The sequence below is a fragment of the Calditrichota bacterium genome, assembly GCA_013152715.1.
Taxonomy (GTDB): Bacteria; Zhuqueibacterota; Zhuqueibacteria; order Thermofontimicrobiales; family Thermofontimicrobiaceae; genus 4484-87.
In genome coordinates, this window is the sequence record JAADFU010000179.1 from 1 (window position 1) to 49856 (window position 49856).

The window sequence follows — 49856 nt, forward strand, 5'->3', positions numbered from 1 at the left end:
CACTTAATTATCGCATGAGATTCATTCCCTCTTTTTCATTGGCAAGAGTTCGGGCAGAAGACGCATTTGCTATTGCCGCGGATATGGATGTGGTCATGGTTGAATGGGACTTAATAGCACATGCTTCAGTGGCTACCAGTGTTCGCGCACTTAAAGCGGAACCGAGTTCGGTTTACTCGCCAAATACAGCCTGGGAAGCTGGCTACAAAGGACGTGGAATAAATATCGGCATTTTGGATACGGGAGTGGACGACGGACATCCTTCTCTGGATGATATGGATGATGATCCCAGTACTAATGACCCCAAATTTGTCGCCGGATTTGACGCCACTGCCCGCCCGCGCGTGGCAACAAATCCGGATGATGATTACAAATATTACAAAAATGGATATTGGCATGAAATATTCCACGGGACTCACGTCGCTGGCATTGCTCTGGGTACAGGCGGCTCTACTGACAGCGCTGGTGTTGCTCCGGAAGCAAAACTTATCGACGTAAAAGTATTGGACTCAAACGGGCGTGGTCCAGCTTCAGATATCATTGCCGGAATTGAGTGGTGTATCGCCAACAAAAATACTGCCTGGCCCGGCCAGCAGCCGGAAAATTATGGCATCGATGTGTTGAATATGAGTCTTGGCTTTGGCTATTCTTCCGACGGGCAAGATGCTGTGTCACGAGTTGTCAATAAGGCAGTTGCCGCAGGATTAGTCGTTGTCTGTGCGGTTGGAAATGATAATTTGACAAATATGATCGCCAGCCCCGCTGCGGCGGACGGCGCAATTGCTGTGGGCTCGGTAAATGACATGGGAACAATTACCCGCACCGACGATATCATTTCTTCACATTCTAACTGGGGATCGAACCGAGGACCCAGATTGTCCGATGGCGATTCCGATCAAATGGACGAACTAAAACCTGACGTTACTGCTTACGGTTCAGGGATCATTTCCGCCAAAGGAATCGACCCCGGCCAGAATGGGACAGAATGGCATGAATTGAGCGGGACTTCCATGGCGACGCCTCACGTTGCTGGTGTTTGCGCGCTCATTCTGCAAGCCCATTCCCAGTTTTTGCCGCACGACGTCAAAAACGTGTTGCGCGTTTCGGCAGAGGACAAAAACGGCACATACAACTCAAGCCTGAGTACGAAGTACGATGTCGATTACGGCTGGGGAATCGTTGACGCCTACGAAGCAGTAACGACAACTAATGTGCCACCTGATCTGTGGATTTCACGTAAACCTGTCTGGTGGAGTTCAAAAGATATCTGGTTGACAAATCCGCCGTTTGTCGGGCAAGCGAATACAATCTACGCGCGCATTCACAACACTTCAGGTACTGCTGCTAATGGAGTTACTGTTACTTTTAAAGCAGGAATTTTCGGAATAGGCCAACCCAATTGGCTCTGGCAGCAGACCACAACAATTTCAGTTGCCGGGACAGGAACCGTGGTTGCTTCGGTTCCCTGGACGCCTACGGCGGCATTGCTGCAAAAAGGTCCGGGGCATACCTGCATTCGGGTAGAAATTAGCTACGCCCAAGACCCCAATACGCAAAATAATATCGCGCAAAAAAATCTCGATGTCATGCAGTCTACTAGCTCTAGCATGTTTACTTTCCGTGCCTGGAATCCTTTTGACGCACACAAAGAAGCATTTTTTGGCATGAACAGGGAAAATTTGCCCGAAGGATGGGGCGCGTATTTTGAGCCGGACACATTTTTTACGTTCAATTATGCCGATAGCGCCGATATTTTCGGAGAAATTTTCCCGGGACCTTATGCTTCAGTTTCTGACACTGGCGTTATTCAAATTGCTGAATTTTTCAAAGGAAGTATTGCTCCGGTCGGAGGAGTGACCATTTCCCTCGCGGTGCAAGCAGCTCCTGCAAAAATCGTTTTGCCTGACACGTTCGCCGCCTATCTGGACACTATTCTCATCCCGATCACTGTAACGACAGATTCGATGATTGGAGTAGCCCAATTCGTCATCGATTATGACTCTACAGTTGTCGAATTTTTAGGCGCTGACATCGGATCGGACATCGCCGGCTTTACCCATGAGGTTCAAACAGAGCTTCCCTTTCCACCTTCTTCAATGCCGGAAACCAATAATAATTTTCTTGTCCAATTGAATGGCGGCGGGACGAATTTCTTCTCCGGCCAGAACCAGCAAGTCGCGCTATTGAGTTTTGTTGTCATCGATTCCACGATTGACCACGGAACTCCGCTGATACTTGACACAGAAAACGGAAGATCTTTTTTGACAACGAGCCATCTTCATGACATTTTTGGGGATGAAATGAGCATTTTCCCTGGCGGAATCATTGTGCGGCAATACAAATGGCCGCTCACCTTGAGAGATATTTTGGATTTAATCGACCCGGCGCGGCCAGTTAGCGGCGTTAAAGTAACAATCCTGGTCAACGATCAAACTTTCGTTGACACGACTGACAGCGAAGGTTTTGTCTATTTTTCTGAAATTCCGGCCGGCGATCTCGTCATCTCACAAACGAAAGAGGGCGATCTGCGTAGCGCAATTACCGGGACAGACGCACTTTTAACCTTGAGATATCTGGCATTCATGGAGAGTCTTGATGACGGGCAAATGATTGCCGCTGACGTGAACAGAGACAGTAGGGTTACCGGGAGTGACGCTCTCGCCATTTTGCGTTACCTGGCATTTTTTAGCTCGGACATCGCCAGCACGGGCAGGTGGGATTTTATCGCAGCGACACCTCTGCCCATTCCTTATCCTTTTCAAGCGCCAACGCAATTAGATTATCATTCCTACCTGTTCGGAGATGCTAATTTGAGTTGGGGATTGCGACTGAATTCTCCCGCCTTGCTAAAAAATGCCAATGGCGAACTGCCACAAATTAATATTGGTGGCAACATGCCGGATATTCGGAACAACGAAATTGTCGTTCCGATAGCAATTCAGCCCATGAAATCTGAAGCCAATACGATCATTTTCACCCTGAATTTTGATCCGAGTTATTTCGTCTATCAAGCAACACAAACGACGGATTTAGCAGATGGTTTCATGATTGCTGCCAACGGCGAAGAAAAAGGCAAAGTTCACATTGCCATGGCCGGAGTGAGCGGAATAAACAACCAAGGCGAGTTTCTGAAAATTTCCTTCACTACTTTAGACAAAAAGTCTGGTTCAGAAACTAAAATGTGGTTATCCGACATCGCCATTAATGATTTGAAAATTGAAAATCCGGTTCCGTTTCAGATTAATCTTGCTGAGAAAGGGACTGCCGCGCCGAATACTTTTGTGCTCGCACAAAATTACCCCAATCCATTCAACTCGGAAACGACAATCCGCTACGGTATCCCCAATAGCGTAGATAAAAAAATACAAGTGACGCTGAATATTTACAACACCAGCGGACAATTAGTGCGCACTTTGGTAGACGAGAAAAAGGCTGCCGGGTATTATTCTGCGCGTTGGAATGGCAGGGACAATTGGGAAAAACCGGTGGCGACAGGAATTTATCTATTCCGGCTGCAAGTCGGGAAATTCAATGCGACGAAAAAAATTCTTATGCTCAAATAGCCAGTTCAATTTTTTAGTCAAAAAGAAAAAGGTGCAATCTCCTCGTCCAAAAAGGAGATTGCGCCATCATTTCTGTTTTCCTTTTCGCCAAGGAGGTTAAATCATGCTAAAATATAAATTCATCGCCGTCTTTTTCGCATTGATCGTTTTTTCCGGCGCAGTTAGGGGACAATATTTAGCCACGCTAAATTTGCCCGATACGACCGCGGCGCACAGCGACACTATCGACGTGGCAATTAAAGTGTCCACAACATACGAAATCGGGCTGGCGCAATTCATCCTTGAATTTGACACTACAGTTGTTCGGTTCATCGATGCACACAGCGGCGCAGACGCGGCAAGTTTTGTGATGTCTAAAAATATGAATCTTCCTTTTGCACCGACGTCGAGTTCGGCTAACGGGAATTTTCTGCTTCAATTATCGGGCGGAGGTACGAGTACTTTCAGCGGACAGGACAAAGAAGTCGCCGTCACTACCTTCGTTGTAAAAAGCGCTTCCGGAACCACGCCATTGATTTTCGATCCGGCAGCGAATCACACATTTCTGTCGACAACGACGCTGACAGACATCAGCGGCGGCGACATCAATTTTATCAATGGTAGCATTACCAGTATGTCGTCAGATGTAAAGAACCCTGAAAATTTCACCGCACCGAAAAATTTTCTTTTGCGACAGAACTACCCCAATCCATTCAATCCGACGACAACTATTCAGTTTGAGCTGCCGGCGCTTTCATTCGTAAATCTGAAAATTTTTGACGCGATGGGCAGAGAAATCAGGACGTTACTGCGTGAGAAATTACCTGCCGGGCAGCACAGAATTGTGATCGATGCAGAAGACTTGCCATCCGGCGTGTATTTCTATCGACTGCAGGCGGCAGGCAAGAGTGCGACAAAAAAGCTCATTCTGCTGCGCTAAATTTTTTCTATCCATTTGAAGAAATGTCATTCATTAGGTTACGAATGGCATTTCTTTTATGGCTAATTTTCTCTACAGGTTATTGAAAATAAAATTTTCACCCGCAATCTTCCCGCTAATGATTCGCAAAAAAACTCCATCGGGCAAAATAAATGTTGACTTCAATCCATTTTCCACGTATATTGTAATCTTTAATTTTTACAAATTATAGGGAAGAATTTTGGCATTCGAAAGACTAAAATCATTAGCGCGGCTGAGACCGTATCTGGTAAAACATCGCCGGGAACTTGTCATTGGGTTTATTTTTACGGTTTTTTCTAACACAATTTTTGCAATTATGCCAAAAGTTTTACAGTTTGCCATCGACAAAATCAAAGAAGGCGTTCCGGCGAGTCAACTCTTTCGTTACGGCTTGCTGCTAATTGGGATGACCGCTGTCTATGCAACGACGCGCTTCATTTTGCGCCGCATCATTTTCAGCGCGGGTCGCAAAATTGAATATGAATTGAGAAACGATTTTTTTCAACATTTGCAAAGTCTTTCCCTGTTATTTTTTGTGAAAAACCGCACCGGAGATCTGATGTCCCGCGCGGTTAACGACATTCGCCAGATCGCCATGACGTTGGGCAGAATTTTTGTGTTTTTGTTCAGCAACTTCATTGTTTTCACTATTTCCATTTATCTCATGCTTTCGACCAGCGTCTCTCTGACTTTGCTCGTTCTCATTCCTTTTCCGCTCGTTTTGGTTGTCGTTTACAAAACTATTGATTTTTTCTTTCATATTTATGAAAAAATTCAGGCGGAATTTGCTGACATCACCACTCTGGCGCAAGAAAATATTTCCGGCGTGCGCGTGGTCAAAGCGTACTTGCTGGAGAATCAGCAATTAGACAAATTTCACGAATTAAATCGCATCTATTTGAAAGAAAATCTTCGTCGGGCGAAAGGACAGGGATTTCTGAGCGCATCCATGGAAGTTTTGTTCAGTTTCTCTCTGGTTTTGCTGCTCGGATTTGGCGGCATGGCGGTGATTCACGATAAAATCAGTATTGGTGCATTTGTTGCGTTTACCGTTTGGGTGAATATGCTGGCGTGGCCTATTATTTCATTTGGCTGGATTTACAATCTGATTCAGCGCGCCGCCGCTTCGATGGCGCGGATCAATAAAATCTGGGAGCAAAAACCGGAAATTCAGGATACCGACTGCAAAGATGACTCAATTAAAAATATTAATGGAAATATTGAATTTCAAAATATTTCCTTTGCCTACAATGGCGAGCCGGTGTTAAAAAATATCAGCTTTTCTGTCGAGGCGGGAAAAACGCTGGCAATCGTGGGACCGACCGGCAGCGGCAAAACCACTTTGGTGAATTTGATCTCGCGTTTGATTGATCCGGATTCCGGAAAAATTTTCATCGACGGGCATGATATTCAGTGCATCCCGCTCAAGATTTTGCGAAAGAATATCGGGTATGTTCCCCAGGAAACTTTTCTGTTCTCGGATACGATTCGCGAGAACATCGCTTTTGGCAACGACGAGGTTTCAGACGAAGAAATTGAATGGGCGGCGACAATTTCCACGATCAAAGACGACTTGATGAAATTCCCGGAGAAATATGAAACGCTCATCGGCGAACGCGGCGTGAATCTTTCCGGCGGACAAAAGCAGCGCACCGCCATTTCCAGAGCGCTGTTGCGGAAGCCGAAAATTCTCATTCTCGATGATGCGCTGTCTTCCGTGGACACTTACACCGAGGAAAAAATTTTGCGCGCGCTGAAAGAGAATCATTTTCAACAAATAAATATCGTCATCTCGCACAGAATTTCGTCGATAAAACATGCTGATCTGATTCTTGTTTTGAAAAAAGGGGAAATTGTCGAGCGCGGGACTCACGAAGAATTGCTCAGACAAAAAGCGTTTTATGCAAAATTGTACGAACAGCAACTATTGGAGCAAGCTTTGGAGGAAATTTAGTCCAAAGTCTCAGACGATTTGAAATGAAATTTTGAACATCAGAAACGTACTGATGAAACACAGACAATGACAAAGGAACATTCAACGTGGCGCCACAATTTGAAGAAGAAGAAATATTAGGAAAGGCGTACGATAGCCGGCTTTTTAACAGGCTTCTCGTTTATTTGCGGCCTTATAAATTTCAGGTGATATTAGGCGTGGCGTTGCTTTTGCTCGGAACGTTGCTGGAATTGGCCGGTCCGTACATTATGAAAATTTCGATTGACCGGTACATTGCCGTTAAAATTGCTCAGGGCTTGTGGAAATGGGTGCTCTTGTACGTGGTTGTTCTGGTTCTTCATTTTGGCGTACATCTGGTTCAAGTCTATCTGATGCAATGGATCGGTGAAAATGTGGTTTTTGACATCAGGGTCGCTGTGTTTAAGCACCTGCAATCTTTGTCGCTTTCTTTTTTTGACAAAAATCCGGTCGGCAGGCTCGTCACGCGCGTGACGACGGATGTGGAAACTTTGAACGATTGGTTTTCCGCGGGAATCGTGTCCATTTTCGGCGATATTTTTCTGCTCACCGGAATCGTCGTCGTCATGTTGAATATTCAGTGGAAGTTGGCATTGGTGACTTTTTCCGTGCTTCCGCTGCTCATCGGGATCACGGTATTTTTCCGCATTCGCATCCGAAACGTTTATCGTGAAATCCGCGCCAGGATTGCCAGGCTAAATTCGTTCTTGAACGAAAACATCACCGGCATGACCATCGTGCAGATTTTCAATCGCGAACACCAAAAATTTCGCCAATTCAAGGAATTGAACAAGAGCTACCTGGAGTCGCATCTGCGAAATATTCTTTATTATTCGATCTTTTTGCCATCGATTGAACTTATCCAATCCATTGCTCTGGCGCTGATTATCTGGTTCGGCGGGATGTGGTATTACAAAGGAGAAGTCACTTTTGGCATTCTGGTGCTTTTCATTCAATATTCCAGAAGATTCTTTCGTCCCATTTCCGATTTGACGGACAAGTACAATATTATGCAATCCGCCATGGCGTCTTCAGAAAGAATTTTTCATTTATTGGACGAAAAACCAAACATCGAAAATCCGCCCCAGCCGGAGCAATTAAGATCTTTCTCCGGTCACATCGAATTTCGTAACGTCTGGTTTGCCTACCGCAATTTGCCGGACAATTCGCCAGAATTTGTGCTCAAAAATATATCGTTTGAGGTCAGGCCCGGCGAGAAAATCGCTTTCGTCGGCGCCACTGGGGCGGGCAAAAGTTCAATTATTAATTTATTGTGTCGGTTTTACGATTGTACCAAAGGCGAAATTTTGCTGGATGGAATGAACATCAAAAATCTGGAAGTTAGCGATGTCAGACACCATATCGGTCTGGTTCTTCAAGATGTTTTTATTTTTGCCGATACAATTAAAGAAAATATCCGCCTGGGAAATCGGGAAATCGAAGACGAAAAAATTCAACAATTGGCGCAATATGTCAATGCACACCAATTCATCGCACAACTTCCCGCGAGATACGAAGAGCCAATGATGGAAAGAGGCGCCTCTCTCTCCACCGGGCAAAAACAGCTACTTGCCTTTGCTCGGGCTTTGGCGTACAATCCGACTGTTTTGATCCTAGACGAAGCCACCTCCAGCGTGGACACTGAATCCGAGATACTGATCCAAAATGCGTTGAACAAACTCATGAAAAGCCGCACTTCAATTTTCATCGCCCATCGGCTTTCCACCGTCCAGAATTGCGACCGCATCATTGTTTTGCACAAAGGCGAAATCAGGGAGCGGGGAACGCATCAGCAATTGCTTCGTCAGAAAGGAATCTATTACAAATTGTATCGGTTGCAATATCTGAGCACAGAAAAAGAAGGTTTTTAAGACTCATTGAAGTACTGGTTGATACAACGTAACTATAGTAAACTAACTGCTTTAGCAGTTTTTCCTTTTCTCAATTTAGAAATTTAGGTAAAACTTAAATTAATTAATTTATATCTGTATTCCCGAAAACATTCTTTTAAAAATGATTATCGAAACTACAAACTCGAAACTATAATTTTACAGCAATAGCTGCACAAAAACAAATGTAATTTTTCAAAAAAACAGGAGTCTCTCATGGATCGAAATGTCATCGGCGTCATTGTCGGTTTTGCCTTTGTCTTTTTGATGATTTTTGTCGCGACGGTCATTCAGAAAATTTTCAAATTGAGTAATGACTTCAGCCGGAAAATTATCCACATTTCTGTGGGAAACTGGCTATTTTTCGCGCTCTATTATTTTACAAAATGGGAGTACGCAATCATTGGCCCTGTGGTTTTCATTTTTTTGAATTATTTGTCCTACCGCACAAATTTATTCGCTGCCATGGAGTTGAAAGAAAAAAATCCGGGCACAGTCTATTACGCGATTTCGCTGACAATTTGCACCTTGCTCACTTTTGTACCGAGTCCGATCCGTTATTTGCCATTTTTGGGAATACTGGCAATGACCTGGGGCGACGGTTTTGCTGCGGTCATCGGGAAAAATTTTCCCGTCAAGCAAATTCGTCCGGGAAAATCGTGGGGCGGCAGTCTGGCATTTTTTGTCTTTGCCGGTCTTTCAGCAGCAGTTTATTTGTTCATTTTTCAACCGGAAATGGCGGCAAGCCGCATGAGTCAATTAGCAATCGGCACCGCTTTTTTGGGAGCAGTGATTGAAATCTTTTCGCCGAAAAACACGGACAATTTGACCGTACCGATCATCATCGGCGTGCTGGCGTTCGTCCTGGGAATTTAATCAATAAATTTCGAGGGTACGATTTTGAAAAGGAATTCATTTTTTTGTTGACTATTAATTTCATTTGTCTTATTTTAGGAAAGTTTTGACCAAGTCAGAAGAAGGCGGATGAATTTTAACAAAAAATTAGATCAAATTTGCCAGGGAAAAAATAGTCTGGTTTGCGTGGGCATCGACGTTGATCTGGAAAAAGTGCCACCATTCATTGCCCGAGAAAAAAATGCGCTGGTGAAATTCAGTAAAGTGATCATTGACGCCACGCTTCCGTTTGCCGCCGCCTACAAAATTAACACGGCGTTTTTCGAAGCCTATGGCGCGGAAGGCTGGAAAGCAATGGCGGAAATCGCGGAATATTTGCCCGATGACGTGATCAAAGTCGCTGATGCCAAACGCGGCGACATCGGCAACACGTCACGCCGCTACGCCAGAGCATTTTTTGAGAAGCTGCCTTTTGACGCGATCACTGTCAGCCCCTATCTGGGCTTTGACAGCGTGGCACCGTTTTTGGAGCAAAAAGAAAAAGGCGCTTTTGTGCTCTGCCACACGACAAACAAAGGCGCTGAGGATTTTCAGCGCGTAAGCGACGGACAAAATCAACTTTATGAAATTGTCGCGGCAAAAGTTCAATCGTGGAATGCGTTGGACAATTGCGGACTGGTGGTCGGCGCCACATATCCGGAGCAGATGCGGGAAGTTCGCGCGTTGGCGCCGGAGTTGCCGTTTCTCGTTCCCGGGCTCGGCGCTCAGGGCGGAGATTATGAATTGGCCGTTTCCTACGCCACAGATGAAAATGGCAGGGGAGCAATTTTTAACGCCAGCCGCAGCATTTTGTACGCTTCGTCCGGAAAAGATTTTGCCGAACGGGCGGAAGAAGCTGCCAGAGAGATGAAAGAAAAAATTAATTCCATTCGTGAAAATAAACGAGGCAACTAGTGACAAAAGAGGAAGCATTACATATTTTTCGTGAGACAGGCGCTCTGTTGGAAGGACATTTTTTATTGACGTCGGGTCTGCACAGTCCGCAATATTTTCAGTGCGCGCGGGTGCTGCAATATCCGAGAATGGCGCAGAAATTGTGCGGAGAAATTGCCATTCCTTTCGTGGGTGCAGACATCGACGTGGTTGTCGGGCCGGCGATGGGCGGCATTGTGGTGGCGCAGGAAGTCGCGCGATTGATTGACGCCAGAGCTATTTTTGCCGAACGCGAAGAGGGAAAAATGACTCTTCGCCGCGGATTTGAAATAAACCCGGGCGAGCGAGTGCTCGTCGTGGAAGATGTGGTTACCACCGGCGGCTCGATCAAAGAAGTGATGGAATTGATTCGCAAGTTGGACGGCGATATTGTGGGCGCTACTTTTTTGGTCGATCGCAGCCAGGGCAAAGTAAAATTTGACGTTGCGGTGACTTCGCTGTTGCAAATGGACGTGGTAACTTACACGCCAGAAGACTGCCCTTTGTGCAAGGAAAATATTCCTCTGGTCAAACCCGGCAGTCGCAAAATAGCGAAAAGTTAAAAATTTATAAGTTGAATATGAGAGAGGTCGACAATAAATGGCAAAAGAAGTGATGAAATTGGGCGACATTGTCTGCTCCATCGACGCGGAGACTTCCTATCGTGTGCTGCGCAATCAGGAAGAAGATTTTACCATCGCCAGGGAAAAGCCGCGATTGAAAGCAGAAGTTTTGATTTCCGAACAGGAAAACGGCTGGGTGAATTATAAGCTTCCCGACGCGCCGGGTTCCATTCGGGCAAATCCGTTGGGCGCGGAAATCATCAGTCAATGTCGAGGTAAAAAAATGATTGAAACGATTGCTTACGATTTAGCTGATAAATACGATGTTGACGACGACGATGAATTTTTGGAACAAGTCAAAACTTTTTTGAATATTTTTAAAACGTACAAACTAATCTGAGAGAGATAATGAGCAAATTACTGGACTTAGTGAAAGAAAAGTCAATCGTAATTTCTGACGGCGCCTGGGGCACGCTGCTGCATGAAAAGGGTCTTCCTCCCGGCGAATGTCCCGAGTCGTGGAATGTTTCCCATCCGGATATCGTCAGGCAAATTCCGGAAGGCTATATTGCTGCTGGTTCGGAAGTTGTGTTGACTAACAGTTTCGGCGCCAGCCCGTTGAAGCTTGGGTTGTTCAATCTCAGCGAGTCGGCACATGATTTCAACTTTGCTGCGGCAAAAATTTCGCGCGCAGCAGCCGGCGACGAGGTGCTTGTGTTAGCCTCTGTCGGCCCGACCGGACAGTTTTTGGCGCCATTGGGAGAAATTTCAGAAAAAGAAATGATTGAAAATTTTCGGACGCAAATAAAGGGTCTGGCCGACGGCGGCGCCGATGCAATTTTGATTGAAACCATGTCTGACATCGGCGAGGCGAGCTGTGCGGTCAGAGCGGCGCAGGACGTGTGCGATCTGCCAATTTTAGTTTCCATGACCCTGGAAAGAGGGAAACAGGGCTATCGCACGCTGATGGGCAACAGTGTTGCAGAAATTGTGACATTTTTTACAGCGGCAGGCGTGGACATTTTGGGTACGAATTGCGGCAACGGCACCGCCGGGATCGTGGAAATCGTGCAGGAATTTCGCAGCTTCACCGACAAACCGATTGTCGCGCATCCCAATGCCGGTTTGCCTGTCGTGCAGGATGGTGAGACGATTTTCCCGGAGAGACCTGATGAAATGGCTTCTTTGGTGCCTGATCTGGTTGAAGCCGGCGCTAATATTATCGGCGGTTGCTGCGGCACAGGCCCGGATCACATTCGCGCGATTGCGCAGCAAGTACGCGCCATTCGGGCGCAAAAATTCTAACTGTGGGACTCAACCTATTGAAAAAAATCTACGGAAGGGCGGTTAGTTTTGAACGAAGAAGAGATACTTGTTATTTTTCAGCCAAAAAATAAAACGGTCAAAGTTTCTATTGGCACCGATCTTGTGGATGCCGCTGAGAAGGCTGACATCATTATTCCGACTCCCTGCGGGAAAATCGGCAAATGCGGCAAATGCAAAATAAAAATTACAAACATTGAATTGCCTTTTACTCTGCAGGAAGAATTCTGGCTGACACCTGATGAGCGCGAGTCGGGTATTCATCTGGCGTGTCAGGTCAAAGTGGAAGCGCCGCTGGTTGTCGAGATCATCAGCGAAGAAAAAGCAGCGGAAACGAAAATTTTGACCTACGATTTGGCGACTGATTTTGACATTGATCACCATTTGGAAAAAAAATATGTCGAGTTTCAAGCGCCGGACATTGAAAATCAAATTGATGATATCGAAAACCTCGAAGCGAGCGCTTTACAGGATGATCATGCCGTAGATTTGCCGCTGTCTATTTTTCAAAATTTACCAACCTTTTTGCGCAAAAATGATTTTCACGCAACAATCGTTCTGGAAGGGAACCGCATCCTTTCGCTCGAATCATCGGATACGTCTGCGCGACTGTTTGGCGTTGCCGTGGATCTGGGGACGACCACCATCGTGGGCTCGCTCGTTAACATGTACGGCGGAGAAATTTTAGCAATCGCCGCGCGCACAAATCCGCAGGCAAAACACGGCGCCGATGTGATCAGCCGCGTGAAATACGCTACATCCGAACCGGGCGGTCTGGGGAAATTGCAAAGCAGTGTTGTGGAAGCCATCAATGAAATTATTGACGAATTGTGCGAAAAGTCGGAAGTGAATTGCCGGGAAATTTATGAGTTGAGTCTGGCGGGAAACACGATCATGAATCATCTTTTTTTGGGCGTTTCTCCGCAGTACATTGCCGAAGCACCTTACATCCCCGCTTTTCGCATAAGCCAGAGATTTAATGCCACAGAATTAGGCGTCACAATTCAGCCGCGGGGCTCTGTGGTTACGTTGCCCAATATTTCCGGTTATGTGGGCGGCGACATCGTCGGTTTCATTTTGGCGAGTTCCATTCACAAAGCGGAAAAGATCACGCTGGGAATCGACATCGGCACCAACGGCGAGATTGTGCTGGGCAACAAAGATCGGTTGCTTTGCTGTTCCGCTGCGGCAGGCCCCGCATTTGAAGGCGGACAGATTAGTTGTGGCATGCGCGCCGCGGAAGGCGCTATTGATAAATTTGCCGTCGGCAACGATCAGGTTTTCTACCACGTGATTGGCGAGACAGACCCCAGGGGCATTTGCGGCACAGCGCTGGTGGACGCCGTTGCTGAACTTTTGCGAGTCGGCGTGATTAACGAAACCGGCAGAATAGTCGTGGAGGAAGCGGAAAAACTTCCTGAATGGCTGCGAGAAAAAATTGTCTCTGAAGATAAAAAAATTGCTTTCAATATCGCCGAGCCAAACAAACCGGAAGCTTTGCCTTTGCAAATTACCCAGCAAGATATTCGCGAATTGCAATTAGGAAAAGGCGCCATCGCTGCGGGAATTGAAATTTTGTGCAAGGAATTGAACATTTCCACTGCAGACATCGAAGAGGCGCTCATCGCTGGCGCTTTTGGCAGTTATTTGAATAAATACAACGCCCGAACCATTGGTTTGATTCCAAATATCCCGCTGGAAAGAGTGAAATATGTCGGCAATGCCGCCAGCCTCGGCGCGAAAAAATTTCTTCTCTCCAAACGCGAACGAGACGAAGCGGAAAAAATCATCCGACAGACCGAATACATTGAATTGTCTTCGCGATTGGATTTTCAAGAAGTTTTTGCGGAGAAGATGTTTTTTGAGAAGGATGCTTTATAAGTGTGCGCCATCTTTGCGATGGGGTACACTTGGTTTTTTTGTTGTTTTCGGGAAAGAACTCGTTTTGGGAATATCTCACAAGTGTACCCCACCTATTGGTGGAGCACACTTGAATTTAAGGAACAAATCTCCAAATTTTTGGTAATCTAAATATCATGAAAAAATTCCGAAAAAATAAATATTTGATTTTTGTTGTCGCATCATGGCTGGCGGCGCGGCTCAAGCTGACTTTTGAGTTTTCGCGATTAGCGCTGTTCCGCGTGAAGCCTGGCGCAGAAGTGAGATTCGTGATCCGGCAGCATCGTTGGTTGCGCCACAGTGATTGGTGCTGGGATAGCGATAGATTTTCCGTCATCAAATTCGACGACGCGCAGGAAAAAATTATTGTGCATCAATTTCCGGTAATTTCAGAAAATTAGACAAAGAGGACAATTTTTTGGCAGGGAAAGTTAAGAGAGCAATTATCTGCCCCAATTGCGGCAAACTCATCAGCGCCAATGCAGAAGAGTGCTACTATTGCGGACTAAAACATCCGGGCAAACTTGGGATGCATTCATTCATTCAGCGAATTTTCGGTACAAAAATAACGATGGTGAACGCCATCATTTATTTCAGCGTCGTATTGTTCGTGATAGCTTTAGCCATCGACCCGAGAGCGATTTTGCGGTCAGGAGGCGGATTTTTGAGTCTGCTGAGTCCCAGTTCCAAGGCGCTGGTGATTTTAGGCATCACCGGCGCGCGTTCGATGTACGGCGGTCAGTACTGGACTTTGATTACGGCGATTTATTTGCACGGCGGCTTGTTGCACATTTTGTTTAACATGCTCTGGATTAAACAATTAGGTCCCATGGTAGAACAAATTTTCGGCACGTCGCGGTTTTTCCTGATTTTCACTATTGCCGGCGTCTTCGGTTTCATTCTGTCCAATGCGCTGACCGGCGCTCCGACTATTGGCGCTTCAGGGTCGATTTTCGGGCTGCTCGGCGCGTTGATTTACTACGGACGGGCAAGAGGCGGCACTTTCGGACGGTACCTTTACCCGCAACTGCTTTCATGGGCAGTGATTCTGTTTTTGTTTGGTTTCTTCATGCCGGGAATTAACAACCTGGCGCATTTAGGCGGCTTCATTGGCGGTTACGTTTCCGGAAATCTTTTAGGATACCAGGAAGCGAAGCACGAGTCCCTGGCAATGAGAAAAATCGCCGCCATTTTGATTGTTGTGACCGTTGCATGTTTTGTGATATCTCTGCTGACAATCAAATCCTCGATGATGCTTTATTTCCGATAATGATTGGAATCCAGTAATGAAATTTTCCACAAAATTTGCAGTTTCTCTCGCTGCTGTCGTTTTTGTTTTTTGGCATCGATTTTTGTTCGCGCAAAATTTTGAAGACCAACTCCAGCGCGAGGATAAACATTTTCTCGGCGGGGGAAAAATGTTAGTCTGGGCGTCGGAATATCTGCGCTTTCTTCATTCGTCCGGCTTCCGGGATCACGGCTGTTTTTTGGATGAAAAAGTTGCGCCGTTGTCCACCGTCACTTTTGTTGGCGAAAATTTAAAAGAAATTTCGACAGAGTTTACCTCGCAAACCTGGGTTCCCAGCCATTTCCGAATCGATTATCAAATAAAAAATGCGCTTCATTTCAGCGGTCTGCTCTATGTGGCGCTTTCTTGTAAGTTGGAAATTGCGCCGAAATCAAGAGAATCATGCGATGAGCGCTGCGCAGTGGGCGCTTCGGAACAAAAAGCGATTGAAGCCTTTGACAGCGCGCAAAACATCGACGATTTGATTCAGTCAAGCATTGGCATGAATTAGGCGGATATCAGATTGAATTAAAATAGCATTTCCGGATAAGGAGGCATCTTTTGAAAAAGATAGCAATTTTCTGGACATTGTTTTTTATTTTTGCAAGTTTTCATTTCGTCCAGGGCCAGGAATCGATCAAATTTTCCGGAGTCGACACGCTGATCGATCGCGCTGTGGCTATTTTTTATCAGAAAAAGTTCGATCGTGCAATTTACATTTGTGATTCTATTATCACGGAATATCCGGATAATCCGCTGGGTTATCTGGGTTTGGCTGGCGTGTATCATTTGCTGATGCTCAATTACCGCGTGAGTTATTATGACATGAAATTTGACAGCGTCAGTTCGCTGGCGATCAAGGTCGGAGAAAAAACCATCAAAAAATATCATAACGACGCTTACGCTTATTTTGTGCTCGGCGCGTCTTACGGGTTTCGCGGGCTGAACCGCATTCGCAAAAAAAAATGGCTGGGCGCTTTCCACGATGGATTGAAGGGAATTTCCAACATCAAAAAGGCGCAACGTTTGAACAAAAATCTGTACGACGTTTACTACGCACTCGGACTTTTTTATTACTGGAAAAGCGTGAAGGCGAGATTTCTCACATCGCTGCGGTTGATGAAAGACGAGCGGGAAAAGGGAATTGAATATTTAAAAATTGCCATCAAAAAAGGACATTTGGCAAAGTTGGAAGGAAAATTTGCCCTCATTGAAATTTACTACTACGAAGATCGCTACGAGGAGGCGCTGGAAGAATGTCAAACTTTGGAAGACACATTTAAAGACGATCCCACCTGGAATTATCTCATGGCAAAAATAAACGGGAAATTAAGCCACTGGGAGGACTCGCGAACTTACTTCACGCGCGTTCTGGAATTGCTGGATGAGTTTCCTCTGAAAAGCAACAGCTATTACGCTGAGTGCTACTATGGTCTGGCAAAAGCTGCTTTTGAAATGGAAAATTATGATACCGCTGCGAAAGAAATCAAATTAGCGGAAGAATTCAGTCAAAAAAGCGATAAAAAGAAAGAAATCGAAGGCCCGTTGCTTGATTCTGACCTGGTATTGAAAAGAATGAAAAAGCTAAAAACGCAATTGCAAAAAATGGGCTATGAATTGGAATCGTCGCCGTAAAGTCACTCACTCAAATCACCCGATTATTTAAAATTGTAATGGATCGCCAAAAAAGACGCACTTTCTCGGAGGAAAGAATGCGGGGAAAAAACAGTAAAAAAGTTTTATATTATTCTTCTCCCATTGGCTTCATTGAAATTATTAGCGCTGCGGACGCCATCACCGGCATTTATTTTTGTAAAGAAAAGAGATTACCCGAAGAGAGTACCCCTGTTTTAAAAGAATGTCGCGATCAATTGCAGGCATACTTTGCGGGTCAATTGCAGAAATTTGATCTGCCGTTGTCTTTTTCAGGAACAGAATTTCAACAGCAGGTTTGGCAGGCGCTGCAAAAAATACCTTTTGGCGAAACAGAGTCATATTCGCAAATTGCCAAAAATATTCATCGTCCCAAAGCTGTCAGGGCCGTAGGCGGCGCCAATCATCGAAATCCGATTTCCATAGTGATTCCCTGCCATCGGGTAATTGGCGCAAACGGAAAATTGGTCGGTTACGGCGGCGGCTTGTGGAGAAAGCAGTGGCTATTGGAACACGAAGTGAAGCACAAATAAAAAAAGAGGATAGCACGGCAGGTTTGATTGCTATCCTCTTTATCAAAAAGGTGCGAAAGGAGAAAAAGTGAGCTTTACACAATAACGGGTGGCGGTGGCGGCGGCGGTTTTGGCGGCAGCGGCAGTGGATCGCCTTTTTTCTGCTTTGCCTTTTTCGCCAGATTGTAGTCCGCTGTGAGCTTCTGCTGGTAAAACCCGTTTGTGATCGCTCCAAGTAACACAATGATGAGCAAAACGCTCAAGAGCGCGACAATTAGAGTTTTCATTAACTGGTTCCTCCCCAATAATAAATTTTGATAAATGGAGTTATTTAAATTAGCTTCAAAAACAATGCCAAAAATATTTATGTGTGACAAAAATGTAATATGTCATAAAAAACAAAAAGTTACAAAAAATCGATTCAGTAGTTTTTGTCGCTAAAATTGCCATTATGTGTCAATTTTGCAACGTCGCCGTTCCATCTGTGGACAATCTGCAACAGTTTAAATCGATCTTATTCTAAAATTTCATGGTAACTCATTTTAATATTTGAATGTTTCGTGGCAGTTAGTTTTTATTTCAAATAATTCTCATTGGTTAATAGCGTCATTGAGGCCATTATCAGAAAAATAAAGAAGAAAAACTTTGATAATTGTTAATGTCTTGTAATTATTTTAGCTAATGAAATAGCTAAATCTGGCGTCACGTTTTCAGCGAAAACAACCAATTTATCGTATTTACAATGGTTAATCTGGTTTAATCATATAATCTGCGGTAATTAAAATTGTTATGTCGAATTTTGGAATATTATTTTGTGAATCAAGGGCATATTTAAAAAACAGGATCTTATTGCTTGTCATTTATCGGCTTACATAGTTAAGACGAACTAATCCATGATATTTTGCATTACCTCCTAAAATAAAATCCAAAAATTGCTAAGCAAGAGGGATTGACGCTTATGGAAAAATCGTACGAAAAAATAAGGAAAAAGGCTACAAATTTCGGGCAAGAGCATGTTTTCCGGTTTTGGAACGAATTGGACGAAGATGAGCGACAAAGCTTGTGCGCTCAATTGGAGAGGATTAATTTCGATTTAATGCAGCACCTGAAAGAGCAGTATATTGACAAAAAAGGCCACAAAATCGAAATCGGTGATTTGAAGCCGATCGCCGCCATACCTGTGCCGAATACGCCTGAGCAAATAAGCGCTATGGAAAAGGCGCGGCAAGTGGGAAAACAGAGAATCGCGGCGGGAAAAGTAGCAGCGCTGTTGGTCGCCGGAGGCCAAGGCACGCGTTTGGGTTTTCACGGACCCAAGGGAATGTACCCGATCTGCCCGATGAGCCAGAAAACTTTTTTTCAACTTCACGCCGAGAAAATTCTTTCCCTGCGCAATAAGTTTGGCGTGTCAATCCCGTGGTACATCATGACCAGCGAAACAAATCACCGACAAACTGTGGATTTTTTTCAACGGCATAACTTTTTCGATTTAGCGAAATCGGATGTGATATTTTTTACTCAAGGGATGCTGCCGGCGATGGACGAAAACGGAAAATTCTTTCTCGATGCAAAAAACCATATTTTTACTAATCCTAACGGTCACGGCGGCACGCTCTTTGCGCTGCGGGATAGCAATTGTCTGGAAGACATGGCAAAACGCGGCATTGAGGATATTTTCTATTTTCAGGTCGACAATGTGCTGAACAAAATTTGCGATCCGGTTTTTATCGGTTACCACCATTTGCAGAAATCAGACATGTCGTCTAAAGTCGTGGAAAAAAGATATCCGCTGGAAAAAGTGGGCGTCATTGGCAAGCGCCGCGGAAAAGTGTCGGTGATTGAATACAGCGACATGCCGGAAAAAGACCAGCGCGCGCGCGACGACAGCGGCAAACTCAAATATCGTAACGGCAGCATTGCCATTCACGTGATCGATCGAAAATTCATTGAAAAATTGACGGAAAGCAATTTGAGCCTGCCGTTCCATGTGGCGCACAAAAAAATTACTTACCTTGATGAGCAGGGAAACGAAATCGAACCGGCAGAAGCCAACGGCTACAAATTTGAGATGTTCATTTTTGACGCGCTGCCGTACGCGAAAAATCCGGTGGTGATGATGGTTGATCGAAAAGAAGAGTTCAGCCCGGTGAAAAACAAAGATGGTGATGAAAACACGCCGAAGACCGCTCGCAGAGATTTGATGAATTATTACGCCCGGATGCTGCAGCGAGCGGGTTACGAAGTCGAATTTGACGAGAAAAATAATGTCAAAGGAAAAATCGAAATCAGTCCGCTGTTTGCCGCAACGCCTGAAGATTTGCGGCAGAAATTGGGAGAAAATTTTCGGTTCAGCGGAGAATTGTATTTGCATTAGTCAAAAATTTTATTATATTATGAAAAGAAAATTTGCAGATTCGGCTTGACTTCGGTTTCACGGAGTCAAGCCCTGAACTAAATGAGATCATTTTTCTATGATCAGAAAAATTGCCTACATTGCAGTTCACGCGGCAATCGTTTTCCTCACCCTGATTTTGATCGCGCTGTTAGTGCTGACCAAGGTTTTCTCACCGGAAAAAATCAGAACGCTCATCCGAGATAATTTATCCGTTGCCACCAGCAGAGCAGTGGAAATTGAAGCTGTCTCTTTCAACGCCTTCAAAGGCCTGATGTTGTCGAATGTAAACATCTACGAGAAATCAGACGGGCAAAATACGCCTTCGGACTCGGCGCTATTTTTTCACATTGACAAATTGGAACTGCGCTATTTTCTGCCGGCGCTGCTGAAAATGGAGCTGCAAGTCAACAAAATTGTGTTTGACCACCCGGTTTTTCACCTGGTTCAGGACAGCAGCGGCGCGTGGAATTTTGACGACATTTTTGCCGCGGACACCACGGCGATGGACACTGCGGCAGCGGACACTTCCCCGGGGCAATTGCCTTTCACTTTGAATGTCAAAGAGATTGCTCTGAAAAATTTAGTTGTGCAAGCTGATGTTGCCCAGCGAGACTCACACATTGTCCTGCGCTCCGGCGGTGTGTCTCTCACCGTGAGCGAAACTTTTCTCCCAAAATTTTCTTCAAAAAAATTTGAGAAAAAGGTGCGCACCAAAATCGTTCTTCAGTCGGATGACCAGCCGTGGAATATTTTCATTGAAAATAAAAACACCGGATCGGCGGCGGAATATCAGGCGAAGCTACGAGCGAACCTCAGCGCAAAAGTTCACAGTCTGGAGACATTTTCCGCAACGGCTGCCGTTTCCGTGACGGATGCGCGCGCCCGTTTCCGAAAAAAGACACAGGATTCATTTGATTGGGTAAATTTTCCTCTACCGCAGGTTTTTTCCCTTGGTCTGAATTTGCAGGGAAATGCCAGGTCCGGTGACTTTCAGGTACAGCAACTCGATTTTGCTCTGGGTCAAGAAACAGTTGTTGAACTCACTGGTAAAATTCGTCAGGCATTTAAGGCGCCGTTTTTTGATTTGAAAGTTGTGCGTAGCGATGCTAACTTGGAGCGATTGTTTACCTCGTTCGTTCCCTTTTTGCCAGATTCGCTCCGCGAACAATTAGAGGGACTGAAATTCGCAGGTCGCCTCTCGTTTTTGGGCTCAAAATTTCGCGGCAATCCAACGGCGACCACGCCGGACAGCGCGCTGCAATTTCGGGCGGCGCTTAACCTGCTGAATTTTTCGTTTGAACAAGCGCAGCCACTCACCAAAGTTGAAAATCTCAACGTCGAGTTTTTTGCCACCGGGACAGTGCAAGCGGGGAACATGCAAGACGCGCGCGCTAATTTGAAATTCAACGCGGCACAAATTTTTTCTCTGGCGGACACCGTCGCCTATTCTGCGGAGAAAATCACAGCGGATTTTTATGGGCATTTGAATGCAAATTTTTTGCCCGACACGGTGAACGGAAAATTGAGAATCGGTAATGTGTTCGACTCGCCGCTGACGCTGGCAATTGACGTCAAAGCCAGCGACAATTTCAACAAATTTCTGGCGACGTTGAACCTGAAAAGCGACAGTCTTTCTCTGGGGAAACTGACGCAGGAAGCCGCAGCAGGAAATGCAAGCGTCGCTTTGCAAGTGACGGCGTCTTCGCTGGATTCCATCGTGGCAAATTTACAGATGAAAACCGGCGAGTTGGAAGTGATTTCCGAGCCGGAAAATCTGACTTTTTCTCCGCTAAAAGCTGACGGACGACTGCTTTTCTCCGCGGACACGGCTTTTCAACTCATTCGTCTCAACCCGTCGACGCTGACGGTCGGTGATTTTGCTGATATGTTTTTCTCCGGCGAACTGGCGCTGACGGACTCACCCCGCTTGAAATTGACTGTCGACAGTTTGATTGTGAAACATTCCCGTTTATGGCGCGCGCTGCCGGAAATTTTGACTGAAGAATTGAGCGGGCTCAGCATTCGCGGGAAGACGCGTCTGATCGCCCATTCTGACTTTGATTTGTCCGCTGAAGGAGATTCTGCAATGATTGTCGTCGGCGATGTTTTTCTCAATGGCGGCTTCGATTATCCGGAGCAGTTTATTTCCGTGGGGAAAATTAACTCCCATTTTAGTTTTCATTCCAACGGCTTCTCATCGTCAGCAGCCGGCGCGATTAATGTGGACAGCCTGGTACTCATCGGCGTACAGGATAAGCCGGTGGAGGGGATTCAATTGACGACGAAATTACACATGCCTTCGCCCGAACAAATCGTTGTGGACTCCGCACGTCTGGAAATTCCGCAATGGAAGATGGAATTAACAGCAGCCGGCGCGCTCGACAGTTTGTCCGGCGTGATGAAGGGAAAATTTCGTTCGTTCTTTGCCTTTAATTCAGAAGGCGATACAACGCGACTTTTGAACGATGATCTGGCGCTGTGCGGAAAGCTGTCTTTGAAAAATGACATGCAAATCGCCGGAGACGAGCTTCGCGTCGGTGGCTCCGTGCAAACTGACTGGCTGGACATTTTTTACGCAGATCTGCTGCAAATTGACTCCCTCGCCGGCCGGATCAACTTTGCAGAAGCCCTTGACATGGTCAACGGAACAGTCATTTCCGCAAAATCCGGCACGAATAAAGTCAACAGCGCTCATAAATTTTTTTACGATGTTTTTCGGCCTTACTATTTGACTGATGAGAAAAATCAGTCCGTACTGACCATCAAATCCGTCCGGGCAATGAATTATTTGATTGAAAATTTCCGTAGCGATATTTTAATCAAAAACGAAAAAATTGAAATTCCGAATTTTCAGGCGGACATTTATGGCGGAAATGTTTCCGGACAAATTTTCGTAAACATCGCGGACGGGACGCCGGAAAATATCCAGTGGCTGGTTAAAGCAAATGTCGCCCGGCTCAATTCATCGCGCTTGCTGCCGGCCGGACGCCTGGAGGAAGAATCCGCGGAATTGGACATGACACTGGAATTGAACGGCAAAGGCGTTGATCCGGCAGAATATCTCGAATTGTCCGGCTTTCTTTACGTCACAAAAATCGGCGTCAAATTTACTGACAACATGCTGCAATCTTTGGATCCGCAGCAAACGGACAAGAGCATTCAAGACACGCGAAGGCTGCTCAAGTGGGGTTACAAACCAAAGCTGGTGTCGGTGGAAATTAAACACGATAATTTGTACCCTACGATTCATCTTGTCAAGGGGAGTTTTTTCGCGAAACTGATTCCGCTGAATCTGAGTGGCGGTAAAATCGAATTGGCGCGCATTCCGTTGCAGATAATTTTTTCTTCGCTGGAAACGTCTTCCCAGTGACGAAATGCGGTGTCAGTTATCCGGCGTTAGCTAAAATCAGGAATTTTCCGAGAAAACCTGGGAATGAAAAAGCGACGCAAGACAAACAATCATTTTTGGGATTGTGTTGTAGCGATAACTCTCTAATTTTTTTATAATAAAAACGTACAAAATATATTTTCCTTTCCAAGAGTCGCAAAGTAAACGAACAGTCATTAATTTTCGTCTTAATTGTAGAAATGAAAAAAGATCCGGACGCGAAATTAGTCAAAAGTGCGAAGATGGGCGACAGCAAAGCATTCGGCAGGCTGGTTCGGCGCTATCAGAAAAAAGTACTCTACCTGGCCTATGATCTGGTGGGAAATTACACCGATGCACAGGATGTGGCGCAGAACGCATTTTTTCAGGCGTTCAAAAATATCAACGCATTTCAGGAAAAGTCCGCTTTCTCCACCTGGTTGTACCGAATTACTGCCAATGCCGCGATAGATTTTCAGCGCAGCAAAAAACGGCGACAGGCGTCTTCTTTGAATCAACCGGCTTATCACGACGAGCAAGAAGTGGAAGTGATGGACACTTTGCCGGAAAAAGGGCAGAGCGTAGCCGAGAAAATTGAGCGAGCGGATTTGAGTAAATTAATTCGGGAGTTAGCCGAACAATTGCCGCCGCAGCAGCGCGCGGCATTTGTGTTGAAATATTTCCACGAAAAAACAACGGCCGAAATCGCGGAAATTCTGCATTGCGACGCCGTGACCGTGCGCGGTCATATTTTGCGGGCGACGATAAAGTTGAGAAAAAAACTAAAGGAAGAAAAATGAGAGAATGTCCCAGGCAAAACCTCATCGTGGACTTTGTTTTTCATGAAATGGATGGCGCAGCGCGGAAAAAGTTTGAGGAACATCTGAACAACTGCGACATTTGTCAGATGCGGCTGCAACAATTTGAGGGTACAATTCCGGTCATAAAAAAGATGCGGCGGGATCAGCCCGAGAAAAATATTCTTGAGAATTACCAAAAGACGCTGAAAAATAGTTTTTATCCGAAACTGAGCTTGAGATGGCGGCTGCAAGAATGGCTGGAAGATTTTTTCGTCACTCCGTCGTTGTCGATGAGACTGGCGCAGGCGGCAGCGATGTTGGTGATCGGCGTTCTGCTGGGACGGCTATTCTTTTTCCAGCCGCAGGCCCCTGTTTCGGTAACCAGTAACGCCAATCAGATGATCGCCGCGAACGTTTCCGATCAGCTTTTGCAGCATTATTTGCAGGAAACGGAGATGATTTTGCTGGATGTGGCGAACACCAACCCGGCGGAAGACGCGCAAATGATTTCTTCGATGAAAGAGTTGGCAATTTACCGTCGCTTGTTGCAAAAAACAGTTTTGTGTCGGGAACGCGCCGAGGAATTGAAAGATCCGGCGTTGGCAAATTTGATTGATGAAATTGAATTGATTTTCTTGGATTTGTGCAATGCGGAAGATGAAAGTTTGAATGAAATGCTGCAACACGTGAGAAGCCAGATCAAAGATTCTCATATTTTGCTGGAAATTAACACGGTCGAGCAGCGCGGGATTTGACGGGTTTCGCGTTGCGGACAAACGGGTGACGGTCACTTTTTCGCCGCAATGCAGAGATTTTAGTGTGAGAATTTCTAAATGTTCAAAAAAACTCGAAACTATTAACTCATAAATTTTTGCGTAACTATTTTTTGTAACAATTTAGCCAAATTTTGAAGCAAAGAAGGGCGGCATAGAATGAAATTTAAATCATTGATGTTTCTATCGGCGATTTGCGGGATTTTCTTTTTGTCTTCGTTGTGGGCGCAGGACGGATTTCAATACTATTATCAGGCAAAAAAGCTGATGCACCAGCGCGAATACAAAAAGGCGCTGGATTTATTCGACAAGCTGAAAAAGGAATTTCCGGGAAGCAAATACGAAGACGACGCGGAGTTTTGGTCGGCGTACATCATGGAAAGGGAAAATCGCTACGATGAATCATTCCAGCGCTACAATCGCCTGAAGGAAAAATATCCTAAAAGTCCCTGGGTAGACGACGCTGAAGTGCAGCAGATCGGCATTGCGGAAAGATTAGCCAATCGCGGGAAGCGGAAATATTTGAATTATCTCGTTGACAGAGTCCATTCGCGGGACAAAACGATCAAATATCAAGCGTCATTGAGTTTGGGCAAATTGAACGATCAGCGCGCGCTGCCCGGTCTGCGCCAGATTGCCAACAACGGAGACAAAGATATGAGCCAGATAGCGCGTTCTTTGATTAAAACCATTGAGTCCGATCGCGTCAAACACCCGGAGAGAAATCAGATTAAGAATCGTCTGCCCCTTCGTGACGGAAAAAAATATGAAAAAATTCCCATGAAGCGGCCGCAAAGCCGACTGAAAAATCCGCCGCGAGCGCCGAGGATTCAGCATCCCGGATCAGGGCAATCGAAATCCGGAAGAACCGGTTCCGGAAATTCAGGCAAAAAAACGTCTTCTCCGAAAGGAAAAAGCTAAATTTTTTCACATCTGAATTTTAGGATTTTGTGGAGTTGGAAGCGGAAAATAATCGAATTTTACGGACGTAATTACTCAAAAGTCTCTGCGGCGTATTTTTTGTTGCTGAGTTGTTACGCATTCGTTAATTTGAACAATTTGAAACTGATGTCGTTGAATAAAAAAAGTGGAATTTCTTTGAAGAAAGTTGCATAAAAATCATTATTAGTGCAAGGAGTGAAGCAATGAGGCGCTATTTTGGATATATATTCATGGTTTTTATTATTCTGCCGGGAGCCTTGTTCGGCCAATATTTCGGGAAAAATAAAGTCCAATACGAATATTTTCATTGGAAGTATTTGCAGACCGAGCATTTTGATGTTTATTTCACAGAGGGGGGGAAAAGCATTGCCGAGTTTGCCGGTGAAATTGCCGAGGCCAGTTATCAGCAATTGAAAGAAGATTTCCGCTACGACCTCACCAAGAGAATTACCATCATCGTCCACAACAGCCACAATGACTTCGAACAAACAAATGTCGATCTGAGTCCGCCCGAAGAGTCTGTTGGCGGTTTTACAGAATTTTTTAAAAATCGCGTCGTGGTTCCTTTTGAGGGCGAATGGGAAAGTTTTCGTCACGTCGTACATCACGAATTGACTCATGCGGTCATGATGCAGATGGTTTACGGCGCCGGCGTGCAGTCGATCATCACCGGCATGGCGCGCTTGCGATTGCCGCTGTGGCTGATTGAGGGGCTGGCGGAATACGAGAGTCGCGGCTGGGACACGGAAAGCGACATGTTTATGCGCGACGCCACGCTGAACGAATATGTGCCCCCGGTGGATTATTTGTACGGGTTTATGGCTTACAAAGGCGGTCAGTCAGTATTGTACTATCTGGCTGACAAGTACGGCGGCGAAAAGATCGGCGAATTGTTGGGGAAAGTGAAAGTAACTAAGAGTATGAGCCGCGGTTTGAAGCAGAGCATCGGCGTCGACACCAAAGAATTGACGGAAAAATGGCATTTGTATTTGAAACGCGAATATTGGCCCGACATTGCCGACAGAAAAGAGCCCGAAGAAATCGGAAAACGTCTCACGGATCATAAAAAGTGGAGCAATTTTGTCAATAGCGGGCCGGCGTTGTCGCCAAAAGGGGACAAGATTGCTTTTTTATCTGACAAATCCGGCTATTTTGATATTTACCTGATGAGCGCCATCAACGGGAAAATTATTTCCAAATTAGTCGGGGGGCAGCAGACGCCCAATTTGGAAGAGTTGCACTGGCTGCGCGCCGGATTGAGTTGGTCGCCCAATTCCAAATTTATTGTTTTTGCCGCCAAGGCAGGCGCCCGTGATGCGCTTTACCTCGTGAATGTGAAAAAGAAAAAAATTGTAAAACAGTTGAAATTTGATTTGGACGGCGTTTTTACTCCGAGTTGGTCGCCTAAAGGAAATGAAATCGCTTTCATGGGCATACAGAATGGTCAGGGCGATATTTATGTTTACAATTTGAAAACAAAAAAATTGCGTCAGGTTACGCATGATGTGTTCAGCGATTTGCAGCCCCAGTGGTCGCCGGATGGCAAAACGATTGCTTTTGTCAGCGATCGCGGCGACATGACGGATATGGCGCGCCTGCCGGATGATTTTAAAATCTCCCGCGAAGATTTTTCGCAAAAAGACATTTACCTGATTGACGTGGCAAGCGGTAAAATTACGCGCATCACTGATACCAGCGGTCTGGAGGCGTCGCCGGTGTTTTCGCCCGACGGGAAAAAGTTGGCATATACCAGCGATCAGTGCGGCATTTCCAACATCTATATTCACGATCTGGAAAGCGGTATTGATTTCCCGGTTACCAACGTGGTTACTGGAATTTTCAATTTGAGCTGGCACGGAGATGAAAAGAAGATTGCGTTCACTTCGTTTTACAAGGGCGGATATGACGTTTATTTACTGAGAAATCCATTGTCAGTAAAGCCCGGCGACGTGGTGCTGAAAGAAACAAATTTCATTAGCCAACATCCCATTTCCAGACGCGGAAAAAAGAGGCCTTTGGTTTGGGCGCCTGGTCTTGAAAAGAAACCATTGGTCAAAGAGAAAAAACAATTCACACATTTTGTGTTTGACGATAATTTTAAAAAAGGACAGATTGAACCGGCGAAAGAAAAAAAATCGGTTTTTCTCGATTCGACGCAGTATACGCTGAACGGCGACTACAAAGTCAATAAATATCGCGTCAAATTTTCACCGGATTTGATTTACGGCAACGCGCAGTACGATCAATTTTTTGGCTTGCAAGGGATGACGCAAATCGCATTGTCGGATGTGCTGGGAAATCATCGGCTGAATATTTACACCAATCTTTTTTATGATTTGCGAAATTCCAATTATCAGTTTTCCTATTTTTATTTGCCGCACAAAACGGATTTTGGCATCGGCGCATTTCATTACGCCTATTATTTTTACATCTGGGATTACGGAATCGGCTGGGTGCGCGACAGAAATTACGGCGTCAATACTTATATCTCACATCCGTTTTCTAAATATAACCGACTCGACGGCGCTCTCTCCTGGATTTCCATTGAGCGGGATTACATCAATGTTCCCTGGCTGCCAAATGAGACGAGAAATTTATTGCTGGCGGATCTCTCTTACGTCAACGACACGGTTCTTTGGGGCTACACCGGACCTGTAAACGGAAATCGTTACGCGTTTGATGTGCGCTACAGTCCGGCTCTTGGCAGCAATGGAATTGATTTCTTGACTTTGAAAATGGATTACCGCAAATATATTAAAATCGGCAAAGACTATAATCTCGTTTTTCGTCTCACCGGCGGCGCCAGCGGCGGCAAGCAACCGCAGCAGTTTTTTCTCGGCGGTACGTCGGGCTGGTTAAATTACAAGACCAGCGGCGGGTTGCGCGTGCGGAATCTGGAGGATATCTATTTTAGCACATTTGAGCTTCCCATGCGCGGCGGCTATTACTACGAGCGCGTGGGGAACAGATTTTTCCTGAACAATGTTGAATTCAGATTTCCATTGATTCGTTATTTTCTCATGGGATGGCCTCTGGGAATCGGATTCCAGAATGTTCGCGGTGCGCTGTTCACCGACATCGGCTCTGCGTGGTACGACAATAATTTCCGCGGCGCAGACGCAACCGGACCGAGCCGAATACCGGCGTTGAAAGATATCTTTTTCGGCTACGGTGTCGGCGCAAGAATGAATCTGGGCATGTTTGTGCTGCGTTTTGACGTGGCGTGGAACTCTGATTGGGCAAACTATACCCACGGGCCCTATTATTACTTTTCCATCGGGCCTGAATTTTGATAATAAAATAGAACAAACGAGTCTGTTCTACCAAGACAAAAATTTGATAATTATCGAACCACAGTGATACGCGCACAATTGATTTAATTGAAGCCGCAACTTGCTTTGTTGACATTTTTGAAAATACCAGATTTTTAAACTAAACTAATAAGTCAATGACAAAAAATGATCTGAGAGAGAAAATGAAATTGAAGCAAATTTTTTGGACGTTTTTAATAAATTTACTCTTATTGGCAACTGTTGGTTTTAGTCAAATTTTGCCTCGGGGATTGGGGTTCAAAAAAAACGCGGACATGTTTGGCCCCGGCTTGTTTCTTTACCACGTGTCTGAATTCAGATCGGAAAAGGATCCGGAAATGAGCCGATTGAATATTGAAGTGGTCTTTGCTAATGATATTCTTCAATTTGTCAAAAAACGAACAGGAGGTTTTTCCGCACGCTATGATTTGGTGGTTTCATTATTCGACCGCAAAGATAATCTGGTAGATGAAAAATCCGCGTACGAAAGTATTGCTGTCAAAGAATTTGAGGAGACGAACAGCCGCAAACTATCCAATCGCCATCGATTTTCATTTTATGTTCGTCCCGGAAAATATCGGTTGCTGATTAATTTGACCGACGAGGATACGCAAAAAAGCCTGCATCGGGAGAAAAAGATAGCGGTGAAGGGATTTTTGACGCGGGAGGCTTTTATCAGCGATATTGTATTCGCCGATAAAATTGAAATTGACTCGACCGGGATCAACATCATTGATGTTAACGTCACGAGGCGTTTCTTCAACCCTGATTCGGCTTTCTGGGCATATTTTGAAATTTATCCGCGAAGTTTGACCGACAGCCTGCTGCTTCGCTATTCAATTTTTGACCGTGAGAAAAAACGAATCGCGCTTAAAAAACAGTCCTTTATACCGAACAGCAAACGCATTCCTTACCTGATTGATTTGAGCAAATTTATCGACTCTACCGGTCAATACACATTAATGGTTTATGTCTCGCAGGGCAAAATCGCTAAAAATTTATCGATTCAATTTTCTGCCGTCTGGCGAAATGCGTCTCTTGCGAAAATGAATACCAGCATGATGCTCAGGACGATGCGGGAATACATACCCGGCGACGATTATAAATTTTTAAAAAACGCTTCTGATAGCACGCGCAAAGCTTATTTTCAAAAATATTGGAAAAAACGCGATCCGACGCCGGAAACTGAGCGGAACGAACTATTAGAAGAGTTCACGCGACGCGTGGAATTTGCCAATAATTATTTTTCGGTTCACGGCTTGAACATTGAAGGCTGGCAGACTGATCGCGGAAAAATTTACGTCAAATATGGGCCTCCCACACAAGTGGACCGGCGAATGGACGAGATTGATCTGCCGCCGTACGAAATCTGGTACTATCAGCAACTGCAACGACGGTTCATTTTTGAGGACAAATCCGGCAGCGGCGATTTCAAGCTGGTGCGAATCGAATAATTTGGCTGCGGGCGTTTATGGCGAAAAATTGGCTTGATCTGATTGGTGCAGTTGACAAACGGTTATTTTTGCTGGCAGTTTCCCTGTTTTTCATCGGTTTCTTTCTCGCATCGCCCGTAGTGAAATTTTCAATCAAGTTTCTCATGGCATATCCGCTCTGGATGTGGGGGAAATTGGAGCAATTTCTGCGCAAAAAACCCTCTTTTTTTACGCTGGCAATTTTTATTTTTCTTTTCAACTCAATTTCTTCGTTCCTGAATATTTTGTCCGGTTTCGGCGTAGTTTTGCCGTTCATTTTTACATTCTGGCTGGGGTTGAATGTCGGGATCATTGCCCGAAAAGAAGCCGGCGGAATGGCGATCGCAGTTACGCTTTTTTTGTCGCCTCACGCCTTTTTTGAATTGCCTGCCGTGTGGCTGAGTGCGACTGCCGGAATGCAATTAGCTCTGGCAGCCGCAAAAACAAAAGAAGCCGCAATAGCACAATATCATTATTCGCTGGATTTGTATTTTTTTGTGATTCTCATTTTACTTTTGCTTGCCGCGTTCATCGAAGCGGGGATGATTTATTTGGTGACGAAAAAATCAAAGCATCCCGAATTTTTTTCGCAGGAACCATTCGACCGCGAGCAAGACGACAGCGATGATGAGAAAAATGAGTTGATGCCATAATTGCCATTGACGCGAAACCCTGATTTCTCTTGTCTGAAAATTGAGTTTTTCTTTGAGCAAAGAAAGCGCCGAATCGGCAATAAATTCCCCGTGCGTTTTGAAAGCTAATTGTTGCAGCGCCGCTTGATTGATTTTCGTTTCCAAAAATTCCAGATTAAAATCTTCCACGGAAAATTGTCCCCTGTCCGTGCCGAGCTGGCGATTCTGAAAACTGGCGATCCCGCGATAGGAATAATCTCCGCCGGGCAGCGGCTCCAGCGACGCTTCGTACTTTCCCTCGCCAACCGGGTTTAATTGAACGGAAAATTCCCGCCCCAAACTGTCTCTCACCTGAACGCGAACGTCGGCGCCGTCCAGCGGGTCGTAATTTGGCGTGTAAATCTGCGCCGCAAAGGAAACAGCCTGTCCGCCGTGGAAAATTTCCTGCGTCGGATAGATGCGCACGATCTTGGTGTCCTCTTTGTTCACCAGCCAGCGAATGGAATTGTTCAGCAGTTGGCGAAACGCGCGATTGTCTTTCCCGATGCCCCACATGAGCAAATCCCAGCGCCAGACGCCGTAAGCGAGCAAAGCAAGAGATTTTTGCTGCCCTAATTTTTGTGTCAGCAACAGCGGGATTGGTTTGGTTCGACGATTAAGTTGAAAAATAGATTTCTTTTCTGCCGTCAGCAGCACAGATGCGCCCGGGTTAATTTTCGCTGAATTGAACGAATAATAAACCGGTGGCAATTCGTCCCAGATTTTTTGATTCTCAAATTCATTGTCCGCGATCTGGGTGACCGGATGAGTTTTTCCGGCTTCACTGAGCTTAACGAGCGTCGCCTGCTCCTTGCTGCGGTTCAGCGGCAATTTCATCGGTAAATACGGCGACAGCGAAGCCAGCATGAAATCGTTGATGCCGTTTCCCCAAATGAGCATCAGCGGAGTGGAAGCGTGTTTCAGAAATTGTTGGATTTGCGCCACAGCAGCAGTTTTGTATTTCCGCGGCGGAAAATTGTGCAGCACAAAAAGATCATATTTTTTCAATGAATCAGATGGCGGGAAAGATTTGTTCTGATAAAACCCGGCGCCTTTTTTCGCAATGAAATAATCCACTTGAGTGTTCGGATCGGCTTGCAGCACGCGTTTGATGAAAGAAAAATCGGGATCAGGCCCCCCACACAAGTACAAAATTTTCATTTTGCTTTTCAAAACTTTCACGTAAAAGGATTTGCTATTGTTGAGCTCAGTCAATTCATTTTTCAGCGCCGGCGTTTGCACCACATATTTTCGCAACCCCTCTTTTTCAGGCGTGAAATAAAGCCGCAGCTTAGTCTCCGGCGGATTGCCGACGCGGATGGTTTTGCTGTCGATGAGTTTTTTGCCGTCGAAAAGATTGACTTTTATTTTTTGTCGATCAAAGCCGCGCGCGAAAATCGTCACGTCCGCCGGAACTCTATTTTTCACGTAGGTTACCTGGTTGGTTAAAATGTTGCTGACGACAATGTCTTTTTGCTCGGTTGGTTCTCCCACGGAGATGGGAAAAATGGGCAGTCCCAGGTCTTCGGCGATACGATTCGGATTCTCTCCTGAATTGAAAATGCCGTCGCTGAGCAGAATGAGCGCCTGCAAATTTTTGTCGACATATTGCTCGCTGATTTTTCTGATGGCTTCTGTCAAATTTGTCGCCTCGCCGGTGAATTGCAGCGAATCCAGTGTATCCGTGCCGAAGGGAGTCAAATTCACGGAAAAGCCAAAATAGTCGAACTGAATTTTTGAAGAATTTTCTCGAAAAAGCGGATCCCGCAGGATTTTTTTGGCGGCTTCACCACGTGACTCGGCATGGTCGCCGAGAGACATGCTCGCAGATTGATCCAGAAGCACGGCAACGACAGGCGCTTCTTTGCGGATGTAGGAAATATTGAGCAGCGGCTCGAAAATGAGAAATGCAATGAGCAACAGCGCCAGCGCCCGCAGGGAAGTCAAAAGAATGCGCAGCCAGCGCGGCGCCGGCGGATTGGTGCGGCGATACACGTAAATGCTGTAGCCAACGCTCAAAATGGCGAGCAAAATGAATAGAAATACTGATTCGGAAAATGTCAGACTAAAAGATTCCATAAGATTTTATTTTTCAGTTTGATTTATTTTTCGAATTCGGAAAAAATGAGCACCAATACTCAAAATAATTTGAAATTGCTGTCACCTGATTTGTTCAATTTTTCAATCACCACGCGATCCGCTTCGAGAAAATCAAAATCGCGTAATTTGTCCGCTGAAATCCATTCCCATTTTTGATTCTGATCTGGCTGCGGCGTTCCGGAAATGTGAAGGCAGCGAAAAACGTGCAATTGAATGAAAAAATTCTGGTATTCGTGATTGACCGTTGTCAGATGCTTTTGTACGTCAATTTTAATATTCAACTCTTCGCGAATTTCGCGTGCGAGGCAATTTTCCAACGTTTCGCCATCGCGTCTCTTGCCGCCGGGAAATTCCCACTTGCCGGCAAAGGGATCACCGACGGGCCTTTGCGTGATGAGAAATTTTTCGCCGCGAAAAATAAGTCCTGCCGTGACAACGAGTACCGGTTTCGCAGAAGTGTCCGTTGCGCTTTTTTTCATAAAATAATTATTTTTTTGCCAATGTTTTTCTCGTGATAATTCCGCCGACGATGAGCAACGCAACGTAAACAATGATGACTACTCCCCACGGCGGAATTTTTGCGTTTGACGGCGAGCTGACGTAGGGGCTGCCGATGAGCCGAAATCCCGCCCAAAAATAGGGATGGGCGCGGGAAATTTTCTGATCGAGAAAATCGAAAGTGTCGCGCATGGAAGCCAATTTTGCGCCGCGTAGCGCCACTGTATTGTGCTGCCGTTTGTATTTTAATTCCCAATAAAATTTGGACATGAACTCGCTGGTGGAAATACTGTGCACGTGCCAGAGGCTGTACAGAACGGATTTGTTTCCGGCGAGCAAAAAAGCCTGCGGCAGCGCCACAATTCCGGGACGGGCGTTTTTGACAACTTTGGGGTAAAAAATTGTCGCACTCAACGTGACCATATCGGCGCGGAATGGGATTTGAAAAACATCGTTCACCGTGAGCCAGTAATCCTCATCTGCCGAGCCGTTTTGGCTTGCTGATATCATGAGTCCGGATTGCAACGGTTGTTTGTTATTCAGCAGCCCGAGTTGCGCGAGATAAATCCAGCGATAGTCCGCCGCGCGCTGTTTCAAATAGTCCATCGTCACTTCGTTGCCACGCACGTTGTCGTGGCGAAACAAAAGCCGGGAAACGCGGCGAATTTCATCGTTCACGTACGGCGAATGATCGAGCCAGAGCAGCGGCGGCAACGCATTCCCCAGCGAATCATTTTCTACGGGAAAATCTGGCTCACTCATCGTCAGCAGTCGCCTTCCCAATTTTGTCTGATCGCGCATATTTTGCAGCTCCGGATCCAGCGCCGAAAGAGACAAATTGTAGCTTATGCTAAATTTTTTAATCAGAAATTTCATGAACCGATACTCTTTGTAAAGCACCTCTGTCTGCTTGGTGCTGTCCGCCGGTTGCGAAATGAGGCACTCGAACGGCAGGTTCAAAAATGGCGAATCCGGAATGATTACGAGTCTGCTGCGTTCGAAAAGTTCTGCTTTGAGCGGCCGAATGAGCAGCCGATACAAATAATAAGCGCTCTCAGCGTCAAATTTCAAATCCAGCACATCTTTTTGATCGAACAGCGTGGAGTCAAAAGCCTGAAGCGCGTCGGTAAATTGACCCGGCTCAATCTGCCAGCTCCGCACGCCGACCGAATCCGCGCTCACGAAAAACGCAGCGAGCGAGTCGTTGTGCAGCCAATAGTCCAGAATCAGCTCTCGTGAATTCAGATTTTGTTGCAACTGCCGCGCGGTGACCGGCTTTTGCCAAACGAGAAAATTGACCAGCAACGGGTCGATCTTTTTTGCCGAATCCACCGCGGCGGTGAAACTCCGCTGCGCTTTTTTTGTCAAATTATTGTATTCAACGGGCTGAAGCTCGGGCCCACGTTTGATCAAATCAAACCAGTCCGCGGCCAATTGATAAGTTTGCGCCAAAAAGTCGCGGTGTTTTTTCAGCCGCTGTTGGAAAAGATCGGTCTGGTAAAAAAGTTTGATCGTTCTGAAAGTTTTCAATTTCTCCAGATAATTCAAACTTTTCTCTGAAAATGTCGCTCTTTGTGGGCGGTTGATCTCTGTTGCAAGTGCGCTGTTCAACTGCGAACAGATTGAGTCAAACTCTTTTGCGGACAAATGCGTTCCTGACCAGAGCCGTTGTTCAAATTTTTGCAGATTCGCATCCACGTCCGAATTTTGTTTGTTCGTGTTTGCAAATGCGGGAGCATGGCTGCAAAAAAAAGCGAAAAAAATGGCGGTGAGCACAATCGCCCCGCTATTTTTCGTTTCAGAAAACAATAATATTTTCCTCGATTTGTGCGCTTAAATCAGACAAATTTTATTTTATGAAAATAGTACTGACTTGATAAACTCATTTAAAAACACAAAGTTTCCGAACACGGGCAAATAATCGTATCGGCGGCAAATTAATCAAATTTCAAAAATGAAAGTGAAAATAACCGCGGTAGATTTGCAAGTAATAGCAAAGATAATCCCAGAATCCGCTGTGAATTTGCAGGAAGTGAATCAGCGCGATGAGCGTCAATCCGGTGAGAATGAAAAAAATCGCAGCAACTTTGTAGCCCGGCATCATGAAAACGACGCGCAGCCCTCGGATGGCGCGAAAAATGTACCACAAATCAAACGCCGCCAGCAGCGCAAAAAGACCAATTCGCAGATGAGAGAAAGCAAGCAGCCGATAGGCGATCATGCCCGCTGGTAGCAGAAAAATGTAAATGTTTCCCACCCAAAACGAAAGCGCGATCATCCTGCCAAGTTTTGTTCGTTTTCGAAATAGGAAAGCCACAAGGCGAAAAGCAAACGCGAAGAGCAGAAAATAGAAAATCATGCCCACGGTAAGAATAACAAAAGAAATCTCGGGGCGCCAGATTTGCCTGACGACGACCTCTTTCATCGTCGGAGAGAAAAAAATCAGCGTGAGCAGATGATCGACAATCGCGTTGGATTTGAAGAAAAAGCTGAACGACGAAAGAATCAATCCGTAGCTGGCAGACGAAAACAGGGCGATAAGCAGTGTGTGAGAAAGAGGTATTTTTCTGCCATCGCGGATGTCCGTGTAAAATCCGTGCGGGTGGACAAAGCTGCGCTTGAGATTGTCGCGAAAGTAGCGGCGATTGTGCGCCACGAACAGAAAAATCAAAATCAGTCCCAGTCCGGCGATGATGAAAAAATTGACCTGTCCGGTAAAAATTGTAATTCCCGGATTGTAAACCGCGTCGCCGGTGGTGTACAAATCTTTGACTGTTTTGAAAGCGAAACGGCTCTGGTTGTTACTGTTGATCAAGCCAAAAGGCCGCAAATAGGCGTCAGAAAAATCGCCTGGCAGCGATGAGGCGTAATTTTTTTTAAAATCGAAGAGGGAGGTGATAAAACAGCCGTCAATTTCAGCGAAGGAGCGAATGGTCTGATATGACTGCACGATTTGCGCGGACTGATATTTTTCGTACAAAACAGAATCCTGGTCGTTGTCGAAAAATTTGTATTTCGGCGCGCCAAAATCAGTCACGATGGTCGGCGCGTTGAGTCGTTGAGTGAGCCATTTTTGCAGCAAATTTTTTATGCTGTAAGGATTGTATCGAATCAGAGAAATTCCGGCAATTAATCCTGGCAAATAGGGATTTTTCAATTGCGGCGGCAGCGCAGTGAAATAAAAATAGGGGTGATTCGGCTGGCTGAGAATGGGATAGATTTTTTCAATGAATGGCTGCGCTTCATCGTCTCCGCTCAAATATCCGCTGCTGACGCCCACTGCAAATAAAGATACGTGATTTGCATCGCGGTCCATGGCTTCTGTCAAATAATCGCGAATGCGCGTGATAAAAATTTCCGAAGAAAACAGTCGGCTGGGAACGGCTTTCAAGGGAATTTCTTCCAATAAAAACAAACCGAGACTGTCACAGAGCCCGACAATTTGCGGATGAGGCGGAAAAAGCGGTACGCGCACCGCGTTGGCGTTGAGCCGTTTGACGGAAAGGAGTCGTTTCACGGCTTCGTCAAAATTGAAAATAATCCCGCTCTCGCCGTAATTTTCTGCCCAGTTAATGCCGCGCAGAAAATATTGTTGGCCATTGAGAAAAATGTTGCCATTAAAAAAATCCAACTGACGAAATCCGAGAGAAGTGTCAAATTCATCGATCACTTTCCTGCCATTGAAAAGTTTGACGGAAATGCGATAGCGGTTTGGCTTTTCCGGGCTCCACAGCCGGGGATTTTTGATGACGATTTTTTCTGTCAGCCGGGAAAATGCCAGGTCTTCGTCAGCCGAAAATTTACCGAACTGGCGTTTAATGCGCGCTCCTGAAAGCGGGTCGAAAATTTCGATGAAATAGCTGAGTGAAGGCGAGCGTTTCTGCTCAATGGGCGAAAAAACGAGACGTTGTTGCCAGTCTTTGACGTCCAGAGAAATGTTGAGGGTGCATTCGGAAAAATCGGTGTTGAGCGAATATTCGATGTCTGTCGAGAGAGAGCGTCGCGGCAGCGCCAACAAATAAATTTCGCGAATGATTCCGCCGTCGTAGCGCAAACCGTCGAATTGATACTTGAGCGGTAGCGTGTTTTTGTTGTTCAGACGGGTGTCGACTTTGATTTCTATTAGATTTTTTCTCCCGACAGAAATGAAATTTTCAGGGATGTCGATGTAAAATGACGTGTAGCTTCCGGCGTGGCTACCGATAAATTTATTATTGACAAAAATTTCGCAGTAGTTGTTGATGCCGTAACACACGAGCCGAAAATGACAGTTGGCCAGAGCGCTGTCAACGGAAAAAGATCGCCGAAAAAATATTTCCGTTTGCTGCGCACAGGCGCCGGGAATGTGCGTTTTGTGCCAGACATTTTCGTCCTGCCGCCGCGAGTCCCACTCTCCGTTGAGCAGAATGGCCGGGCGAAATTGATTGCTTTTTTGCCAGATCAAATTTCGTCGTGCCGCCAAACTGGAATCGACAGGGATCTGAGCAGACAATTTGAACGAGGCAATCAGGACAATAATCAGAAGGATAAATATTTGCGATATTTTTTTCATGGACGATTTGAGCTTGATGTTTAAGGTAAATACCGACAAACAACATTGCCTGAGTGGACATGACCGACAATTTATTGAATTTTTTAATTAAAAACAATGATTAAATTTACCCCCAACACAGCAAATTTTAAACCAGAGGAAAAATCAATGGCATTGTTGGATTTTTTCCTTTACTTTTTCCTAAATTATGATTATAATTTAAAACCTGAAAATTTGGACAATCAGGCATAATAAAACGCAATTGCTCCGGATTGAGCACAGAAAAAACGAGGTACGCATGCGCTGGAATTTGAAATTTTGGCTTTTTGTTTCTTCGCTGTTTTTACTCTTTTTTTCAATTAACGGTTTTGCAACTACAAATTCTTCTTTCAAAATTGAACATCCGAGAATTATTTTGTCCGATGTTCCGTTCGAGATGACGGTCTCTGCCCTCAAAGGCAACGGGCAAATTGATACGTCATTTTCCGGAATGGCCGAGGCGGAAGGCCTTTTTCAAAAAATTTTCAAAGAAAAAAAGCAATTGACAAAAATAGGCCCGTTCAAGAACGGAGTTTTGCATCTTCGCGATGTAATTTTGCCGGGTTCCGCAACGGTCAGTTTCTCAGCAGCAGATGGCGAAATCAATCTTTCGGAGAAAATCACTGTCATGCCCGGATATTTGAGTTTGCTGCCACCGTTGCTGGCAATCATTCTTGCGCTGGCGCTGCGGGAAGTTTTGCTGGCGCTGTTCAGTGGCATCTGGCTGGGAGCCATGTTTCTCTGGGGATACAATCCGTTCATCGGTTTGATGCGCGCTTTAGACACTTACATGGTCAATTCCTTGTTCGACAAAAGCCACATCGCTATTGTAATGTTCAGCATGACGCTGGGCGGTATGGTCGGCGTGATTTCTCGATCCGGAGGTACGCAGGGGATTGTGGAAAAAATTTCCCGCTGGGCGCACCATCCGCGAAACGGACAAATCGCCACCTGGCTGCTGGGTGTAATCATTTTTTTCGATGATTACGCGAACACATTGATTGTGGGAAACACGATGCGGCCTCTGACGGACAAAATTGGCATTTCCCGAGAGAAACTCTCCTACATCGTCGATTCCACAGCGGCGCCAGTGGCTTCCATTGCGATAATTTCTTCCTGGGTGGGATTTCAGGTGGGTTTGATTGATCAGGCGTTCAATAATATCAACGTGCCGCACGATGCGTACATTACTTTTCTCAGATCAATTCCTTTTGCCAGTTACAGCGTGCTGGCGATCATTTTCGTTTTTCTGATCGGATTCACGCTGCGGGATTTCGGTCCCATGTACAAAGCCGAACATCGTTCATTTTTGACAGGAAAAGTCCTGCGCGACGGAGCGCAGCCCATTGCGGACGACAAATCTCTGGACATCATGCCCGAAGAAGGAATTCCCCTGCGCTGGTACAATGCCGCGATTCCGATTTTGATTGTCATTTTCGGGACGATGATAGGCCTGTACTATAGCGGCAGAGTGGCTCTCGGCGATCAGGCAGGAACTGCTCGTCTGGGAGAAATTATCGGCAATGCGGATTCGTTCAGCGTTTTGATGTGGTCATCGTTTTCCGGCGCGTTTGTGGCGATTTTTTTGGCAGTAACGCAGCGAATTTTGTCCATGAAAAAAGCACTGGACGCCTGGCTCAACGGTGTGAGAGCCATGGTTATCGCCATGATCATTTTAATTCTGGCGTGGACCATCGGCGAGATTTGCGGCGAGCTAAAAACTGCTGATTACGTCATCGCCGTGACGCGGGATTTGATTTCGCCGCATGTTTTGCCCATGCTTACTTTTATCGTGGCAGCGTTCATCGGATTTTCCACCGGCACATCCTGGGCCACGATGGCAATTCTCGTGCCCATTGTCGTTCCCATGGCGTTTAAGTTAACTGTGGAGGCACAACTGAGTGCTTCACTTTCGAATTCGATTTTGTTGGGCACAATTGGCGCCGTTTTGTCCGGCTCGGTTTTCGGAGATCATTGCTCGCCGATTTCAGACACGACGATCATGTCTTCCATGACCTCGGCGGCGGACCACATCGATCACGTGCGTACGCAATTGCCCTATGCCGTCGCTGTGGGGCTTGTGGCAATTTTTGTCGGTTATCTTCCCGCCGGATTTGGTTTCCCGAGCGGACTGTCAATTCTCGCGGGAGTTTTGGTCTTTTTGATCATTTTATTTACGCTGGGCAAAAGAATCGACAGCCGCGATGAAATGCTGAATTGAGATATTTGTCGAAGCTATTCGCAACTCAACAGGAAACTTCATTGTTATTCGTCAGTAAAAATAACTATGCAAAAAACTTTTTTAAACCATTAAAATCAGACTTTAATTGTGGAGTAGTAATGAAAATAAATCGTCAGTTCCTTTTTCTGTTTGTGATCGGACTTCTGTTTGCCTGCGCCGCGCCGCAGAGGTTTTCCCATAAAAGCGAGCAACCGTCCGCTGTCAAAAAACAGCCATTTCAGCCCAGGGCTGCTCAGTATTTCATCCGCGGCACCGTTGCGGAAATGCTCAATGATTCAAAATCTGCGCTGATCGATTTCTCACAGGCGCTGTTGTACGATTCCTCGTCAGTGACAATTTACAAAAGCGTCGCGAATCAGTACCTTGAATTAAAAGAAGTCGAGAGCGCGCGCCGCGTGTTGGAGCAGGCAGAAGCGCGTTTTCACGATGACATTGATGTTCATTACATGCTGGCTTCGATTTACTATTCCATGCACGATTTGGAGGCTGCTAAACGTCAGTACGAAAAAATTCTGGAGATTGATCCCACAGAATTTGACGCGCGAAATTATTTGATCACGTTATTTTTGTCGGAGAAAAATCTTTTGCAGGTGGCGCGGCAGTACGAGATACTTTACGACATGGGTCACGACAATCCTGATTTGTTGATCAAGGCCGGTGATGTGTATTTGGCGGAAAAGCAGTTTGACAAAGCGAAAGCGGTTTTTGAAAAACTTATTCAAGATTTTCCTGACGATGAACGTGCCTTTCTGGCGCAGGCAAAATTTGCCCTGGCGAAAAAGGACACGTCTGCTGCAATGGATTGGTATCAGAAAGGTCTGGAAAAGGACAGAAATTTTGAAACCTGTCTGGAAGAATTGCGCGATATTTACATTAGTCGCAAACAATGGGACAAAGCCATTCAACTGATAAAATCTGCAATTGTCAGCGATTCGACGAAAATCGGAAATTACCTTCGTCTGGGAGATTTGTATTTGCAAAAGCAGGATACGTCGCAGGCGTTGACTATTTTCAATAAAACCATTGACAGATTTCCTGATGATTTTCGCAGTCATTTTGCTGTGGGTAGGATTTATTTTCAAGCTAATGACTGGGAGCAGGCAAAACCTTATTTGAAAAAAAGCGTTGAATTAAAGCCTGATTTTGAATTTGGCTGGATCTGGTTAGGGTTTGTGCATATTCGTCTCCATGAACTGGAGGACGCTGAAGAAAATTTCCGTGATGCCCTGGAGCATTTCCCTGACGATGCGCGGATGAACTATTTTTTAGGGTCTGTTTTGCAGCAACGGAAAAAATCGGATGAAGCCATTCCTTATCTGGAAAAAGCGCTGAAAATCGATCCGCAAAACATGGATGCGATCACGGCGCTGGCGATGATTTATGATGAGAAGAAAATTTATCAAAAATCTGATTCTCTGTACGATGTGGCGCTCCAAATTAAACCCGAAGATCCGTTGATTTTAAATAATTACAGCTACAGCCTGTGCGTGCGCGGCATTCGGCTGGATGAGGCGAAAAAAATGTCGGAAAAAGCCGTGGCTGCTGATTCGACAAACGGCGCCTATCTCGACACGCTGGGCTGGATTTATTTTCAGTTGGGAAATTATCAAATGGCGCACAAATACATCGAGCGCGCGGCAACTTTGCGTGATAGTTCGGCTGAAGTGTGGGAGCATCTGGGAGATGTGTACGAAAAATTGAATGATCCGGAAAAAGCAAAAGAGTCGTGGCGCAAAGCATTGGATCTGGAAGAGACGCGGACATATTTGATTGACAAAATCGGAGGTAAATAAAAATCGAGAAATTGAAAGCTCATCTTCGTCATTGGTTTTTTTTAATGGTTGTTTTGGTTATTTCCGGTTGCGCCGGTATTTTGCCCACTTCCAGACCCGACGTCAACAGCATAACTATCGCCCAGATCCGGCATCGCGTGGAGCAGAATTATCTCAAATTTCAGACCGCCAAAGCAAAGGCGAAAATCAGTCTGGAATCCCCACAGTTGAGTTTTACGGCGAATTCCGTGATTCGCATCAAGATGCCGGATTCGTTGCTGATTCAGCTCAGTTCAGGACTGGGATTCGGCGTAGGTGCCATTTTCATTGACCGCAATCAAGTAGAAATTTACAATTCAATGGAAAACGCGCTTTTTGAAGGCCATCCGGATAGCATGAATTTCCGCCGGTTTTTGATGATTGATGTCTCGTTTGATAAATTATTGCAAGCATTTTCCGGCATTCATTTGATTGAACAACACGAACGGGAATTACTGCAAACCGATGATGGCAAATATTTGATCATTGGCAGCAAAAAAGGCTACACGCTGAAATATTGGATTCATCCGCGTCGTTTTGTGGTGCAAAAATATCAGCTTTTGGACAACGACGGCAAGGTACTCATGGAGTTCAAGTACGATCAATTTGTCAAATCCCACAACGTGTATCTGCCAAAAACAGTGCGCATTTCCCAGCCGTCGCAGAAATCGCGACTGACGATCGTGTTCACCACGGTGGACGTGAATGCAAAAATGCAGCCCAAAGATTTTCAGATGCGGATTCCCGAAAACGTTGAACGTGTGATTTTGTAAACGAAACAAAAGTTCCCTGATGAAAAGGAGGAGTCTGTGGCGCAACCGCAAACTTCGCGTGAAAATTCCCAGCAAAAAATAGGTTTGTCCGTCGTGATTCCGCTTTACAACGAAGCAGAGTCCCTGCCCGAGTTGTATCTGCAATTGACTGATGTTTTGCAGCGGGAAAAAATTAATTACGAATTACTTTTTATCGACGACGGCTCTCGGGACGGGTCATTCGAGATTTTGGAAGAATTTCACAAAAAAGACAACCGCGTTCGCGCGGTACAATTCCGAAAAAATTTTGGCAAATCAGCGGCGCTGGCGTGCGGTTTTCAGGAGGCGCGGGGTGAAATTGTCATTACCATGGACGCGGATTTGCAGGACGATCCCGATGAAATACCTGATCTGATTGCCAAAATCAACGAGGGTTACGATCTGGTTTCCGGCTGGAAGAAAAAACGTTACGATCCGTTCATCAAACGCACTACTTCAAAAATTTACAATCTGGTGACAAGCTGGGTTTCTGGCATTCGACTTCATGATTTCAATTGCGGTCTTAAAGCCTACCGCAACGACGTGGTAAAAACTATTGAAGTTTACGGCCAATTGCATCGTTTCATTCCGGTTCTGGCGCACTGGCAGGGATTTCGCGTCACAGAAATGCCAGTCAAACACCATCCGCGGAAATATGGCAAGACGAAATTTGGCGCGTTTCGTTTCATCGCCGGCATGTTGGATTTATTCACGGTGGTTTTTCTGAACAAGTTCAAAAAAAGGCCGCTCCATCTTTTTGGCACTTTCGGATTAATTACTTTGATCCTCGGCGTGATTTTGAATATTTATCTTGCGTACCAACGCATATTTTTTCAAAAATATCTGAGCAACAGACCCTTGTTATTTCTCGCTGTGTTGCTGGTGATTGTCGGGATTCAGTTTATTTCCATGGGGCTTCTCGGCGAAATGATCACGGAGACGCAGAAGAGGAAAAATGATTATTCGGTGAAAAATGTTTTAGGATAATCGTAAAGATGTAGTACACCTAAAAGGTGTGCCACATCTTGGCAAGAAATGTTGCGTTAAAGAGACGCTCATAAGGTTAGCCTTTTATTACAAATTAAGTTTGTCAAAATTATTTTGCATTTTCTTTCATCTAAACATAAATCACGAGGAATTTTATGAAAGTAAATCAGGACTGCCGTTACTTCCGCGGAGATATTCCCTGTCGCTATCACAAATCTGAAGGCGCGGAGTGCGCCGACTGCTCTTTCTACGATCCGATTAAAGAAAAAATTCTCATCATCAAATTAGGCGCTGCCGGCGATGTGATTCGCACGACGCCGATTTTGCGGCGGCTGAAAAAGGAATTTCCCCAGGCGCACATTACCTGGCTCACCAATTCGCCGGAATTAGTGCCAGCGGAGTGGGTCGATGAAATTTTTCCGTTTGATCTGGCGCATAGTTTGCTTTTGCAGGCTGGCGCGTTCGACATTATTTACAATCTGGACAAAGACCTCGAGGCGTGCGCTCTGGCGGATTTGGTCAGCGCTCACGAGAAAAAAGGCTTCCTTCTCAATTCGGAAAATAATAAATGTATGCCTGCTGGCAAAGAGGCAGAACATAAATTTCTGACCGGTATTTTTGATTCTCTGAACAAAAAAAATACCAAAAGCTATCCCGAAGAAATTTTTGAAATTTGTGGTTTTGAGTTCGCCGGAGAAAAATACATTTTGAACAATTTCTCTGAATACGCCACAGAGTGGAAAATTAAAGAAAAAAAGCCGTTGATCGGATTGAATACCGGCTGCGGCGGACGCTGGACGTCGCGGTTGTGGCCCGAGGAGTATTGGATCGAACTGGCGAAAAAATTGAAAAAAGACGGCAAAGGAGTGTTGCTTTTAGGCGGCCCTGATGAGCATGAAAAGAATAAGAGAATTGCCCGCAAGAGCGGCGCCAGCTATTTGGGACATTTTCCGCTGCAGAAATTCATCAATCTCGTCGATCAGTGCGATTTGGTCGTGACAGCGGTGACCATGGCCATGCACATCGCCATTGGGTTGGAGAAAAAAATCATCCTGTTCAATAATATTTTCAATCGCCACGAGTTTGAGCTTTACGGCATGGGCGAGATTTTGGAGCCGGAATTGGAATGCGATTGTTTCTTTTCGCCCACTTGCCCCAATGAATGCATGAAATCCTTGCGCGTGGACACTGTTTTCGAGTCGTGCGGGCGATTGTTAGGGGTGTGAGATGAAAATTGTGATGGTCGGCACAGCGTACCCCATGCGCGGCGGCATTGCGCATTACATTGCGCAATTGTACAAAAAATTTGTTCAACGGGGCCATGACGTCAAAATTATCTCTTTCAAACGCCAGTATCCGTCAATTTTTTTCCCGGGGAAAACACAACAGGATTTGAGCCAGGAAGTTGAAGTTTTACCCAGCGAACCGATTCTGGATTCCGTCGGACCGTGGTCGTGGCTGCGCGCCTTTTGGCGGATTTATCGCTTTCAGCCGGATTTGATCGTTTTCAAATATTGGATGCCTTTTTTCGCCCCCTGTTACGCGGCGATTTCATTTCTGGCGCGGTTATTCACCAAAACGAAAATTCTCTACATCTGCGACAACATCGTCCCTCACGAAAGTAATCCGCTGGACAAATTTCTCACGCGGCTCGGCTTATGGAACGTGCACTATTTCATCGTCATGTCGAAAACTGTATTAAAATCGCTGCTGGCGTTCAAGCCCAACGCCAATTTTCGTGAGGCGCCGCATCCAGTTTATGACAATTTCAAAATTAATTACGATCAGAAAACAGCACGGCAAGAGTTAGTCCTCAAGACGGAAGATCGCGTGTTGCTCTTTTTCGGATACGTCAGGCAGTACAAAGGGCTGCATATTTTGCTCCAGGCGATGCCGCATATTTTGAAAAAAATGAAAGTGAAGCTGCTTGTCGCCGGAGAATTTTATGATGATCGAAAAAAATACACCGACCTGATCGACGAATTAGGCGTGAACGATTCGGTTTTTTTGTTTGATGACTACATTCCCAACGAAAAAGTAGGCATGTTTTACGCGGCAGCAGACGTTGTCGTTTTGCCGTACATCTCCGCCACGCAAAGCGGCATTATTCAAATTGCCTATCATTACGACAAACCAGTCATTACTACCAACGTCGGCGGATTGCCTGAAGTCACTGAAGAAGGAAAAACCGGTTACATTGTCCCTGCGGAAGATTCTGAAACATTGGCGGCGGCAGTGGCGAAATTTTTCTCCGGCGATGATAAAGAAAAATTTCCGAAATTTATCGCTGAATATAAAAAACGATTTTCCTGGGATCGATTAGTGGACGAAATTGAAGGCTTTTTAGGGAATTAATCCGTCAGGATTTTAAAAAAGCTGTCGCCTAATTTCCGATTTTTGAGCGAAAGGTGAGTTGCCCCAATGAAAAAATTTCTCTTTGTCACATATTATTATCCGCCAGCCGGCGGTCCTTCGGTGCAGCGCATCATTCGTATTATTCAATTTATGGCAGAAAACGGTTGGGAATGCCAGGTGTTAACCGTGAAACATGGCGATTACACGACTGTGGATCCCGGGCTGGAGAAAAGAATTCCAGACTCCACGCGAGTCGAGCGGGTTGATTTTTTCGAGCCGTACCGCTGGTACCGAAAATTTACTGGTAAAAAAACTGACGAGAAAATTCCGCTGGCAGTTTTGTCAGCGCACGAAAAAGCCAGTTTCAAAGAACGGCTTGCCAATGCTGTTCGCGCCAATTTGTTCATTCCGGATGGGAGAATCGGATGGTACAGACCCGGCGTGCTCGCTGGTGTTCGGCTGGCGTGGCAAGCCCCGGATGTTCGACTAATTCTTTCGTCCGGCCCGCCGCACACAGTCCATTTGGTCGCCAGACGAATCGCCAACATTACCGGTTTGCCGTTCATTGCTGATTTTCGTGATCCCTGGGTCAATATCGATTATTACCACAATATTTGGCGCAATCCGTTGACTGTGGCAATCGACAAGTCTCTGGAAGGGAAAGTGTTGCGAGACGCAGCGGCGATCACAGTTGTCGGTCCCGGCTGTCGGGATCAGATTCTGGAAAATCACCCGGATATTCCCATTGAAAAAACGCACATCATTTACAATGGCTTCGATCCCGATGTTTATCCCAAAGAGGAGCTAACGCCTCCGGCAGACAAATTTGTTTTCACTTACGTGGGAAATTTGCCGTTTAATCGCTACATTCCGGCATTTTTTCAAGTGCTCAAAGAGTTGAAACGCGAGGGAAAGATTAATCCGAAAAAGTTTTCGCTTCGATTTTTCGGAAAAATCGATCCCAAAGTGCGGGCCGAAATTGAGAAATTTGATCTGGGTGATATGCTTCAATTTCACGATTTTGTGCCGCACGAGCAAGCGATCCGTGCCGTGGTCGCGTCCCAGTTGCTGCTGCTGATTATCAATGACACGTACACGAAAAAAGGGATCGTCCCCGGAAAGATGTTCGAATATCTCGCCAGCAAACGTTTCGTGTTCGCCATCGGGCCTGTGGACGGAGACGCGGCGAAAATTTATCAGGAAACTAAAGCCGGCGCTTTTTTTGAATACGATGACGTGCTGGGAATGAAAGAATTTCTGGAAAATTTTTATCAAAAATGGGAACGGGGCGCGTGGCAGCCTTTGACGCATTCAGAAAAAATTGACCAGTACCGACGTTCGCGACAGTTGAGGAAACTTTTTCAACTGTTTGAAGCTTTTGCTGCAAAATCCGATGAAAAGAAACCATTCAGCCACAGCGATCACAGCGACAATTTTTGATTTTTGACCACGAAGGCATTAAAATTTAAAATTAAATCCTTTGAGTCTTCGCGTCCTGATGGTTCTATTATTTTGCCTTTTAATCATTAGATTTTTAATCAAAGTCCACTGAAAATGAAAAATTTAAAATTCAGCAAACTCAGCGCCACTGGCAATGATTTCATTCTTTTCGACAACCGAGAGAGAATCCTCACCGGCGACGAGCACGATTTTTTTCGAAAAATCTGCCAACGAAGAATTTCTGTCGGAGCGGATGGGATTTTGCTGCTCGAAGAAAGCAAAAAACATCATTTTTCCATGCGCTATTTCAATTCAGACGGCTCTCTCGGCGAAATGTGCGGCAACGGCGCCCGGGCTTCGGCGTATTACGCTTTTACACATCAAATTGCTCCGGCGGAATTGACCTTTGATGTGTTGGGGGTGCCTTATCGTGCCAGCGTCAATGGCGATTTTGTCCAGCTTGTTATGCCGCCGCCAATTGAAATTCGCGAATATCCCGAAGTACTTCAGGAGAAGGAATTTAAAGAAGGCGGCTATCTCAATGTCGGCGTGCCCCATTACGTCATTTTTGTTCCAGACGTTAATGCGATCAACGTGGAACTTCTGGGGCGCGGATATCGCCATCATGCGGCGTTTCAGCCTTGGGGCACAAATGTCAACTTTGTGCAGATTGCCGACAAAAATAAAATTCTCATCCGCACTTACGAGCGCGGCGTGGAAGAAGAAACTTTAGCCTGCGGAACCGGTACGATTTCTGCGGCGATTTTAGCCGTCAAACAGCAAGGATGCAGACTGCCTCTGAAAGTTCAGGCGCGCGGCGGATTGTTGGAAGTGGATTTTGACGATGAAATATCAGAAATCAAACTCGCCGGGGAGGCAAAAGAAATTTATTCCGGCGAACTGATTGATGAATAAAAAGCCTCGTCTATAGCTAAAATGAAACAAACCTCGTCATAAAAGGAATCGTGTCTGTGAAAAAAATATTAGAACAATATCTAAAAAATCTCACCGAAACGTTTCAACGAGGCGATGCAAGAGAAGAAAGCTATTACAAACACCTCGATGCGCTGATTAAGCAGTATGCAGAAATTAAAAATATCAAAAAAATTGACGTAACCATTGTCCCCAAAAAGACTGAAGCCGGAAACCCTGACTTTCGCATCTGGGACGGAAGGAATCACGTCACAGGCTACATTGAGGCGAAAGACCCGTCTGTCACCAATCTGGATCACATCGAAACTACTGAACAATTGCAACGATATTGTGAAACTTTCCCCAATGTCATTCTAACGAATTTTTACGAATTCAGACTTTACAGGAATGGGCAGCGAATTGCCCAGGCGATGATCGCGCGACCTGCTGTGGCGAAAAAATTGCAAATAGCGCCGCCGGTGGAAAACGTCGGAAAATTTGCTGAACTGTTAGACATTTTCTTTTCTTTCTCTCTTCCCCGAGCGCAGACGGCACAAGCACTGGCAGTGGAATTGGCAAAACGCACGCGCTTTTTGCGGGACGAAGTCATTGCAGTGGAATTGTCAAAAAATAGCACCAAAGGACACCGGCAGATTGTCGGATTTTATGAGGCATTCAAAAAATATTTAATTTCCACGCTCACCGAACAGCAATTTGCCGATCTGTACGCCCAGACAATCACTTACGGCCTGTTCGCCGCCAGAACCCGCGCTGACGGAGAATTCAACCGACGGCTTGCTTTTGATTACATCCCTCACACAATCGGTATTCTTCGCGATATTTTCCGTTTCATCTCTCTGGAAGATCCGCCAAAATCATTGCAAATTATCGTCGAAGATATTGCTGAAATATTGAACGTCGCGGATATAGACAAAATATTTCGCGAATATGCCCGGACAGGAAAAGGCAGAGATCCGATTATTCATTTTT

Annotated in this window: 37 protein-coding genes; 32 read left to right on the forward strand and 5 right to left on the reverse strand. The window is 45.5% G+C overall.

Going from position 1 to position 49856, the window contains the following annotated elements:
- The 15 genes from GXO74_13240 to GXO74_13310 all read left to right on the forward strand — a co-directional run.
- On the forward strand, positions 1 to 3563 hold a 3563-nt coding region (locus GXO74_13240), incomplete at its 5' end, for a S8 family serine peptidase (protein NOZ62629.1).
- Positions 3564 to 3666: 103 nt separating this feature from the next.
- A complete protein-coding gene (locus GXO74_13245) occupies positions 3667 to 4482 on the forward strand; it encodes a T9SS type A sorting domain-containing protein (GenBank protein ID NOZ62630.1) in 816 nt (271 codons plus the stop codon).
- A 220-nt stretch (positions 4483 to 4702) separates the two neighbouring features.
- Positions 4703 to 6457 (forward strand): ABC transporter ATP-binding protein, encoded by a 1755-nt coding sequence (locus GXO74_13250; GenBank protein NOZ62631.1) that lies wholly within the window; start codon positions 4703 to 4705, stop codon positions 6455 to 6457.
- Positions 6458 to 6543: 86 nt separating this feature from the next.
- Positions 6544 to 8346, forward strand: coding sequence for an ABC transporter ATP-binding protein (locus GXO74_13255; GenBank protein NOZ62632.1), 1803 nt, complete (start codon positions 6544 to 6546; stop codon positions 8344 to 8346).
- A gap of 234 nt (positions 8347 to 8580) precedes the next feature.
- Positions 8581 to 9240 (forward strand): hypothetical protein, encoded by a 660-nt coding sequence (locus GXO74_13260; protein NOZ62633.1) that lies wholly within the window; start codon positions 8581 to 8583, stop codon positions 9238 to 9240.
- A 108-nt stretch (positions 9241 to 9348) separates the two neighbouring features.
- Positions 9349 to 10173, forward strand: a complete 825-nt coding sequence (gene pyrF / locus GXO74_13265) for an orotidine-5'-phosphate decarboxylase (protein NOZ62634.1) — start codon at positions 9349 to 9351, stop codon at positions 10171 to 10173.
- Complete coding sequence (locus GXO74_13270; GenBank protein NOZ62635.1) at positions 10173 to 10754, forward strand: orotate phosphoribosyltransferase; 582 nt, start codon at positions 10173 to 10175, stop codon at positions 10752 to 10754. The genes pyrF and GXO74_13270 overlap by 1 nt, the downstream gene beginning before the upstream one ends.
- A 37-nt stretch (positions 10755 to 10791) precedes the next feature.
- Positions 10792 to 11154, forward strand: coding sequence for a PqqD family peptide modification chaperone (locus GXO74_13275; GenBank protein ID NOZ62636.1), 363 nt, complete (start codon positions 10792 to 10794; stop codon positions 11152 to 11154).
- An 8-nt stretch (positions 11155 to 11162) separates the two neighbouring features.
- Positions 11163 to 12059, forward strand: a complete 897-nt coding sequence (locus GXO74_13280) for a methionine synthase (protein ID NOZ62637.1) — start codon at positions 11163 to 11165, stop codon at positions 12057 to 12059.
- Between the two features lie 48 nt (positions 12060 to 12107).
- On the forward strand, positions 12108 to 13958 hold the full coding sequence (locus GXO74_13285; protein NOZ62638.1) for a DUF4445 domain-containing protein: 1851 nt from the start codon (positions 12108 to 12110) through the stop codon (positions 13956 to 13958).
- 155 nt (positions 13959 to 14113) lie between these two features.
- Positions 14114 to 14377 (forward strand): hypothetical protein, encoded by a 264-nt coding sequence (locus tag GXO74_13290; GenBank protein ID NOZ62639.1) that lies wholly within the window; start codon positions 14114 to 14116, stop codon positions 14375 to 14377.
- A 17-nt stretch (positions 14378 to 14394) separates the two neighbouring features.
- Positions 14395 to 15246, forward strand: coding sequence for a rhomboid family intramembrane serine protease (locus GXO74_13295; protein NOZ62640.1), 852 nt, complete (start codon positions 14395 to 14397; stop codon positions 15244 to 15246).
- Between the two features lie 16 nt (positions 15247 to 15262).
- Positions 15263 to 15775, forward strand: a complete 513-nt coding sequence (locus GXO74_13300) for a hypothetical protein (protein NOZ62641.1) — start codon at positions 15263 to 15265, stop codon at positions 15773 to 15775.
- Between the two features lie 50 nt (positions 15776 to 15825).
- Positions 15826 to 16899: a hypothetical protein gene (locus tag GXO74_13305; protein NOZ62642.1), complete on the forward strand. Its 1074-nt coding sequence runs from the start codon at positions 15826 to 15828 to the stop codon at positions 16897 to 16899.
- A 77-nt stretch (positions 16900 to 16976) separates the two neighbouring features.
- Entirely contained in the window at positions 16977 to 17450 is a 474-nt protein-coding gene (locus GXO74_13310) for a methylated-DNA--[protein]-cysteine S-methyltransferase (GenBank protein NOZ62643.1), read from the forward strand.
- Positions 17451 to 17524: 74 nt separating this feature from the next.
- On the opposite strand, the gene GXO74_13315 is transcribed toward GXO74_13310, so the two are convergent.
- Positions 17525 to 17716, reverse strand: coding sequence for a hypothetical protein (locus GXO74_13315; protein ID NOZ62644.1), 192 nt, complete (start codon positions 17714 to 17716; stop codon positions 17525 to 17527).
- 671 nt (positions 17717 to 18387) lie between these two features.
- Here GXO74_13315 and GXO74_13320 point away from each other — a divergent pair.
- The 8 genes from GXO74_13320 to GXO74_13355 all read left to right on the forward strand — a co-directional run bounded on the left by GXO74_13320 (position 18388) and on the right by GXO74_13355 (position 31142).
- Positions 18388 to 19803, forward strand: coding sequence for a UDPGP type 1 family protein (locus GXO74_13320; GenBank protein NOZ62645.1), 1416 nt, complete (start codon positions 18388 to 18390; stop codon positions 19801 to 19803).
- Positions 19804 to 19900: 97 nt separating this feature from the next.
- Positions 19901 to 23194, forward strand: coding sequence for an AsmA family protein (locus GXO74_13325; GenBank protein ID NOZ62646.1), 3294 nt, complete (start codon positions 19901 to 19903; stop codon positions 23192 to 23194).
- A gap of 218 nt (positions 23195 to 23412) precedes the next feature.
- The gene (locus tag GXO74_13330) at positions 23413 to 23991 is read left to right on the forward strand and encodes a sigma-70 family RNA polymerase sigma factor (protein NOZ62647.1); all 579 of its coding nucleotides are present in this window, start codon (positions 23413 to 23415) and stop codon (positions 23989 to 23991) included.
- Positions 23988 to 24746: a hypothetical protein gene (locus GXO74_13335; GenBank protein ID NOZ62648.1), complete on the forward strand. Its 759-nt coding sequence runs from the start codon at positions 23988 to 23990 to the stop codon at positions 24744 to 24746. Before GXO74_13330 ends, GXO74_13335 begins: the two co-directional genes overlap by 4 nt.
- Before the next feature lie 177 nt (positions 24747 to 24923).
- Entirely contained in the window at positions 24924 to 25685 is a 762-nt protein-coding gene (locus tag GXO74_13340; protein NOZ62649.1) for a tetratricopeptide repeat protein, read from the forward strand.
- A gap of 224 nt (positions 25686 to 25909) precedes the next feature.
- The gene (locus GXO74_13345) at positions 25910 to 28999 is read left to right on the forward strand and encodes a BamA/TamA family outer membrane protein (GenBank protein ID NOZ62650.1); all 3090 of its coding nucleotides are present in this window, start codon (positions 25910 to 25912) and stop codon (positions 28997 to 28999) included.
- Positions 29000 to 29181: 182 nt separating this feature from the next.
- Positions 29182 to 30471, forward strand: coding sequence for a GWxTD domain-containing protein (locus GXO74_13350; protein NOZ62651.1), 1290 nt, complete (start codon positions 29182 to 29184; stop codon positions 30469 to 30471).
- A gap of 17 nt (positions 30472 to 30488) precedes the next feature.
- Positions 30489 to 31142, forward strand: a complete 654-nt coding sequence (locus GXO74_13355; protein ID NOZ62652.1) for a hypothetical protein — start codon at positions 30489 to 30491, stop codon at positions 31140 to 31142.
- Here GXO74_13355 and GXO74_13360 read toward each other — a convergent pair.
- The 4 genes from GXO74_13360 to GXO74_13375 all read right to left on the reverse strand — a co-directional run bounded on the left by GXO74_13360 (position 31056) and on the right by GXO74_13375 (position 38310).
- Entirely contained in the window at positions 31056 to 33239 is a 2184-nt protein-coding gene (locus tag GXO74_13360) for a VWA domain-containing protein (GenBank protein ID NOZ62653.1), read from the reverse strand. The two genes, GXO74_13355 and GXO74_13360, sit on opposite strands and share 87 nt — an antisense overlap.
- A gap of 59 nt (positions 33240 to 33298) precedes the next feature.
- Entirely contained in the window at positions 33299 to 33739 is a 441-nt protein-coding gene (locus GXO74_13365; protein ID NOZ62654.1) for a (deoxy)nucleoside triphosphate pyrophosphohydrolase, read from the reverse strand.
- A gap of 7 nt (positions 33740 to 33746) precedes the next feature.
- Positions 33747 to 35567, reverse strand: coding sequence for a CHAT domain-containing protein (locus GXO74_13370; GenBank protein ID NOZ62655.1), 1821 nt, complete (start codon positions 35565 to 35567; stop codon positions 33747 to 33749).
- 139 nt (positions 35568 to 35706) lie between these two features.
- Positions 35707 to 38310 carry a hypothetical protein gene (locus tag GXO74_13375; protein NOZ62656.1) on the reverse strand — a complete coding sequence of 868 codons (2604 nt, stop codon included), beginning with the start codon at positions 38308 to 38310 and terminating at the stop codon, positions 35707 to 35709.
- Between the two features lie 277 nt (positions 38311 to 38587).
- On the opposite strand from GXO74_13375, the gene GXO74_13380 reads away from it, so the two are divergent.
- From GXO74_13380 to GXO74_13420, 9 genes are all read left to right on the forward strand, one after another.
- Positions 38588 to 40549: a Na+/H+ antiporter NhaC family protein gene (locus GXO74_13380; protein ID NOZ62657.1), complete on the forward strand. Its 1962-nt coding sequence runs from the start codon at positions 38588 to 38590 to the stop codon at positions 40547 to 40549.
- Positions 40550 to 40668: 119 nt separating this feature from the next.
- A complete protein-coding gene (locus tag GXO74_13385) occupies positions 40669 to 42363 on the forward strand; it encodes a tetratricopeptide repeat protein (protein NOZ62658.1) in 1695 nt (564 codons plus the stop codon).
- A gap of 44 nt (positions 42364 to 42407) precedes the next feature.
- Positions 42408 to 43154, forward strand: a complete 747-nt coding sequence (locus GXO74_13390) for a DUF4292 domain-containing protein (protein NOZ62659.1) — start codon at positions 42408 to 42410, stop codon at positions 43152 to 43154.
- A gap of 78 nt (positions 43155 to 43232) precedes the next feature.
- Positions 43233 to 44159: a glycosyltransferase family 2 protein gene (locus GXO74_13395; GenBank protein NOZ62660.1), complete on the forward strand. Its 927-nt coding sequence runs from the start codon at positions 43233 to 43235 to the stop codon at positions 44157 to 44159.
- Positions 44160 to 44314: 155 nt separating this feature from the next.
- Positions 44315 to 45385 (forward strand): glycosyltransferase family 9 protein, encoded by a 1071-nt coding sequence (locus GXO74_13400; protein ID NOZ62661.1) that lies wholly within the window; start codon positions 44315 to 44317, stop codon positions 45383 to 45385.
- Between the two features lies 1 nt (position 45386).
- Entirely contained in the window at positions 45387 to 46514 is a 1128-nt protein-coding gene (locus GXO74_13405; protein ID NOZ62662.1) for a glycosyltransferase, read from the forward strand.
- A gap of 66 nt (positions 46515 to 46580) precedes the next feature.
- Positions 46581 to 47954 carry a glycosyltransferase family 4 protein gene (locus tag GXO74_13410; protein NOZ62663.1) on the forward strand — a complete coding sequence of 458 codons (1374 nt, stop codon included), beginning with the start codon at positions 46581 to 46583 and terminating at the stop codon, positions 47952 to 47954.
- 114 nt (positions 47955 to 48068) lie between these two features.
- Positions 48069 to 48869, forward strand: a complete 801-nt coding sequence (locus GXO74_13415; GenBank protein ID NOZ62664.1) for a diaminopimelate epimerase — start codon at positions 48069 to 48071, stop codon at positions 48867 to 48869.
- A gap of 56 nt (positions 48870 to 48925) precedes the next feature.
- A partial coding sequence (locus GXO74_13420; protein NOZ62665.1) for a DNA methyltransferase occupies positions 48926 to 49856 on the forward strand: 931 nt, incomplete at its 3' end.

Excerpts from the sequence above, each read along its gene's own strand:
- GXO74_13245 (NOZ62630.1), top strand. The coding sequence starts at position 3,667 with ATGCTAAAATATAAATTCATCGCCGTCTTTTTCGCATTGATCGTTTTT.
- GXO74_13260 (NOZ62633.1), top strand. The coding sequence starts at position 8,581 with ATGGATCGAAATGTCATCGGCGTCATTGTCGGTTTTGCCTTTGTCTTT.
- pyrF (NOZ62634.1), top strand. The coding sequence starts at position 9,349 with ATGAATTTTAACAAAAAATTAGATCAAATTTGCCAGGGAAAAAATAGT.
- GXO74_13275 (NOZ62636.1), top strand. The coding sequence starts at position 10,792 with ATGGCAAAAGAAGTGATGAAATTGGGCGACATTGTCTGCTCCATCGAC.
- GXO74_13280 (NOZ62637.1), top strand. The coding sequence starts at position 11,163 with ATGAGCAAATTACTGGACTTAGTGAAAGAAAAGTCAATCGTAATTTCT.
- GXO74_13290 (NOZ62639.1), top strand. The coding sequence starts at position 14,114 with ATGAAAAAATTCCGAAAAAATAAATATTTGATTTTTGTTGTCGCATCA.
- GXO74_13300 (NOZ62641.1), top strand. The coding sequence starts at position 15,263 with ATGAAATTTTCCACAAAATTTGCAGTTTCTCTCGCTGCTGTCGTTTTT.
- GXO74_13310 (NOZ62643.1), top strand. The coding sequence starts at position 16,977 with ATGCGGGGAAAAAACAGTAAAAAAGTTTTATATTATTCTTCTCCCATT.
- GXO74_13315 (NOZ62644.1), bottom strand. The coding sequence starts at position 17,716 with ATGAAAACTCTAATTGTCGCGCTCTTGAGCGTTTTGCTCATCATTGTG.
- GXO74_13320 (NOZ62645.1), top strand. The coding sequence starts at position 18,388 with ATGGAAAAATCGTACGAAAAAATAAGGAAAAAGGCTACAAATTTCGGG.
- GXO74_13325 (NOZ62646.1), top strand. The coding sequence starts at position 19,901 with ATGATCAGAAAAATTGCCTACATTGCAGTTCACGCGGCAATCGTTTTC.
- GXO74_13330 (NOZ62647.1), top strand. The coding sequence starts at position 23,413 with ATGAAAAAAGATCCGGACGCGAAATTAGTCAAAAGTGCGAAGATGGGC.
- GXO74_13335 (NOZ62648.1), top strand. The coding sequence starts at position 23,988 with ATGAGAGAATGTCCCAGGCAAAACCTCATCGTGGACTTTGTTTTTCAT.
- GXO74_13340 (NOZ62649.1), top strand. The coding sequence starts at position 24,924 with ATGAAATTTAAATCATTGATGTTTCTATCGGCGATTTGCGGGATTTTC.
- GXO74_13345 (NOZ62650.1), top strand. The coding sequence starts at position 25,910 with ATGAGGCGCTATTTTGGATATATATTCATGGTTTTTATTATTCTGCCG.
- GXO74_13350 (NOZ62651.1), top strand. The coding sequence starts at position 29,182 with ATGAAATTGAAGCAAATTTTTTGGACGTTTTTAATAAATTTACTCTTA.
- GXO74_13355 (NOZ62652.1), top strand. The coding sequence starts at position 30,489 with ATGGCGAAAAATTGGCTTGATCTGATTGGTGCAGTTGACAAACGGTTA.
- GXO74_13360 (NOZ62653.1), bottom strand. The coding sequence starts at position 33,239 with ATGGAATCTTTTAGTCTGACATTTTCCGAATCAGTATTTCTATTCATT.
- GXO74_13365 (NOZ62654.1), bottom strand. The coding sequence starts at position 33,739 with ATGAAAAAAAGCGCAACGGACACTTCTGCGAAACCGGTACTCGTTGTC.
- GXO74_13375 (NOZ62656.1), bottom strand. The coding sequence starts at position 38,310 with ATGAAAAAAATATCGCAAATATTTATCCTTCTGATTATTGTCCTGATT.
- GXO74_13380 (NOZ62657.1), top strand. The coding sequence starts at position 38,588 with ATGCGCTGGAATTTGAAATTTTGGCTTTTTGTTTCTTCGCTGTTTTTA.
- GXO74_13385 (NOZ62658.1), top strand. The coding sequence starts at position 40,669 with ATGAAAATAAATCGTCAGTTCCTTTTTCTGTTTGTGATCGGACTTCTG.
- GXO74_13390 (NOZ62659.1), top strand. The coding sequence starts at position 42,408 with ATGGTTGTTTTGGTTATTTCCGGTTGCGCCGGTATTTTGCCCACTTCC.
- GXO74_13400 (NOZ62661.1), top strand. The coding sequence starts at position 44,315 with ATGAAAGTAAATCAGGACTGCCGTTACTTCCGCGGAGATATTCCCTGT.
- GXO74_13405 (NOZ62662.1), top strand. The coding sequence starts at position 45,387 with ATGAAAATTGTGATGGTCGGCACAGCGTACCCCATGCGCGGCGGCATT.
- GXO74_13410 (NOZ62663.1), top strand. The coding sequence starts at position 46,581 with ATGAAAAAATTTCTCTTTGTCACATATTATTATCCGCCAGCCGGCGGT.
- GXO74_13415 (NOZ62664.1), top strand. The coding sequence starts at position 48,069 with ATGAAAAATTTAAAATTCAGCAAACTCAGCGCCACTGGCAATGATTTC.